Raw genomic sequence first — 57,671 nt, 5'->3', positions numbered from 1 at the left:
TGATCGCCGCGTCGCCGGGGGCCTCGATCGGGCCCGGGGGCAGACCGACGACGTTCAGCCGGGTGTTGTACGGCGTGGGGGTGTCGAGCTGCTCCCGCGTCAGCTCGGTGGAGCCCGGCGAGAGGCCGAGGCCGTAGGCGACGGTCGCGTCGATCTGCAGCTTGCCGTTGGTCCCGCCCTTGTCGCCGGGTCCCTCGAGGCGGTTGTAGATCACCCGCGAGATCTTCGGCATGTCGTCGCCGCGCCCCTCGGCCTCGATCAGGCTGGCGATCGTCATCAGCTCGTGGGTCGTGTAGCCGAGCCGCTCGGCGGCACCCTGCAGGTCGGCGTCCTCGGCCGCCTGCTTCCAGCGGTCGACCATGCGCTTGAGGATGTCGACGGGCTTGTCGTCGGGCCCGATGTCGTAGGTGGCGGGGAAGAGGTAGCCCTCGGCGTTGCCGCCGGCCTCCTCCGGCAGACCCAGTGCGGCCGGGTTTCGCAACGCTCGCTGGTAGGCGCGGGCCGGGAACTCTGTGCCCTCGGCGAGCGCATCGACGATCTCGGTCAACCGGAGACCCTCGCGGACGGTCACCCGGGACGTGAGCAGGTTGGCCGGGTCGACCAGCCGGGCGACGGCGTCAGCCGAGGCCATCTCCTGCTGCAGCTCGTAGAAGCCGACCTGGATGCTGCCCGACTCGGGGTTGCCGTTCACCGCGCTGACGCAGGCGTCGACCGACGCCACGACGCCCTCGGACTCCAGGTTGCGGCAGATGGCCGAGCCGTTGTCGCCCGAGGCGACCTCGAAGGTCACGCTGCCGGTGCCCGGACCGGTGTAGTCCTCCGGGTCGGCGAACTGGTCCTTGATCTTGTCGAGCCCGGCGGTGACGCCGAAGTAGAGCAGGCCGGCGACGACGCCGAGGGCGACCAGCACGGCCAGGCAGCCGGAGGCGCCGCGGCCGCGCTTCTTGCGCGCGCGGCGGGCACCGCCGGCGACGTACGTCGGGGCCTCGTCGTGCTCGTCGACCCGGGGCAGCAGGCCCGAGTCGTCGTGCAGGTCCGGCTCGGGGTGGTGCTCGCTCATCTCGTCTCCTCGACGATCTCACCCGGCGCGGTCCCGGTCGCGCGTTCGGTGTCCAGTGCGTGCTGAAGGATCAGCACCGCCGCGGCCTGGTCGACCACGGCCCGCCGCGCTGTCCCCTTGCGGCCTCGGTCGCGCAGCATAGCCTCCGCCGACACGGTGGTCAGCCGCTCGTCGACCAGGCGCACCGGCACCGGGGCGACCGAACGGGAGAGCCGTACGGCGAACTCGCGGGTCTTCGCCGCCGCCGGGCCCTCGCGCCCCGACAGCGACCGGGGCAGCCCGAGGACCACCTCCACGGCCTCGTGCTCGGTCACGATCGCCGCGATCCGGCCCAGGTCGCCGCGGCCGCGGCGTACGGTCTCGACGGGCGTCGCGAGGAACCCCGTGGGGTCGCTGCGCGCCACCCCGATCCGGGCGTCCCCCGGATCGATGCCGAGCCGTACGCCGGGCCGCAAGCTCAGGCCTGCCCGGGAGAGGACTGGGTCGTGGCGGCGACCGCGGCGTGCACCGCCGCCAGCGCCTCGTCGATCCGTGAGGCGTCGGTGCCACCGCCCTGGGCCACGTCGTCCTTGCCGCCGCCCTTGCCACCGACGAACGGGCCGACCGCGCGGACCAGGTCGTTGGCGCTGAGGCCGAGCGTGCGGGCCGCCTCGGTCGTGGCCGCGACGACCGACACCTTGCCGTCGGCCGCGCCGATCACCACGACGACGCCGGGAGCGCCCGCCGGGAGCTTGGAGCGGACGTCCATGGCCAGGGTGCGGACGTCGCCGCCGCCCGCACCGTCGACCCGGTGGGCCACGACGTGCACGCCGCCCACCACCGTCGCGCCGGCGGCCAGCTGGCCACCGCCGGCCAGCAGCTGCGAGAGCCGGGCCTTCTCGATCTCCTTCTCGGCCGAGCGCAGCCGCTCGACCAGGTCGCCGACCCGGCCGACCAGGTCGTCGGGCTGGGTCTTCAGCAGGCTGGTGAGCTGGCCGACGACGTCGCGCTCGCGCGCCAGGTAGCGGAAGCCCTCGACGCCGGTGAAGGCCTCGATGCGGCGGTTGCCGGAGCCGACCGAGGACTCCCCCGTCACGACGATGGTGCCGATCTGGGACGAGTGGTCGACGTGCGTGCCGCCGCAGAGCTCGCGCGACCACGGGCCGCCGATCTCGACGACGCGGACCTTGGAGTCGTCGTACGTCTCGCCGAAGAGGGCGACCGCGCCCCAGTCCTTGGCCTCGGGCAGCGTCATGTACTGCCAGCCGACCGGGAGGTCGGCGCGCAGCGCGTTGTTGGAGACCAGCTCGATGTCGGCGACCTGCTCGGGACTGAGGCCGGTGGTCCAGCCGAAGTCGAGGCGGAGGTAGCCGGGCCGGTTGTAGGAGCCCGACTGCAGGGCCGAGGGGCCGAGCACCTCGCGCAGCGCGGCGTGCACGACGTGGGTGCCGGAGTGCGCCTGGCGGGCGCCGGTGCGCCACTCCGGGTCGACCTGGGCCTGGAGCTCGGAGCCCGGGGCGAACTCACCGTCGACGACCCGGACCTGGTGCACGACCAGGCCCTTGATCGGCCGCTGCACGTCGAGGACCTCGAGCCGGCCGCCGTCGAACTCGATGACGCCCGCGTCGGCGGCCTGGCCGCCGGACTCGGCGTAGAACGGCGTCCGGTCGAGGACCAGCTCGCCGACCTCGCCGTGGCCCAGCACGGGCACCGCGGCGCCGCCCTGCAGCAGCGCGAGCGGGCGGGACTCGGTCTGCAGCGTCTCGTAGGCGAGCCACTCGGTGGGGCCGTGAGCGTCGAGGATCCCGCGGTAGACGCCGGTGTCGGCGTGCTGGCCGCGCTTGGACCGCGCGTCGTCCTTGGCCCGCTGGCGCTGCTCGGCCATCAGCGAGCGGAAGCCGTCCTCGTCGACGCTGAGCCCGGCCTCGGAGGCCATCTCGAGCGTCAGGTCGATCGGGAAGCCGTAGGTGTCGTGCAGCGCGAACGCCTTCTCGCCCGACAGCCGGGTCGCGCCCGTCTTCTTCACGTCGGTCGCGGCCAGGTCGAAGATCTGGGTGCCGGCCTGGAGCGTCTTGCGGAACGTCTCCTCCTCGGCGTACGCCACCCGCGAGATCCGCTCCCAGTCCTGCTGGAGGTCGGTGTAGGTCTCGCTCATCTTGTCGCGGCTGATCGGCATCAGCTCGGGCAGCGCGGGGTCGCCGTACCCGAGCAGGCGCATGGAGCGCACGGCGCGCCGCAGCAGCCGGCGCAGCACGTAGCCGCGGGCCTCGTTGCCGGGGGTCACGCCGTCGCCGATGAGCATCATCGAGCTGCGGACGTGGTCGGCCACCACCCGGAAGCGGACGTCGTCCTCGGGGTTCGCGCCGTACGTCTTGCCGGTGAGGGCCATGGCCTTCTCGATGACCGGGAACATGACGTCGATCTCGTACATGTTGGCCTTGTCCTGGAGCAGGAACGCGACCCGCTCGAGGCCCATGCCGGTGTCGATGTTCCGCTTCGGCAGCGAGCCGGCGATGTCGAAGTCCTCCTTGGACCGCACCGCGCTCAGCTCGTCCTGCATGAAGACCAGGTTCCAGATCTCCAGGTAGCGGTCCTCGGCGCCGAAGTCGCCGTCGGCGCCGTACGCCGGGCCGCGGTCGTAGAGGATCTCCGAGCACGGGCCGCCCGGGCCGGGGACGCCCATGGACCAGTAGTTCTCGGACTTGCCGAGCCGGATGATCCGGTCGTCGGGAAGCCCGGTGACCTTCTTCCACAGCTCCACGGCCTCCGGGTCGTCCTGGTAGACGCTCGGGTAGAGCCGGCCCTCCTCCAGGCCCCAGCCGCCGTCGGCGAGCGGCTTGGTGACCAGGTCCCAAGCCAGCTCGATGGCGCCCTCCTTGAAGTAGTCGCCGAAGGAGAAGTTGCCGCACATCTCGAAGAACGTGCCGTGCCGCGTGGTCTTGCCGACGTCCTCGATGTCCGGGGTCCGCACGCACTTCTGCACGCTGGTCGCCCGGTCGTACGGCGGGGTCTCCTGGCCGAGGAAGTACGGCTTGAACGGCACCATGCCGGCGTTGACGAACAGCAGGTTCGGGTCGTCGAGCAGCAGCGACGCGGACGGCACGGGGGTGTGGCCGGCGCGCTCGAAGTGAGCGACGAACCTCCGTCGGATCTCCGCGGTGTCCATCAGTGGGTGCCTTCCTGCTCGGTGTCTCGGGGGCTGCTGATCTCGGTGAACGTGGTGGTCGGAGGCTCGAGCTCCGGGGTGCTGCTGGGGACGAGACCCAGGCGAGCGCGGAGGTCGACCTCGGCCTCCGCCTTGCCCTGGGCGACCTCGTCGCGGAGCAGCCGGGCGCCGTGGGTGACCGCCTGCCAGCGGTCCTGCAGACCCTCGGCGGTGAGAAGCTCGGCGGCCCGACGCCCGCGGATCATCGCGTAGACCCCGGCCCCGGCCCCGGCGACGAACCAGAGGCCGCGGTTCACCTCGGGGTCCCCGCGGGATCGGGAGCGGAGCGAGCGATCTCGTGGGGTGAGTTCATGCGGCGCTGCCCTCTCCGTCGAGAGAGGCTCGCTGGTGGTCGGCCCACAGGCGCTTGGCCTCCCGCAGGTCGGCCTTGCGCTGCTTGCGGGCGCGCTTGAGCTCGCGCCGCATCTCGAAGCGCACCCGGTTGCGGGTCTCGGGCGCCAGGGCGCGTCGTACGCCGTGGGCGAGGGAGGCGGCCTGCACGACGCTCTCGCGCAGCACCAGGTCGGCGAAGAGCCGGCCCTCGATCATCGGCACCGGCGGCGCGGCCGGCTCGTCCTCGCCGAGGCGGGTGATGACCACGGGCCGCTCGTCGCGGACCGGGTCCCGGCGCTCGCGCTCGAGCCGGTCGAGCCGCTCGTGCAGCGCGGCCGTCTCGGCCCGAGCCTCGGCCAGCGAGCGGGCGCTCGCGGACCGGGCGCGCAACAGCGCCGCGGCGAGCCCGAGCGCGACCAGCGCCAGGAGCCCCGCGGTCGCGAGCACGATCCAGTCCGTCATGACGGTCGAGCCTATCGTCCCCGGATCAGGCGCCGGACCCGCTCCCAGCGCTCCTTGACCGCGGCCTCGGCTCCGAGGGCGGTCGGCTGGTAGTAGGCAGCGTCCTTGACGACGTCCGGGGCGTACTGCTGCTCGGCGATGCCGTACGGCGCGTCGTGGCTGTACTGGTAGCCCTTCCCGTGGCCCAGCTTCTTGGCGCCGCCGTAGTGGGCGTCGCGCAGGTGGGAGGGCACCGGGCCGATCTTGCCGGCCTTGACGTCGGCCACCGCCGCGCCGATGGCGGTCGTGACCGCGTTGGACTTGGGGGCCACGGCGAGCGCGATGGTGGCGTGGGCCAGGGTCAGCGAGGCCTCCGGCATGCCGATCATCTGCACCACCTGCGCGGCGGCGACGGCGGTGGTGATCGCGGTCGGGTCGGCCAGCCCGATGTCCTCGCTGGCCAGGATCATCAGCCGCCGCGCGATGAACCGCGGGTCCTCCCCCGCCTCCATCATCCGGGCCAGGTAGTGCAGCGCGGCGTCGGCGTCGGAGCCGCGCACCGACTTGATGAACGCGCTGGTGACGTCGTAGTGCTGGTCGCCCTGGCGGTCGTAGCGCACCGCGGCCTGGTCGACGGCGGTCTCGGCGGTCGCCAGGTCGACCGTCGTGGAGCCCTTCGACGTCGCGGCGCCCGTCGCGGCCTCCAGGTAGGTCAGGGAGCGCCGTGCGTCGCCGCCGGCGAGCCGGACCAAGTGGTCGAGCGCGTCGTCGTCGAGAGTGAACCGCCCGCCGAGCCCGCGCTCGTCGGCCAGCGCCTGGGCGACCACGGCCCGGACGTCGTCGTCGGTCAGCGACTCCAGCCGCAGCAGCAGGCTGCGCGACAGCAGCGGCGAGATCACCGAGAAGAACGGGTTCTCCGTGGTGGCCGCGACCAGGGTGACCCAGCGGTTCTCGACACCCGGCAGCAGCGCGTCCTGCTGGGCCTTGCTGAACCGGTGCACCTCGTCGACGAAGAGCACCGTCTCGTTGCCCGTCGCCACCAGCTCCGCCCGCGCGCTGTCGATCGCGGCGCGGACCTCCTTGACCCCGGCCGAGACCGCCGACACCTCGACGAAGCGCCGGTCGGTCTGCTGGCTGACGATCGAGGCGATGGTCGTCTTGCCGGTGCCCGGTGGGCCCCAGAGCAACAGGGACATCGACTGGTCGTTCTCGATCAGCTGGCGCAGCGGCGCCCCGGGGGCCCGCAGCTGCTCCTGGCCGACCAGCTCGTCGAGCGTGCGCGGCCGCATCCGCACCGCGAGCGGCGCCGAGGCGTGCGTGTTCGCCGCCAGGGAGCCGCCACCCCCGCCGCCGGGGCGGGGCACGTCGAAGAGTCCGTCCACGATCGGAACCCTACGGTGAGCCCTGAACCGTGACGACGCTGGTTGAGGTGCGAGCGGAGCGGGCCTCGAACCCAGCGATCAGCCGCTCACCACGGTGCGGCTGCCGACGTCGAACCAGCGGTCCTCGTATCCCGACCCCGTCATCAGCTCGACGTCGACCGGCTCCGTGGACGACGCGTCCGGGTTGCCCCGGTCGTCGACGCCGAGCAGTCCGGTCGTCACCGGACGCTCCGGTGCCTTCCCCAGCTCGCCGGCGAAGTGGCAGGCGACCTTGTGGCGCGGGCCGATCTGCAGCAGCGGCGGCTCGACCTTGGCGCAGATGTCCTGCGCCAGGTGGCAGCGGGTGCGGAACCGGCAGCCGGAGGGCGGGTTGACCGGGCTGGGGACGTCGCCCTGGAGCATGATCCGCTCGCGCCGGCCACCGACCGCCGCCTGCTTCACGTCGGGCACCGCGGACAGCAATGCCTGGGTGTAGGGGTGGTGCGGGGTCGCGTAGAGCGTCTCGCGGTCCGCGATCTCGACGATCTTGCCGAGGTACATCACCGCGATCTCCGGGCAGAAGTGCCGGACCACCGCCAGGTCGTGGGCGATGAAGAGGAACGCGATGTCGAACTCTTTCTGGAGGTCCTGGAGCAGGTTGATCACCTGCGCCTGGATGGACACGTCCAGAGCGGAGACCGGCTCGTCGGCGACGAGCAGGCGCGGGTTGAGCGTGAGGGCGCGCGCGATGCCGATGCGCTGGCGCTGACCGCCGGAGAACTCGTTCGGGTAGCGGTTGTAGTGCTCGGGGTTGAGACCGACGACCTCCAGCAGCTCCTTGACCCGCGGCATGATCTGGTTCTTCGGCACGATGTCGTGCACGGCCAACGGCGCGCCCACGATCGAGCCGACCGTGTGCCGCGGGTTCAGCGAGGTGTAGGGGTCCTGGAAGATCATCTGCACGTCACGACGCACGGGCTTCAGCTCGCGCTTGCTGAGCGTCGCGAGGTCCCGGCCACCGAACTGCATGGAGCCCGACGTCGGCTTGTAGAGCCGGGTGATCAGCCGACCGGTCGTGGACTTGCCGCAGCCGGACTCGCCCACCAGGCCGAGGGAGCCGCCCTCGGGCACCTGGAAGGAGATGCCGTCGACCGCCTGGACGTGGCCGACCGTCCGACGCACCAGGCCGGGCGCCTTGACCGGGAAGTACATCCGCAGGTCCTCGACGGTCAGCACGGGCTTGGCCCGGGGATCGAGCTTGGCCGCGGTGTGGCCCTGTCCGGCCATCTCGTGGAACAGGTCGTCGGGGCTCGTCGTCTCGTCGCTCATCAGGCCTCCTCGACCAGGTCGGGGGCGATCTCGGGCAGCACTTCGCTCTGGTAGACCGCCTCGGGGTCGGCCAGGTGGCAGCGCTTGAGGTGCTTGCTGCCGGCGGCGAGCGGGAGCAGCTCGGGGAGCGTGGTGCGGCACAGGTCACCGGGCACCTTGTCCCGGTGGGCGCAGCGCGGGTTGAAGGAGCACCCGGGCGGCGGGTCGAGCAGGCTCGGCGGGTTGCCGGGGATGGGGATCAGCCGAGCGTCGGTGTCGGCCTGCACGTCGGGCACGCTCGACAGGAGGCCCCAGGTGTAGGGCATGGCCGGCCGTGTGAGCATCTGCTTGGTGGCGCCGTACTCGACGGCGCGGCCGGCGTACATGACCAGGACGTCGTCGGCCATCTCGGCGATCACGCCGAGGTCGTGGGTGATGATCACGACGGCGGAGTTGAACTCGCGCTGCAGGTCCTGGAGCAGGTCGAGGATCTGCGCCTGCACGGTCACGTCGAGCGCGGTCGTGGGCTCGTCGGCGATCAGCAGGGACGGATCGTTGATCAGGCCCATCGCGATCATCGCGCGCTGTCGCATGCCGCCGGAGAACTGATGCGGGAAGTCGTCGACGCGACCGTCCGGCTGCGGGATCCCGACCCGGTCCAGCATCTCGATGGCCCGCCGCCGGGCGTCGCGCTTGGACGCCTTCGGGTGGTGCACGAGGTAGGCCTCGGCCAGCTGGGCGCCGACGCGGTAGAAGGGGTGCAGGGCCGCGAGCGCGTCCTGGAAGATCATCGCGACCTGGTTGCCGCGCAGCTTGCGCATGCCCGGCTCGGCCATGCCGACGATCTCCTGGCCGCCCACCCGGATCGAGCCGGAGACGGTGGAGCGCTTGGGGTCGTGAAGGCCCAGGACGGCCATGCTCGAGACGGACTTGCCGGAGCCGGACTCCCCCACGATGCCGAGGGTCTTGCCCAGCTCGAGGGTGTAGGAGACCCCGTTGACCGCGCGAACGGGGCCGTCCGGGGTCGGGAACTCGACCGAGAGGTCCTCGACGACGAGGAACGGGTCGCTGTCGGACACGGTGGTGCCGGACCTTTCGACGGAGGGCGTGGCGGTCATGCGAGTCGCACCCGCGGGTCGAGCGCGCTGTACATGACGTCCACGAGGATGTTGCTCAGGACCATGATGATCGCCGCGAACAAGACCGTGGCCGACACCACCGGGAGGTCCAGGCTGTAGGTCGCGCTCAGGCCCCAGCGACCGATGCCCTGGATGTCGAAGATGTACTCGGTGAACAGGGTGCCGGCGAGCAGCACGCCCAGGTCGATGCCGAAGATCGTGATGACGGGCACCAGAGCCGCGCGCAGTCCGTGACGGTAGACGACCTGCCGCGGCCCGAGCCCCTTGGCAGTGGCGGTGCGGATGTAGTCCTCGTTCAGGGCCTCGACCATCGCACCTCGGGTGTAGCGGGTGTACTGGGTGCAGCCGAAGATGCCGAGGCAGATCCACGGCAGCAGGAGGCCGGTGAACCAGTCCCAGGGGCTCTCCCACGGTGGCGTGTAGCCGCTGCTGCCGAGAATGGGGACGTCCCAGATCAGCGTGAAGTAGAGCCACGCGAGCAGGGCGAAGAGGTAGTAGGGCACCGAGCTGATGAACAGGAAGCTGCTGACCAGCGCCTTGTCGGCGAAGCTGCCACGTCTTCGCGCGGCCGCGACCCCGATGGGCACGCCGAGCAGCAGGTAGAGCGCGGCGCCGCCGGCGGCGATGGAGACCGTCGCGGGGAGCCGTTCGATCAGCTCGTCCCAGACCAGGGCCCGGGAGCGCTGCGAGACACCCAGGCACGGGGCGTCACAGTCGATGGTGCTGTTGCCGATCTCGATGGTGCGACCGACGAAGACGCCCTTGACGTAGGCGCCGTACTCGGACCAGATCGGGTTGTTGTAACCCAGCTGCTCCTCGAAGTTCTCCAACCGCTCCGGGGTGCACCGGTTGCTGGTCTCCTGGTTGCAGATCGGCCGCGCCGGACTCGACGGGCCGTACCAGAACAGGGCGAAGATGGCCATCGACACCAAGACGATGGTGACGACGCCGATCAGGAGACGCTTGACGATGTAGGCGAACACGGGTGGGGACCTTCCGGGAGCACGGGGACGGCAGGAGGATGGGGGCCGGGCGAACCCGACCCCCATCCCGGTCGCGAGCGATCAGCTCGGGACCTCGGGTCACTGGGTGACGAAGAGGTCCTTGAAGTTGATCGAGCTCATCGCGCCGTCACCGTTGAAGTTGCCGATGGAGGCACCGGCGCCGTACAGCTCGTTGCGGTAGGCGAGCGGGATCAGCGGGAAGTACTCCGTGCCGATCATCTCGTCCAGGTCGCCCCAGGCCGTGGGCTGCTCCTCCGCCGGGAGGGTGGCGATGTCGTCGATGGCCTTCTGCACGTCGGGCTCGTCGAAGAACGCCGTGTTGTAGGGCTGACCGGCCTGGACCAGCGGCGGGATCATCGTGGACGCCGACGGCCAGTCCGAGCACCAGTTGACGTTACGAAGGTTCAGGCGCTTGTTGATGTCGCTGTCCTTGTCGTCGTAGAGGGCGTAGTAGTCCTCCTGGTACGGGATCATCTCGACCTTGAAGCCAGCGGCCTCGTAGCCCTTCTTCTCCGCCTCGGCGGCGGCCTTCAGGGTGGCGTCGGAGTCGTCGTAGACGTAGGTCAGCGTCATGCCGGTCTGACCGGCCTCCTCGAGGAGCTGCTTGGCCTTCTCGGGCTGGTAGGTGAACTGCTCACCGTCCGGGAAGTACTCCTTGCGGCCCGACATGCCGGGGGGCATCAGGGTGCTGGCCGGGATCCGGGTGACACCGGGGATGTTGCCGCCGGCCAGGGTCACGTTGTCGAAGTCGTAGGCCCAGGCAATGGCCTTGCGGACGTTGATGTCGGTGATCTTGGTGTAGTCGGGCGCACGGTAGGACACGCACTGACCGGTCTGCTGGATGTAGTTGTCGCCCAGCTTGCTCTTCAGGTCGGTGGCGTTGGACGCGCCGAGCCGGTAGGAGATCGCCGTCGAGGACAGCTCGCTGTCGCTCAGCAGGATCTGGTCGGTCTTCTGCTGGTCCTGGTTGAACTTGAAGGTCCAGGAGTCGACGTACTGGTGACGCGCCGGGTCGGTGGCCGGGTCCCACTGGTCGTTCTTGACCAGGGTCAGCGACTCCGTCGGGCGGAACTCGGAGATCTTGTAGGGACCGTTGGAGAGCGGCTTGCGGCCGTAGGCCGGGAAGTCGGAGTTCTCCAGCGGGATCGGGCCGATCGCCATGAACGAGCCCCAGAAGTCCATGTCCGGGAACGGCTTCACCATCTTGATGGTGATGTCCTGACCCTCGACGGTGATGCCGGAGCAGTCGCCGTCGGCCGGGCCGGCGTAGCCGTCGCCGCAGTCGATGTTCTCGACGGAGTAGACCTGGCCGGGACCCGAGGTGAAGGTCTCGGAGTCGAAGCTCCGCTCGATGCCGTACTTGATCTCCTCGGGGGTGATCGGGTCGCCCGTCTCCCACTTGACGTCGTCACGGACGGTGAAGGTCCACTCCGTGAAGTCGTCGTTGGGCGTGCCGAGGTCGGTGGCGAGGTCGGGGACCAGCTCCATCTCCCCGGACTCCTCGTTCTTGCGGTACTGGGTGAGCGAGCGGTGGGTCAGGGCCTGCTGGATGGAGTTGCCGAGCACGGACCACCCGTTGGTCGGGTCCAGGTCCTCCGGTCCCTCGTCGAGCGGGACGTAGACCGTGACGTCGCCTCCGGTCGCGGCGCCCTCAATCTCGGGGGCCGGACCCTCGGCGTCGGCGACCTTCGCGAAGCCGGCACCGGCCTCCTCGAACTTCTGGTCGCTGGGGGTGCTCCCGCCGCCGCCCCCACCGTCGCCGCCACAGGCGGCCAGGGTGGAGATGAGCGCGACGCACGCAACAGCGGCAAGCGACTTGGTTCGCTTCATCGTGTTGTGCCTTTCCTCTTCATCCGTGCCACAGACCCAAGCCCGTGACCACAATTGAGTGCCCGTCAGCGACGGGTCTTGGGGTCCACCGCGTCGCGGATGGCGTCCCCGAGCAGGTTGATCGCGACGACCAGCACCACGATGCCGATCAGCGGCTCCCACAGGTAGAGCGGGTAGGTCTTGAAGTACTTCGTCGCCTGGCTGATGGTCTGGCCCCACGACTCGCCCTGGGTGATGCCGATGCCGAGGTAGGCCAGGGCGGCCTCGGCGGCGATGAACGCCGGCAGCATCAGCGAGACCGCGACGACGATCGGGGCCACCAGGTTGGGCAGCAGCTCACGAAGCATGATCCGACGCGTCGGCATGCCGATGACCTCGGCGGAGAGGATGAACTCCCGCTCACGCAGCGACAGCACCTCACCGCGGACCAGGCGGGCGACCGACATCCAGCCGAAGCCGGCGAGGATGGCGACCAGCGACCAGAGCTGGGCCTGCGGGTAGATGTCGGGCTTGAGCGCGAACCGCTCGTTGAGGATCGGCGCGATGATCAGCGCGATCAGGATGTAGGGCAGCGTCAGGAACAGGTCGGTGACGAACGAGATGATCCGGTCGGCGATGCCGCCGAGGAAGCCGGCCAGCAGGCCCATGGTGACGCCGATAAGGGAGGCCACGATGGTCGACAGCGCTGCGACGGTGAGCGACGTGCGGCAGCCGTAGAGCCACTGCGCGAGGTTGTCCTCGGCCGTGCTCGGCGAGATGCCGAACGGGTGGTTGGGGTCGAACCCGTAGTGCGGCGGGCCGTTGAGCGGCATGCCGTCACCGAGGTAGTCGAGCTCGGTGGCGGGGCTACCAGGGCCGGTCTCGACGCCCACGACGTTGGCGATGACCCCCGCGAAGATCGCGATCAGCACGAAGAACAACACGATGACCGCGCAGGCGACGGCGACCTTGTCGCGACGCAGCCGGCCGAACGCGATCTGCAGCGGCGACTGGCTCTTGACCGGTCCCTTGCCCTTGCCCGCCTCCGGCGCCTGGGGCGCTTCGTCACTCAGGTGCCCGAGCGTCTCGGAGGAAACCGGCGGCAGCGACATGCTCTCCCCATCTGGTGATCGGGCCCGAAAAATGAGTTGCGGGCGGCGAACCTCTCGGCTCGCCGCCCGCGACTCTATGTGACCCGTACCCGGCCCGGCGATCACCCGCGAGTAACGATCTGGTCTCGACGGGTGGGACGGGGCGTCCGGTGGATCAGTCCTGTGCCGGGACTTCCTTCGCCGGTGGGGCGTCGACCCCGGCCTCCTTGCGCTGTTGGGCCGTGATCGGCGCAGGCGCCGCCGTCAGGGGATCGAAGCCGCCGCCCGACTTCGGGAAGGCGATGACGTCGCGGATCGACTCCGCTCCGCCGAGGATCGCGCAGATCCGGTCCATGCCCACGGCGATGCCGCCGTGCGGCGGCGCGCCGTACTTGAAGGCGTCCAGGAGGAAGCCGAACTTCTCCTGGGCCTCGTCCTCCCCGATGCCCATCACCTCGAAGACCCGCTTCTGCACGTCCTCGCGGTGGATCCGGATCGAGCCACCGCCGAGCTCGCTGCCGTTGCAGACGATGTCGTAGGCGTAGGCGAGCGCCGGGCCGGGGTCGGTGTCGAAGGTGTCGAGGAACTCCGGCTTGGGGCTCGTGAAGGCGTGGTGGACGGCCGTCCAGGCGCCTGCGCCGACCGCGACGTCGCCGCTCGCGACGGCGTCCGAGGACGGCTCGAACAGCGGCGCGTCGACCACCCAGGTGAAGGCGAAGGCCGACTCGTCGATCAGACCGCCGCGGCGGCCGATCTCCAGTCGGGCCGCGCCGAGCAGCGCCCGGCTCGACTTGGTGGCGCCGGCCGCGAAGAACACGCAGTCGCCCGGCTGCGCACCCACGTGCGCCGCCAGGCCGGCCTTCTCGGTGTCGGAGAGGTTCTTGGCCACCGGACCGCCGAGCTCGCCGTCCTCCTGCACCAGGACGTAGGCCAGGCCGCGGGCGCCGCGCTGCTTGGCCCACTCCTGCCAGGCGTCGAGCTGCTTGCGCGGCTGGCTGGCGCCGCCGGGCATGACCACGGCGCCGACGTACTCGGCCTGGAAGACCCGGAACGGGGTCTCGGCGAAGTACTCGGTGCACTCGACGAGCTCCTGGCCCATCCGCAGGTCGGGCTTGTCGGACCCGAAGCGACGCATCGCCTCGGCGTAGGTCATCCGCGGCACCGGGCGCGGGATCTCGTGGCCCTCGAGGGCCCAGATCTCGGCCAGCACCTCCTCCATGAGCGCCAGGACGTCCTCCTGGTCGACGAAGCTCATCTCGATGTCGAGCTGGGTGAACTCCGGCTGCCGGTCGGCGCGGAAGTCCTCGTCGCGGTAGCACCGGGCGATCTGGTAGTAGCGCTCCAGGCCGCCGACCATCAGCAGCTGCTTGAACAGCTGCGGGCTCTGCGGCAGGGCGTACCAGCTGCCGGGGTGCAGGCGCGCGGGCACCAGGAAGTCGCGAGCGCCCTCCGGGGTCGAGCGGGTCAGCGTGGGCGTCTCGGCCTCGACGAAGTCGTGGCGGTCCAGGACGTCGCGGGCCGCCTTGTTGATCCGGCTGCGCAGCCGGATCAGGCGGGCCGGCTCGTTGCGGCGCAGGTCGAGGTAGCGGTGCTTGAGCCGCACCTCCTCCCCCACGTCCACGTGGTCGGAGATCGGGAACGGGAGCGGCGCCGCGGCGCTGAGGACCTCGACGTCGGTGGCCACGATCTCGATCTCGCCGGTGGCCAGGTTGGGGTTCTCGTTGCCCGCCTTGCGCGCGGTCACCTCGCCGGTGACCTTCAGGCAGTACTCCGCGCGCAGCTGGTGGGCGACCTCCTCGTCGCGGATCACGACCTGGACGATGCCGCTGGCCTCGCGCAGGTCGATGAAGGCCACGCCGCCGTGGTCGCGCCGGTTGGCGACCCACCCGGCGAGGGTGACGGTCTGGCCGACGTGCTCGGCGCGCAGGCTGCCGGCGTCATGGGTGCGGATCACTGGTGCTCCTTCGTGACGACCTGCGGTCGCAGGTCGTCGGTGGGTGGGGTCCAGGCGGCCGGGTCCGCGGCGACCTGCTCCCCCGATCGGATGTCCTTGACCTGGTGGGAGACTCCCCCGTCCGGATCGTCCTGGACGAACCAGACGAACGGGATGCCGCGACGCTCGGCGTACCTGATCTGCTTGCCGAACTTCTGGGCGGAGGCGGCCACCTCGCACGGCACGCGTCGAGCGCGCAGCGAGGCGGCCACGGCATCACTGGCTGCCCGGGAGTCCTCGTCGGTGACGGCGACCAGCACGGCGCTCGGCACCGGCCGGCTGCCCGCGAGGACGCCGTCGGCCAGCAGCGGGATGATGCTGCGGGAGACACCGAAGGACACGCCGACCCCGGGGTACGTCGTACGGCCGTCGCTGGCCAGCGCGTCGTAGCGCCCGCCGCCGCCGACCGACTTCAGTCGCTCGTAGCCGGCCATGAAGATCTCGACGACCGTGCCGGTGTAGTAGTCCAGCCCGCGCGCGATGCGCAGGTTGGCCTCGACGGTGACGTGCCGCCGCTCCCCGGCCGAGCAGCCGGCGACGACCGCCTCGAGCTCGGCCAGGCCCTCGTCGAGCAGCGGGTGGCTGACGCCGAGGGCGCGGACCTGCTCGACGAACGACGTGTCGGCGACCCGGATGGTGGCCAGGTCCAGGCACTGCTGGGCCTGCTCCGGCGTCGCCCCCGCGTCGCTGACCAGCAGCTCGGCGACCTTCTCGGCGGGCAGCTTGTCGAGCTTGTCGATCACCCGGATCGCCGCGACGACGTCGGGCAGGCCGAGGCCGGCGTAGAAGCCCTGGATCAGCTTGCGGTTGTTGAACTGGAAGCTCAGCGCGGGGATCGGGAGCGCGTCGAGCGCCTCCACCATCACGCGCATGACCTCGACGTCGTGGTGGAACGGCAGCACGTCCTTGCCGACGATGTCGACGTCCGCCTGAGTGAACTGGCGGTAGCGGCCCTCCTGCGGTCGCTCGCCGCGCCAGGCCGGCTGGACCTGGTAGCGGCGGAAGGGGAACTCCAGGTGACCGGCGTGCTCGAGGACGTAGCGGGCGAAGGGGACGGTCAGGTCGAAGTGCAGCCCGACGCCGGAGTCCGACCCTCCCTGCTCCTTCTGCAGGCGCTCCAGGAGGTAGACCTCCTTGGAGGTCTCGCCCTTGCCGAGGAGGACGTCGACGGGTTCGACTGCGCGCGTCTCGATGTTGGCGAAGCCGTGCAGCTCGAAGGTGTCGGAGAGCGACGCGATGACCGCGCGCTCCACGGACCTGGCGGCAGGCAGCAGCTCGGGAAACCCGCTGAGCGGGCTGGTCTTGGTGGCCATGGGTGTCAGAGGCCTCTCAGTGACCCTGGGGGACTCGGCCCACCGGACCGTCGTCGAGAAGGTCCAGCAGGTAGGGGTTGGTCGCGCGCTCGCGACCGATGGACGTCTGTTCGCCGTGACCCGGAAGGACCACGATGTCGTCGGCGAGGGGCAGCACCTTGGTGGTGAGGCTGCGCAGCATGGTGGGGTGGTCGCCGCCCGGCAGGTCCGTGCGCCCGATCGAGCCCGCGAACAGCAGGTCACCGGAGAACATGACCTCGCTGACGTCCTGCTGGGCGTACGGCGTACGGAAGGTGACCGACCCCTCGGTATGGCCCGGGGTGTGGTCGACCACGAAGCGCAGGCCGGCCAGCTCGAGCACCTGGTCGTCGGCCAGCTCGCGGACGTCGTCGGGCTCGGCCCACTCGTACTTCCCGCCGAGCAGCATCTGGGTGGTCTCGCGCGACATGCCCGCCATCGGGTCCGCGAGCAGGTGCCGATCGCTCGGGTGGATCCACGCGGTGGCGTCGTACGTGCCGGCGACGGGGGCGACGCACCACATGTGGTCGACGTGCCCGTGGGTGACCAGCACCGACACCGGCTTCAGACCGTGCTCGCGGACGACCTGGTCGACGCCCTCGGCCGAGTCCTTGCCGGGATCGATCACCACGCACTCGCTCCCGGCGCCGGTGGCGACGACGTAGCAGTTGGTGCCCCACGGACCCGCGGGAAAGCCGGCGATCAACACTCGCCCACACTACCGAGGACGCCGCGGTGGTGTCGCACCGGTTCCGGGCCGTGACGACCTACCTCACACCGGGCGCAGGCGTGACTAGAGTAGGCGCCTGCAACCTTGTACCGCCCGCGTGCGACCCGAAGATGCGAAGAGGGATCAGCAAGTGACGAGCCATGAGTGGGGCCGCGTCGACGACGACGGCACCGTCTACGTCCGGACCGCCGACGGCGAGCGTTCGGTCGGGCAGTACCCCGAGGGGACTCCCGACGAGGCGCTCACCTTCTTCACCGAGCGGTACGCCGCCCTCGCCTTCGAGGTCGAGCTGCTCGAGCAACGGGTGAACTCGGGGGTGCTGTCCCCCGAGGAGGCCGCCGAGTCGGTGAAGACCGTCAAGGCGCAGGTGGTCGACGCCAACGCCGTCGGCGACCTGGTCTCGCTGGCCGGCCGGCTCGACGCGCTCGGGCCGATCATCGCCCGGCAGCGCGACGCGCGCCGCGAGGAGCGGGCTCAGAAGTCCGCCGAGGCCAAGGCGGCCAAGGAGCAGCTGGTCGCGGACGCCGAGAAGATCGCCGAGGGCACCGACTGGCGACACGGTGCCAACCGGCTGCGCGACCTGCTCGAGCAGTGGAAGGCGCTCCCCCGCATCGACCGGGCCTCCGACGATGCGCTCTGGCGGCGCTTCTCGACCGCCCGCACGGCGTACACACGGCACCGCAAGGCGCACTTCGCCGAGCTCAACGAGCAGCGCGAGGGCGCCCGGGCCATCAAGGAGCGGCTGGCCACGGAGGCCGAGTCGCTCGCCGGGTCCACCGAGTGGGGTCCGACCGCCGGGCGCTACCGCGACCTGATGAAGCAGTGGAAGGCCGCCGGGCCGGCCCCCAAGGACGTCGACGACGCCCTCTGGAAGCGGTTCCGGGGCGCCCAGGACGCCTTCTTCGGCGCTCGCGACGCGGAGAACGCGGCCCTGGACCAGGAGTTCGCCGCCAACGCCGAGGTCAAGGAGGCGCTGCTCGTCGAGGCCGAGGCGCTGCTGCCGGTCGGGGACGTCGACGCCGCCAAGCGCACCTTCCGCGACATCGCCGACCGCTGGGACGCCGCCGGCAAGGTCCCGCGCGACCGGATCAAGGACCTCGAGGCCCGGATCCGCAAGGTCGAGCAGGCCATCCGCGCCGTCGAGGAGGAGGCCTGGGCCAAGTCCGACCCCGAGAAGTCGGCCCGCGCCGACGACATGGTCTCCAAGCTGGAGCAGGCCATCGCCAAGGTCGAGGCCGACCTCGAGAAGGCCCGCGCCGCCGGGAACGACAAGAAGATCAAGGAGCTCGAGGAGAACCTCGAGTCCCGCCGGTCGTTCCTCGAGATGGCCAAGCGCGCCAGCGCGGACTTCTCGGGCTGAGCTCCGCTCAGCCCGAGAAGTCACCGGTGGTCGAGTAGCCCGCCGCGACTGAGGAACGAAGTCGCGACGGGCGTATCGAGACCCATCCCGGTGGCGCGAACCGTCCCGTCCGCGCGACCGGGATGGGTCTCGATAGGTCGTTCGCGACCTTCGCAGGCTCAGTCGCGACCGCCTACTCGACCACCGGTGTCACGCAGTGAGCTCGCTGCGCTCTCTCACTGCGTGACGCGATAGGCGTCGAAGACGCCGGGGACGCCGCGGACGGCGCGGATGACGTTGTCGAGGTGCTTGGCCTCGGCCATCTCGAAGGTGAAGCGGCTCTTGGCGACCCGGTCCCGGGTGGTCGAGAGGTTGGCACTGAGGATGTTCACGTGGGCATCCGAGAGGACCATCGTGATGTCGGAGAGCAGCCGGGCCCGGTCGAGGGCCTCGACCTGGATGTTGACCAGGAAGGTCGACTGCCCGGTGGGAGCCCACTCGACCTCGAGGAGCTTCTCGGGCTGGGCCTTCAGGTCGGCCGCGTTGGTGCAGTCCTGGCGGTGCACCGAGACGCCGCCGCCCTTGGTGACGAACCCGAGGATCTGGTCGGGCGGCACCGGGGTGCAGCACTTTGCGAGCTTGACCCACACGTCCGGAGCGCCCTTGACGATGACGCCCGAGTCACCACCCGAGCTGGCCTTGGCCCGACCACGGCGCCCGGTGATGGTGACCGCCTCGGCCAGGTCCTCCTGGGCGCTGTCACTCCCACCGTGCTCGTCGATGACTCGTCGTACGACGGCCTGCGCGGAGAGGTTGCCCTCGCCGACGGCGGCGTACATCGCCGAGACGTCCGCGTGGTTGAAGTGGCGCGCGGCCAGGGTCAGCGACTCGTGGGACATCAGCCGCTTGAGGGGCAGGCCCTCCTTACGCATGAGCTTGGCGATCTGCTCCTTGCCCTGCTCGATGGCCTCCTCGCGCCGCTCCTTGGTGAACCACTGGCGGATCTTGGAGCGGGCCCGCGGCGACTTCACGAACGTCAGCCAGTCGCGCGACGGCGCGGCGGTGGGCGACTTGGAGGTGAAGACCTCGACGACGTCGCCGTTCTCGAGCGTGGACTCCAGCGGCACCAGGCGGCCGTTGACGCGCGCGCCGATGGTGCGGTGGCCGACCTCGGTGTGCACGGCGTAGGCGAAGTCGACCGGCGTGGCGCCCGCCGGCAGCGCGATCACGTCGCCGCGCGGGGTGAAGACGTAGGTCTCGGCCCGGTTGATCTCGAAGCGCAGCGACTCCAGGAACTCGCCCGGGTCCTCGACCTCGCTCTGCCAGTCGAGCAGCTGACGCACCCAGGTCATGTCGTCCATGTCGCCCTGGCGGTCGGTGTCGACGCCGGCGCGGCCGTCCTCCTTGTACTTCCAGTGCGCGGCGACGCCGTACTCGGCGCGGCGGTGCATGGCGAAGGTCCGGATCTGCAGCTCGACCGGCTTGCCCTGCGGGCCGATCACGGTCGTGTGCAGCGACTGGTACATGTTGAACTTGGGCATCGCGACGTAGTCCTTGAACCGCCCGAGGACGGGGTTCCAGCGCGAGTGGAGCACGCCGAGGACGCTGTAGCAGTCGCGGTCGTCGTCGACCAGGATCCGGATGCCGACCAGGTCGTAGATGTCGGAGAACTCGCGGCCGCCGACGATCATCTTCTGGTAGATCGAGTAGTAGTGCTTAGGTCGGCCGGTGACGCGGCACTTGATCTTGGCCTCGCGCAGGTCACCCTCGACCTGGCTGATCACCTCGGCGAGGAACTGGTCGCGCGAGGGGGCGCGCTCGGCCACCATCCGCACGATCTCGTCGTAGATCTTGGGGTGCAGGGTCGCGAACGCGAGGTCCTCGAGCTCCCACTTGAGGGTGTTCATGCCGAGCCGGTGGGCCAGCGGGGCATAGATGTCGAGGGTCTCGCGGGCCTTGCGCTCCTGCGTCTCCTGCTTGACGTAGCGCAGGGTCCGCATGTTGTGGAGGCGGTCGGCGAGCTTGATGACCAGGACCCGGATGTCGCGCGACATCGCGACGATCATCTTGCGGATCGTCTCGGCCTCGGCGGTCTCGCCGTACCGGACCTTGTCGAGCTTGGTCACGCCGTCGACGAGCCGGGCGACCTCCTCGCCGAAGTCGGCGCGCACCTGCTCCAGCGTGTACGGCGTGTCCTCGACCGTGTCGTGCAGCAGCGACGCGACCAGCGTCGGCTCGGTCATGCCGATGTCGGCGAGGATGGTGGTGACGGCGAGCGGGTGGGTGATGTAGGGGTCACCGCTCTTGCGCATCTGGGTGCCGTGCATCTTCTCGGCCGTCAGGTAGGCGCGCTCGATGAGCGCCAGATCGGCCTTCGGATGGTTGGCCCGGACGGCGCGGAACAACGGCTCCAGCACCGGGTTGCCGGGCTGGCTGCGGGTGCCCATCCGGGCCAGCCGGGCCCGCATGCTGCGTCCCGGCGGGGCGGGGGCCTCCGGGCGCTCCCCCGGCGGCGGGCCGGGGCGCGGGGCCTGGCGCGGGGACGGACCGGTCCGCCCGGGCGGGGCGGTGCGTTCCTCGGTCACCCTCTCAGCCTACGCGCCACTCAGAGCGTGACCAGGCTGCTGACCGGCAGGTCGCCGACGGTCTCGCGCCCGGGCAGGAAGGAGAGCTCCATCAGCACGGCGAGGCCGGTCACGATCCCGCCGCAGGCCTCGACCAGCTCCCGCGTGGCGCGGGCCGTGCCGCCGGTGGCCAGCACGTCGTCGACCAGCAGCACCCGGTCGCCGGGCGAGATCGCGTCGCGGTGCAGCTCGAGGGTCGCGTCGCCGTACTCGAGCGAGTAGGAGACGGCGTGGGTCTCGCGCGGGAGCTTGCCGGCCTTGCGGACCGGCACGAACCCGGCGCCCAGGGCGAGGGCCACCGGTGCGGCCAGGATGAAGCCGCGCGCCTCCATCCCGACCACCTTGTCGACCACCCGGCCGCCGGCGAGCCGGCCGTGCTCGGCCAGCGCCGCCACGACGGCCGTGAAGCCGTCGTGGTCGGCGAGGACCGGGGTGATGTCCTTGAAGACGACGCCAGGCTCGGGGAAGTCGGGGACGTCGACGACGAGGCGTTCGAGCGCCTCGCGGGCGACCTCGGCCGGGCTCCCCGAGCCGTCGGTCACTTCGGGCCGCGCTTGGACTTGCTGGTGCGGGTCGGCTGGATCCGGCCCGCGGCACCGCTCGGGCGCACGTCGCCCTTCGCCTTGGGTACGACGCGACCGCGGCCCGAGGCCTCCTCGCCGCGGGGCGGGGCGGTCGGTCGGGAGACCGGGGCATCGTCCTCGTCGTCACCGAGGTCGCTCCCGGCGAAGCCGGGCTCGTCCTGGACCGGCAGGTCCTCGACGAAGGCGGGCACCGAGGCGTAGCGGTCGGCGTTGGCCTTGGCGCGCGACTTGGCGCGGCGGTCGGCCTCCTGCACCGCGGACTCGCGACCCTTGATGTGGACCAGGACACGGGGAGCGAGCAGCACCGAGGAGTAGATGCCGACGGCCATGCCGACGAACTGCGCGAGGGCGAGGTCCTGCAGCGAGCTGGCACCGAGCTGGACCGCGCTGACGTAGAGGATCGCGCCGATGGGGATCAGCGCGACGATGCCGGTGTTGATCGAGCGGACCAGGGTCTGGTTCACCGCCAGGTTGGCCGCTTCGGCGTACGTCTGCCCGGACTTGCGGAGCTCGTGGGTGTTCTCGCGGACCTTGTCGAAGACGACGACGGTGTCGTAGAGCGAGAAGCCCAGGATGGCGAGCAGACCCGTCACCGCCGAGGGCGTCACCGGGAAGCCTGAGAGGGCGTAGATGCCGACGGTGATGACGATGTCGTGCACGAGCGCCACCAGTGCCGCGATCGACATCTTCCACTCGCGGAAGTAGCCCCAGATGAAGAGCATGACCAGCACGAGGAAGACGGCGACGCCGATGATCGCCCGCTGGGCAACCTCGCGACCCCAGCTGGCGCCGATCTCGGTCTGGGACAGGTCGGTCGTCGCGGGGACGGCCTCCTGGACCAACTCACCGATCCGGTCGCTGACCTCGTCGGAGACCTCACCGACCTCGACGACGATGGCCGAGGTGCCCTCGGTCGTGACCGTCGGCGTATCGACGCCCTCGAGCTCCGCGTCCGCGATCGCGGTGCGGATCTCGTCGGCGTTCCCCTGGGTGACCTCGGCGGCGGGCATGGACGCCCGGACCTGGGTGCCACCGGTGAACTCGACACCGAAGTTCATCCCCTTGAAGAAGATGATCGCGAGTGCGGCCAGCACCAGGACCGCGGTGATGGAGTACCACAGCGGCCGGCGACCGATGAAGTCGATCGACTTCCGACCGCCGTAGAGGTCGTTTCCGTAGCGCGAGAACTTGCCCATCAGGCCTTGCCTCCTGCCGGGGCCGCGTCCATGCCGAGCGTCTCCTTGCTCAGGCCGGACAGCTTCCCACCGCCGTTGAAGAACTTGTACTTCGCGAGGTACGACACCAGCGGCTTGGTGAACCAGAAGAGCACCGCGAGGTCGATCAGCGTGGACAGCCCGAGCGCGAACCCGAAGCCCTTCACCACGCCGGTCGCGAAGATGTAGAGGACCGCCGCGGACAGCAGCGACACCACGTTGGCCGCCAGCCGGGTGACCTTGGCCCGCTTCCAGCCGGTCTCGACCGCGACCCGCATCGACTTGCCCTCGCGCATCTCGTCGCGGATGCGTTCGAAGAACAGGATGAAGGAGTCGGCGGTGACACCCACCGCGATGATGAAGCCCGCGATGCCGGGCAGGGTCAGCGTGAACCCTGCCGTCTTGCTGAGCAGCAGGACCAGCGCGTAGCTCATCGCCGCGGCGACGCCGAGGGAGCCGAAGACCACCAGGCCGAGGCCGCGGTAGTAGAGCAGGCAGTAGAGCATGACCAGACCGAGACCGAAGCCACCGGCGACGAGGCCGGCGTTGAGCTGGTCCCCGGCCAGCGACGGGCCGATGTCCTCGACCGTCACGTCACGGTCGAAGGCGATCGGCAGGGCGCCGAAGCGGAGGCTGGTGGCCAGGCTGTCGGCCTCGCTCTCGGTGAAGTCACCGGAGATCTGCGCCTCGCCGTTCGGGATGACCCCGTCGAAGCCCAGCGCGGAGATGACCTGGCCGTCGAGCACGATCGCGAACCGCTGCTCGGTCGGCAGCAGGGCGCGGGAGACGGCCTCGAAGGCGTTCTCGCCCTTGCCGCCGATGGACAGGGTGACGACCCAGCCGGTGCCCTGCTGGGGCGTGCCGTACGACGCGTCCTTCAGGTCGGTGCCCTCGACGACGGCGGCCGACAGCAGCATCTTCTCGGCCGCGCCGGTGTCCTCGTCGACCTCGCACGAGACGATCGGGCGCTCGGGGTCGTCCACCAGGCTGACGGGGGTGCCGTCGGTCGGGCAGGTGAAGGCGTTGTAGGCGTCGATCGAGGCCTGGTCGGGAGCGTTCTGCCAGGCGAGCAGCTCCTCGGTCTGGCCGGCCTTCGGGCCGTCGTACTCGGCGACCTGGGGGGTGGCGCTCGCGGAGGCCGAGGGGTCGGCCGGTGCGGACGGGTCGGCCGTGGTCGAGCCGCTGGGGCTCTCGGCCGGCGCCGACGGCGACGCGGCGTCCGTGGGAGCGTCACTCGGCGCGGGCGTCTCGTCGGTCCGGGCGAACCCGACCGGCGGACGGTTGGCGCCCGAGGGCGACGCGGCCGGCTCGGAGGGCGTGGCCGCAGGAGCGTCGGTGGGTGCGTCGGTCGCGGTGCCGTCGCCCGGGACCACCGTGGAGCCGTCGGGGAGGTCGAGGTTGGGATCCAGGCTCGGGTCGGTCGCCGCGCCCGTGCAGCCGCCACCGGACTCGGAGCAGGCGACCAGGCGGAACCGGAGCTGGGCCTGACGCTTGACCGTCTCCTCCAGCTGGCGACGGTTCTCGACATCGCCGGGGACCTCGACGACCACGAACTGTCCGCCCTGGACGGTCACGTCGGCCTCGGCGACACCCGAGCCGTTGACCCGCTGGTCGATGATCTGGCGGGCCTCCTCCAGGTTCTCGTCACTGGGGTTGCCGTTGGCCTGCAGGGTGATCCGGGCGCCTCCCTCGAGGTCGAGGCCCAGCGAGGGCTTCCAGGTGCCGCCCAGGGCCACGAGGCCGTAGAGGATCGCCACGCCCAGGAAGAACACCACGAGGGTGCGTCCCGGACGGGCGGCGGTCGAGCGTGCCATGTCAGTTCTCCTCGGGCTCGTCGTCGACGAGCGGCTGCTGGATGATCGAGCCGACCGCACCGCGGGCGACCTTGATGGTCACTCCCTCGGCGATCTCGACCCGGAGGTGGTCGTCGGCGACCTCCGTGACGTGCGCGAAGACGCCCGAGGTCAGCATGACCTCGTCCCCGACCGACAACGACGACTGCATGCCCCGAAGTTCCCGTTGGCGCTTGCTCGCCGGGCGGATGATCAACAGCCAGAACAGCAGCGCGATCGCTGCGAACGGCAGCAAGCCGGCGAACTCCACGGAAAAGCCTCTCGAGCGATGACGGGTGGGTCTCCCAGCCACGAAGAAAGCGGGCGGGCCGACCGACGCGCAAGCATAACGGTGGGTACCGGTGACGATCGCATCACGGTCGATCTGTCCGACCGGCGGGGGTGGCTCAGTCCTCGAAGAGGGTGCCGTCGACCGTCGGCAGCACGGGCGGAGCGAGTCCGAGGTGCGCCCAGGCCGCCGGTGTGGCGATCCGTCCGCGCGGGGTGCGGGCCAGGAAGCCGAGCCGGACCAGGAAGGGCTCGGCGACCTCCTCGACGGTCTCGCGCTCCTCCCCCACGGCCACGGCCAGGGTGGAGACACCGACCGGCCCGCCCCCGAAGCGCCGGCAGAGTACGTCGATGACCGCCCGGTCCAGGCGGTCGAGCCCGAGCTGGTCAACCTCGTAGAGGTCGAGCGCGGCCTCGGCGACCCCCAGCGTGACGACGCCGTCGGCCCGGACCTGGGCGTAGTCGCGGACCCTGCGCAGCAGCCGGTTGGCGATGCGCGGGGTGCCGCGGGACCGGCTGGCGATCTCGGCCGCGCCCTCGGCACGCAGCTCGACGCCGAGCAGGCCGGCGGAGCGGTGCACGATCAGGTCGAGCTCGTGCGGCTCGTAGAACTCCAGGTGACCGGTGAACCCGAACCGGTCGCGCAGCGGGCCCGGCAGCAGGCCGGCTCGGGTGGTCGCGCCGACGAGGGTGAAGGGCGGGATCTCCAGCGGGATGGCGGTGGCCCCCGGCCCCTTGCCGATGACGACGTCGACCCGGAAGTCCTCCATCGCCATGTAGAGCATCTCCTCGGCGGGCCGCGACATCCGGTGGATCTCGTCGACGAAGAGGACGTCGCCCTCGTTCATGCCGGACAGGATCGCGGCCAGGTCGCCCGCGTGGGTGATCGCCGGGCCACTGGTGAGCCGCAGCGGGGTCGCCATCTCCGCGGCGATGATCATCGCCAGGGTCGTCTTGCCGAGTCCGGGAGGGCCGGACAGCAGCACGTGATCGGGGGCGCGTCCGCGCTGGCGAGCGGCCTCCAGCACCAGTCCGAGCTGGGCGCGGACCCGCGCCTGCCCCACCACCTCGTCGAGGGTCTTGGGCCGCAGGGCGGCCTCGACCGCCCGCTCGTCGCCCTCGGCCTCCGCGGCGGTCAGCGAGCGCAGGTGACCGCTCTCGGCCGCCTCCAGCTCGTCCTCGTGGAACGGCATCGGCTACGCCCTGCTCAGGGTGCGCAGCGCCGCGCGCAGCAGCGCCGCGACGTCGGGGACGTCGCCGGCCTCGGGGGCCACCGCGTCGACCGCCTTGTCGGCGTCCTTCGCCGACCAACCCAGGCCCACCAGTCCCTGCTGGACCTGGTCGCGCCAGGGCTCGGCCGAGACGGGACGTGGCCCGGCGGCCCCGGAGGTCGGGGCGCCGATCCGGTCCTTGAGCTCCAGGATGATCCGCTGGGCGCCCTTCTGCCCGATGCCCGGCACCTTGGTCAGGGTCTTCACGTCGTCGGAGGCGATCGCCCGGCGCAGGTCGTCGGGGCTCAGCACCGCGACCATCGCCTGGGCGACCTTGGGCCCGACCCCGGACGCGGTCTGCACGAGCTCGAAGGTCTGCTTCTCGTCGTCGTCGACGAAGCCGAACAGGGTCAGCGAGTCCTCGCGCACCACCATCGACGTGGCCAGCGTGGCCTTCGAGCCGGTGCGCAGCGTGGCCAGGGTGCCGGGGGTGCACATCAGCTCCAGGCCGACTCCCCCGACCTCCAGCACGGCGCTGGACAGGGTCAGCGCGGCGACCTCTCCACGGACGAACGCGATCACGGACGACTCCTCGCTGCGGCGACCGCCGCGTCGATGCGGGCCTGGGCGCCGCCGCGCCAGATGTGGGTGATGGCCAGTGCCAGGGCGTCGGCGGCGTCCGCCGGCTTCGGCGGGGCGTCGAGCCGCAGGATGCGGGTCACCATGGCCCCGACCTGCTGCTTGTTCGCGCGTCCGTTGCCGGAGACGGCGGCCTTGACCTCGGACGGCGTGTGCAGTGCGATCGGGAGCCCTCGCCGCGCCGCGCAGACCATGGCGATCCCGCTGGCCTGGGCGGTGCCCATGACCGTGCTGACGTCGGAGCGGGCGAAGACCCGCTCCACGGCCACGGCGTCCGGGGCGAACTCGTCGAGCCAGGCGTCGACGCCCTTCTCGATCGTCACCAGCCGGTGGGCCACCGGCACCTCGGCGGAGGTGCGGAGCACGTTGACGTCGACGAGCGTCAGCGGTCGGCCGACCGAGCCGTCGACCACGCCCATGCCGCAGCGGGTCAGGCCGGGGTCGATCCCGAGCACGCGCATGTCGTCGCCTTCCGTCCGAACAGGTGTTCGGAGGCCACGCTATCCCGCGGCTGCTGGGTCACCCCGGCCGACACGCGGGCACCTGGCGAGGTCTCGACGCGTCGGTCGCGTCCTCGCTACGCGTCGATGGACTCCAGGACCTCGTCGGAGATGTCGGCGTTGCTGAAGACGTTCTGGACGTCGTCGAGGTCGTCGACGGCGTCGACCAGGCGGAACACCTTGCCGGCGACCTCCGGCTCGGCGACCGGGATGTCCATGGTCGCGACGAAGAGGATGTCGGCGGAGTCGTAGTCGATCCCCGCGGCCTGCAGGGCGGTGCGGACCGCGACCAGGTCGCCGGGCTCCGACTGGACCTCGAAGCTCTCGCCCAGGTCGCTGACGTCCTCGGCGCCGGCGTCGAGGGTCGCCTCCAGCACGTCGTCCTCGGAGATCTCGACCGCCGCGCCACCGCGCTCCTGGCTCTTGCCGACGACGACGACGCCCTTGCGGGTGAACAGCCGCGAGACCGAACCGGGGTCGGCCATGGTGCCGCCGTTGCGGGTCACCGCGGTGCGGACCTCCATCGCGGCCCGGTTGCGGTTGTCGGTGAGGCACTCGACGAGCAGCGCGACGCCCTGCGGGCCGTAGACCTCGTACATGATCGTCTCGTAGTCGACGCCGCCGCCGTCGAGCCCACCGCCGCGCTTGACCGCGGAGTCGATGTTCTTGTTGGGCACCGACTGCTTCTTGGCCTTCTGGACCGCGTCATAGAGCGTCGGGTTGCCGGAGAGGTCGGGGCCGCCCATCTTCGCCGCGATCTCGATGTTCTTGATCAGCTTGGCGAACAGCTTGCCGCGCTTGGCGTCGATCGCGGCCTTCTTGTGCTTCGTGGTCGCCCACTTGGAGTGGCCAGACATGCGTCCCTCTTCTACTCGCCCGGGCAGCCGCCCGTGTCGTCTGCGGTCCGAGGATCGATCCTACCCGTGGCCGGACGAAGAGCGCCGCGACCACCGGGTGGCCGCGCAGGCGGACCAGCACCCCCGCCACCCCCAGCGGTACGACGACCGCCACGAGCAGCACCCCCGGAGCGGTCCCGAGCCCGAGCCCGACGGCCAGGTCCACGGCCGCCTGCATGACCAGCAGGTGGGTGGCGTAGTAGACGACCGACTCGCGGCCCACGACCGCCAGTGGCCCCCAACGGGTGCGGTCGGCGAGGCGCCCGAGGATCGACGGCAGCCGCGGTCCGACCTCCCGGGCGAGCGCGTCGCCGACCAGGAACCAGCCGAGGAGCACCACGAACTTGTGTGCCGACGCGTCGACGAGCTGCTCCCCCGCCACGACCAGCAGCGGCCCGGCCAGGGTGCGGGCCAGCGGCGGCAGCAGCATGCCCACCACGTGGAAGCAGAAGAGGTAGGCCAGGAACCACAGATAGGTCTGCGGGTCGTGGAGCAGCTGGGGCACCAGCTCCCACGGCAGCGGCCGACCGTCGCGGTGCGCGTAGGCCAGGGCACCGGCGACGTCGAGCGAGGCCCACACGACGTACGGCCAGAGGATCGTGTCGACCTTGCCGCGCAGGTGCCGACTCCGACCCTTGGCGAGCGACCGGGGCAGCAGCAGACCTGAGAGGAGCACGAGCAGCGGCATCCGGACCGGGCCGACCAGCTCGTCGACCGCACGCAGGGGACCGGCCTCGAGGCCGAGGGCCCCGGCCGTCGCGAGGTCGGCGTGCATGAGCACGACCGCGAGGACGGCGAGCCCCCGCAGCCCGTCCATCCACCCGTGGCGCACACCGGGACGCTGACGCGTCCGGGTGTACGACGGGACTCAGCCGCGGACCAGCTCGGTGAACATCCGGTGGAGTCGCACGTCGGAGCCCACCTCGGGGTGGAACGAGGTCGCGAGCAGCGAGCCCTGGCGGACCGCGACCGGGTGGCCCGCGGCGCTCGCCAGCACCTCGACCTCCGGGCCGACCTGCTCGACCCACGGCGCCCGGATGAAGACGCCGTGCACGGGACCGTCGAGCCCCGCGACGTCGAGCGGCCCCTCGAAGGAGTCGACCTGGCGGCCGAAGGCGTTGCGCCGCACGGTGATGTCGAGCCCGCCCACGGTCTCCTGGCCGGCGGCGCCGTCCAGGACCCGGTCGGCCAGCATGATCATCCCGGCGCAGGTGCCGAAGACCGGCAGTCCGGCGGCCACCCGCTTGCGGAGTGGGTCGAGCAGCTCGAAGATCCGGGCCAGCTTGGCCATCGTGGTCGACTCCCCGCCGGGGATGACCAGTCCGTCGCAGGCGTCCAGCTCACCCGGCCGTCGTACGGCGACCGCCTGCACGTCGAGGGAGCCGAGGGCGGCGAGGTGCTCGCGGACGTCGCCCTGGAGGGCCAGCACGCCGACGGTGGGGGTCATCGCGCCAGTCTAGGAACGGCCGACGCCCTCAGGAGCACAGACCCACCAGGCCGGCGACGGCGGAGTAGCTGCGGACGTTCGAGGGTCCGGAGATCCAGGTGGTGGCGCCCCCGCCGTACGGGACCTTGGCGCGCACGCGGGCGGTGCCGCTGGCGATGACGGCCCCCGACGTGGCGGCGAAGCTGGTGCCGGTCGTGTCGTAGCTGGCGGTCGCCGTGCCGGTCGAGTCGACGAACGTGACGGTGTAGCCGGTCGCACCCGCCACAGCCGGCCAGGTGAACTGCACGGAGCCCAGCGAGAGACCGCCGCAGGCGAGGACCGGGGCGGGCACCGTGGCAGCGGTGATCGTGGTTCCCGTGACGGCGGCGGTGTCGGTCCAGTCGGCCACGGCCGGCGCGGCCACCAGGCAGAGGGCTCCGAGGAGCACTCCCCCGGCGACCAGGCCCACGCGCGGCCGCGCCGTCACGACAGGTCCGAGCTGCCCGTGAAGGACAGCGTCACTGCGGTGGTGCCGCCCTGCAGCGAGGAGGCGGCGTTGGTCGGCAGCGTGACCTGGACGCAGACCTTCCAGGTGCTGCCCGCGGTCAGGGTCCGCGCGGGCAGCAGCGCCGCGTTGAGCGCGGTGCCGGAGCCGGCGATCGCCGTGCCGGCGCAGGTGGCGGACGAGCCGCTGCCCGTGACGGCGGTGTCGGCGGTGGCCTTGACCTGGAGCGCGCCGGCCAGGTTCTTGGCGTCCGGGTTGGTGGCGGTCGAGGCGCCGGTGAAGCGCACCGGCGCCGTGCCGGAGTTGCCGATGGTGAGCACGGCGGCGGAGGTGTTGCCCGGCACCATGGCGCCCAGGTTGAGCGCGGCGTAGCCGGTCACCTGATCGACGGTGTTGACCTTCAGGTCGATCGTGCCGGCAGTGAGGCTGGTGCCGGTCACGGTCGCCTCGTCGGCCCAGTACGCCCAGGTGCCGGTGGTCGCGACGCCGCCCAGCAGGACCAGGCCGACCGCGGCCCGGAACCGGCCGGTGCGCCAGAGGGCGCGCCGGGCAGGACGAGCGGCACGGCGTCCGCCTCGGGGCTCAGCGCGGTGCTGCGACATGCGCACCCCCGGACCGGCGCGGACGCCGACGCGCGTGCCGGGACTCCCCGATCAGCCGCACCGCGGCGTAGCCGAGCAGCGCGATCCCGACCAGCGGCACCAGCATCCGGCGGAGGTCCTGGCCGACCAGGGTGCCGAGCCGGCCGACGTACGGGACGGCGTACCAGCGCTCGCCGCGGATCTGCTCGGCCCGGACGGGCAGCGCATCGGCGACGTCGTTGGCGTCGCCCTGGGTGCGGAAGGCCGGCTCGCCGGCGCCGTCGACGCCGATGCCGATCACCCGGTGGGTGACGACGGCGGCCTCGCCGGACTCCAGCTGGTAGGTCACGACCGAGCCGATCGTGATGTCCTCCGGGTCCACCGGCCGCGTCACGACGAGCGTGCCGGGAGGCATGTGGGGCTGCATCGACCCGGTGAGGATCGTGTACGGCGTCGCGCCGGCCACCCGGGGGATGACGACCGCCACGGTCAGCACGGCGAGGCCGGCGAGGAACACCACCCAGGAGGCGGCGCGGAGGACCCGGATCATCGCGATCAGGCCGCGTGCGACTGGGTGGCGGTGATGGTGATGTCGTCGAGGGCGCTGGAGATCGTCTGCGAGGCGTTGGTCGCGGCGGCACCGTCGAAGGTCACGGTGACCGTGGCGGTGATGACGTTGTTGTTCGCGACGGTGGCCGGGAAGGTCGTCACCGGGACGGCGCCGATCTTGTAGGCCGCGTCCACGTCGAGCTCGCTGGTGAGGGCGTCCGCCTCGTCCCAGCTGGGCGTGGAGACGTCGAAGGTCGCCGCCAGGTGGGTGCCGGCAGCCGTGACGGTGAAGGTGCACACCTGGCTGAGCGAGTCGCCCGGGACCAGCTTCTGGGTGGTGAAGGCGGTGTCGCCGTCGAGCTTCCAGCCGGCGCAGGTCCCGGCGCTGAGCTCGAGGGTGCCGGACTCGATGTCGGCGCCGCCGACCGTGCCCTCGTCGTTCCAGTAGGCGAGGCTGCCGGCACCGCCGAGGAGAAGGGCACCGCCCGAGATCGCGGCCAGTGCGCCCTTGATGCTGTTGTGCATTACCTGTGCTCCAGTGGGGGGAGGCGCGGGCACCACCGTTGGTGCCCGATCACCGATGCAGAGGTTTTCCTACAGAGCCCGCTGTTGCCCACGAAACCGGTCAGTAATGGCTCGAAGCGACCAGCCAGGGTGGTCTAGACACGTTGTCTGGACCACGAGGACTGGCCCGTTCGGACTATCCGGTCGCTGGCCGATCGGCCAGGTTCACCAGCCGCGCTCGGCCAGCCGGTGCGGCTGCGGGATGTCCTCGACGTTGATGCCGACCATCGCCTCGCCGAGGCCGCGCGACACGTTGGCGACCACGTCGGGGTCGTCGTAGAAGGTGGTCGCCTTGACGATCGCCTCGGCGCGCTGCTGGGGGTTCCCGGACTTGAAGATGCCGGAGCCGACGAAGACCCCCTCGGCGCCGAGCTGCATCATCATGGCCGCGTCGGCCGGGGTGGCGATGCCGCCGGCGGTGAAGAGGACGACGGGGAGCTTGCCGCGGACGGCGACCTCCTCGACCAGCTCGTACGGCGCCTGCAGCTCCTTGGCGGCGACGTACAGCTCGTCGGGCTCCAGCGCGCCGAGGCGGCGGATCTCCTGGCGGATGGTGCGCATGTGCGTCACCGCGTTGGAGACGTCGCCCGTGCCGGCCTCGCCCTTGGAGCGGATCATCGCCGCGCCTTCGGTGATCCGGCGCAGCGCCTCGCCCAGGTTGGTCGCGCCGCACACGAACGGGACGGTGTAGGCCCACTTGTCGATGTGGTTCGCGTAGTCGGCGGGGGTCAGCACCTCCGACTCGTCGATGTAGTCGACGCCCAGCGACTGCAGCACCTGGGCCTCGGCGAAGTGACCGATCCGGGCCTTGGCCATCACCGGGATCGACACCGTCGCGATGATCGAGTCGATCATGTCGGGGTCGCTCATCCGGGAGACCCCGCCCTGGGCGCGGATGTCGGCGGGCACCCGCTCGAGCGCCATGACGGCCACCGCGCCGGCGTCCTCGGCGATCTTCGCCTGCTCGGCCGTGACGACGTCCATGATCACGCCGCCCTTGAGCATCTCGGCCATGCCGCGCTTCACCCGCGACGTGCCGCGGATCTCGGTGGTCTCGGTGGTGTCCTGGGTGGTGCCGTTCTCAGCCATGAGCGGCATCGTAGGACGCGCTCAGGCCGTCGTCTCCGCGAGGGCCTGCTGGCGGACGACCCAGATCCGCTGGACGACGGTGATCGTGCTCGCGGCGGCCAGGGCCCACAGGACGACGTACAGGAGGATCGGCAGGTCGAAGATGGCACTGAGGCCGGTCATCACCAGGATCGCGACCAGCCGGTCGGCCCGCTCCGCGATGCCGACCTTGGCGGTGTAGCCGAGGCCCTCGGCCTTCGCCCGGGCGTACGACGTGACCGCGCCCATCAGCAGGCAGACCAGGCAGAGCACGAGGTAGAGGGTGCTGTCACCGGGGCCGGCGAAGTAGAGCGACAGCCCGATGAAGATCGCGCCGTCGCCGATCCGGTCGAGCGTCGAGTCCAGGAACGCCCCGAACTTGCTGCTCTTGCCTTGCGAGCGGGCCATGTAGCCGTCGATGAGGTCGCTGAAGACGAAGGCGGTGGCGACCAGCACTCCGGTCAGCAGCATCCCCTGCGGGAAGAAGACGAGGGCGCCGGCGCTGAGGCCGATGGTCCCGACCAGCGTGACGACGTCGGCGCTGACGCCGAGCCGGATCAGCAGGTGGGCGATCGGGGAGATGACCTTCGTCCAGAAGGCGCGGAAACGTTCCATCATGACGGGAGCAGGCTATCGGGCCGTGAGCGCTGCGCAGACTTCGGCGACCGCGGTGGGCGCGCCGGCGACGTACCACTCCTGGCCGGCGGCGCTCACCCGACGGGTCGCGCCGCCCGCCCCGCGGATGATCGCCGCCCCCGGAAGCTCGTCCCACGGCGGCACCGAGTGCTGGCACAGGACGTGCAGCCGGCCCTGCGCGACCGCCATCGCGTCCATCGTCCCGGACCCCAGCATCCGCACCGTGGCCGCGCCGTTGGCCATCCTCCCGAACGCGTCGCCGACCTCGTCGCCGTAGAACGGCGGGTGCAGGTAGGTCGTCAGGCACGACTCGGCCAGCGGCCGGTCGACGATCGGCGCGAACGGCACCCCGTCAGCGGTGGGCACCAGGTCGGGGCCGCCGACGTACGTCGTGGCGCTCGCGGGGTGGTGGACGGCGCCCAGCAGGACGTCGTACTCGTCGCGCAGGGCGAGCGCCGAGCACCACCAGTCGAGGCCGGCGACGAAGTTGTAGGTGCCGTCGACCGGGTCGATGACCCAGGTGCGGCCGCTGCTGCCGGCGTGGTTGGTGCCCTCCTCGCCGAGGATCGAGTCGTCGGGCCGCTCGGCCCGCAGCCGCTCGACGATCAGCGTCTCGGCCGCCCGGTCGGCGGCGGTGACCAGGTCGGCCACGTTGGACTTCTGCTCGGCGTCGATGCCCCCGGCGCGCATCCGGTGGGCGAGGCGACCGGCGTCGTGGACCAGCTGGGCGGCGAGCTCGGTGTCGTCCATGGTGCGGCCAGGCTAGCGGGGCTCGCGGGCGCTCGGTGCAGGCGTACTGTCGCAGGACGGAGCCACTCAGGCTTCCTTCTCAGAGAGTCCCACCATGAGCGACAAGTCGCCGCGCCAGGGCATGACCAAGAAGACCGGCAAGTCCATCAAGGAGAAGCGCGCCGAGAAGCGCGACAAGGCGGCGGGGGCGTCGCCGATGGACGACCTCAGCCCGAAGAAGCGCTGAGCAGCTCTGCTCAGGCGGGCCAGGCGTCCGCGAGCAGTCGGCGGGTCTCGCCGAGCAGCTCGGGGAGCGTCTTGGTCCGGCCGATGATCGGCATGAAGTTCTGGTCGCCCGGCCAGCGGGGTACGACGTGCTGGTGGAGGTGGGCCGCGATGCCCGCTCCCGCCACGTGGCCCTGGTTCATCCCGATGTTGAAGCCACCGGCGGCCGAGACCGTGCGGACCACGCGCATCGCGGTGCGGGTGAGGTCGGCGATCTCGGCCGCCTCCTCGTCCGTCGTCTCCGTGTAGTCGGCGATGTGGCGGTAGGGGCAGACCATCAGGTGGCCGGGCGCGTAGGGGTAGAGGTTCATCACCACGAAGGCCAGCGCGCCCCGGTGCACGACCAGGCCCTCGTCGTCCGCGAGCTTCGGGATCCGGCAGAACGGGCACTCCCCCGACGACGCGTCCGACGGCTTGTTCTCACCGCGGATGTAGGCCATCCGGTGGGGCGTCCAGAGCCGGTCGAGCTCGTCGGGGTCACCGATGCCGTCCTGGTGCAGCGGCTCGTCGGGCTGGCTCATGGGACCACCCTAGGGTGAGCGCATGAGCGCTCCCACGCTGCGCCCCGGCACGCCTGCAGACGCTGCCGCGGTCGCCGTCATCTGGCACGCGGGCTGGCACGACGGCCACGCCGGCCACGTCCCCGACGGGCTCACGGCCGCCCGCACGCTGGCCGCGTTCCACGAGCGCGCCCCGCTCCGGGTCGACGACACCACCGTCGCGGTGGTCGGGGGCGCCGTCGCCGGGTTCGCGATGGTGACCGGCGACGAGGTGGAGCAGGTGTTCGTCGACGCCGCCCACCGCGGCTCGGGGGTGGCCGCGCTGCTGCTCGACGAGGCGGAGCACCGGGTCGCGGCCGGCGGCCACGCCGAGGCCTGGCTCGCGGTCGTCGAGGGCAACGCGCGGGCGCGCCGGTTCTACGAGAAGCGCGGCTGGCGCGACGGCGGCCCGTTGCCGTACGAGGTCACGGCGGGCGGCTCGTCGTACGTCTCGCCGTGCCGGAGGTACGTCAAGCCGCTGGGCTGACCGTCAGGCCGCGCGGCGCCTCTTGAGGATCCACATGGCGACCGTCCAGAGCGTCGCGACCACGATCGAGTTGTCGATGTTGTCGCGCAGCGCGGTCGTGAGGCTGTCGCCGAAGGCGACGTCCAGCAGGCTGGTGAGCACCAGGAAGCCGAACGCGAACAGCACCCCGGACACCAGCAGGACACCGAGGCTGGACCGGCCGGGTGCGTCGTCGCTCATGCGACCACCCTAGGACGTCGCAGGTCGCGCCCTCCTGCGGGCGCGCAGCTCGCTGAGGCCGAGGCTGAGGCTCCACACGAACGCGAAGCAGACGGCGATCGAGACATTGCCCCGCACCGCGGCCCCGAAGCCCTCGTCGAACAGCAGGACGTCGCCGAGCGTCACAACCAGAGCGAAGCCGGCCCCCAGGAGGAGGCCGACGAGCGGGAGCCACGCGAGGCTCCTGCTCCCGTCACCGGACGTCATGGGAGCGACACTAGGGGAATCCGGGCGCGCCCATGGCCCTTCGGGCTGTGGCCGTCAGGGCTGCGGGGTAGTGGTGCCGGTGTGGTCGCGAACGAAGGCCAGTCCGTTCGGACTGCGCCAGACGAACGTCGTGTCGTCGACCTTGTCGTAGCGCCACCGCGTATGCGTCTTGGCGCGGTGATGTCGCCGGCAGAGGGGTGCGATGTTGCAGTCGCACGTGCTGCCGCCGTGGGCGGCGGGGTCGCTGTGGTCGTGGTCGCACGACCTCGCTCGCCGTCGGCACCACGGGAAGACGCAGGAGTGTTGAAGCAGGGCCTGGCGTTCCTTCAACCTGTCGGGGACCTCGTAGGCATCGACGTGGACGTGACCGGCCAGGTCGATGACGGGCTTGATGACGACCTGACTGTCGCCGTCCTGGCACCAGCCCTTGACCTGCTCGACCGAGACCATCGACCGGGTGTTCTCGACCCGCGCGATCGCGGCGTCCGCGAGGTGCACGTGCACGACGACCTGCCGGGGTCGCTTCCGGTCCGGGTCGGGGTCGGCGTTCAACTCCAAGGTGAGCTGGCGGCGAGCGAGGTCACCGACCGCGATGGACCGCCGCGCGTCGAGGGAGAGCCCGTCGGCGATGGTGCCGAGGTGGGTCGCACCCCGAGCGACCGCGTCCTCCAGATCCAGTGCGTCGACCAGATCCAGGGTTCCGCGGACCTCGACATGGCCGTCGAACGAGACCTGCTGGACCTCGATGTCGAAGTGCCGCACCTCAGCCGCATCCCGGGCCCGCTGGGCGGCGGTGTCGGGGTCGAAGCGGGTGCGGGCTTCTTCGATGGTGCGGTCGAGTTGGGCGATGGAGATCTTGTGCGCGGTTGCGGCGACGTGGATGTCGACGAACTCGGCGCCGTCTTCGGGGAGGTCGATGGTCTCGGCGGCGATGCGTCGGGCCTTCCACACCGGGAGGTCGAGGGACTGGACGCGTTCGTAGACCCGTGGGAGTCGGTGGGCGAGCTCGAGGGCGTGTCCGAGGTAGATCCGACCGGAGTCCGACGACAGGCCGAGCGCGGCGGAGAACTCCAGCACACTGAACTCGGCGATCAGGGGTGCGCCGGGTCCGGCGATGGCCATCTCGTCCTCACAACCGGGGATCCACACCGCGGCGGCATCGTGCAGGGAGCCGGTGGAGTGCATGCCGGCCCAGGTGACCGCGGCAGCGAGCTGGTTCGCGGCCGCGCGCAGCTCGTCTCGTCGTTCGGAGCGCACGTACGACAGCACCGCCGTAGCGGTGTCGCAGTCGTCGAGGTCCCGAACCATGGCCCCATTCTAGTCGAACAGGTGATCGAATGCGAGGGTTGTTCACAGCCTTGTTCGAACGGTCGACCCCAGGTGACCGAAAGCTAGAAGCAGGCTCGTGATGGCCCTTGATCACCGCGGACGGTGAGCCCCCTTGTCTCTGTAAATGTCTTTGAACCTGCTTGGTGCCAAGCGGCGACGCCACGGCAGAGACCCGTGAAGGGATGACGTCGCTTGTTGGCTGCGGGGGTCTCGACGGGCGTTCAGGACTTCGTCCTTCACTGCTCGACCACCGGCGACAGCGACCGGCGGCAGCGACCGGCGGCGGGGCCGGCCTACCGCGAGGTCGCTTGTTGGCTGCGGGCGTCTCGACGGGCGCTCAGGACTTCGTCCTTCACTGCTCGACCACCGGCGGGGTCCACGGGCGCGAGGACCGTCGGGGGCGGCACAGTCGACCCCACGCGAGGTCGTTTGTTGGTTGCGGGGGGTCTCGACGGGCGTTCAGGACTTCGTCCTTCACTGCTCGACCACCGGAGGGGACCACCGGAGTGGCAGGGGTCGCTCGCGCGCGACGTCGCCTGCTGGCCGCGGTGACGGTTACGACGTGCAGGAGGTGGCGGCGAAGTCGGTGAGGGCTTGGACGTTGGCGCTGTCGGCGACCGTCGATCCGGCGTCGGCGGTGGTGATGTCGTCGACGGTGCTCGTCGGGCCGAGGGTCTGGACCAGCTCGTCCAGGTAGCCCATCCCTGCTCGGACCGCGGGCTCGACCGTGGCGAGCGTCATCGTCCCGGCTGCGGCGCTCGCCCGCTGCTGGAGGGTCCCGACGGCCTCCGCGGAGGGCTTCGCGGCGAGGGCGGCGAGTGCTTCCTGGAACGAGCGGTAGCCGGTGCACACGTCCTCGATCCCTGGCGGTTCCGGAACGGCCTGCGGACCGGGGGCGTCGTCGCGGGAGGCTGCGGTGAGCAGGCCGACCGCGACCACGACCGCGGTGGCGATCGGGGCGGTGAGCCGCCGGCGCAGGGCGTCGTTCACTCGTAGGTCCCGTCGGGCGCGGCGGTGGGGGTGACGGCAGAGGCGGCGACGGCGGGCGGCGATGCCTCGGTCGCCCCACTGCCGGGGACGTGCGTCCCCTCGACCTCGACCCACTGGTCGCGCGGCGGGCGCGGAGAGTCGTCGACGCGCACCCGGAAGGGGCGGGCGTCCGCGGCGCAGCAGCCGATCGCCATCCGGGTCACGAACCAGTCGTCGCCGCCGTCCCCGTAGCTGACGAAGCCGGTCAGCTCGACCGGCTGGCCCTGGAGCGACGAGCCGCCGTCCTGGGCCCGCCAGATGAACTCGTCGAGCGGCACCGGCACCACCTGCGCGGCGTCCAGGGCGGTCATCTCGTCGGGACGACTGACGACGGCGCTCTTGCCACCCTGTCGCTCGGCGAGGAACGACCCGAGCTCGGGCGGACTCACCACGAACGCGACGACTACCGGGAGTGCGAGGAACCAGGTCACGCGCGGTACGCCGTGCCCGCCATGGTCGTGCCCGTCGTGCCCGTCATGATCGTGCCCCTCGTCGTCCTCTGGCTCGTGGGCCGCGAGCAGCGGGCCCAGAGCCATGGCGAGGAGCAACACCCCGCAGACCACCAGCGGCCACCGCATCCAGCCGGTGACGTAGCGCAGGTGGTCTCCGCTGAGCGAGAGCTGGAGCAGCACGGTGCCGAGCAGCGCGAGCAACAGGCCCTGGGTCCCCCGCCTCACAGCAGCCACCAGCCGACGAGGGCGGCGCAGGCGACGGCCGTCGCGACCACGACGGGGACGAACTGACGGGCGAACGCCGACCCGAAGGCGCCGACCTCCATCGAGGCGAGCTTGACGTCCATCGCCGGGCCGACGACGAGGAAGGCGAGCTTGGCGGTGTCGGAGAACGCGGTGAATCTGGCCGCGACGAAGGCGTCGGACTCCGAGCACAGCGCCACCACGAAGGCGAACAGCGCGAGCGTGAGGACGCCGATCACGGCCTGGCCGGCGACCGTGTCGACGATCGAGCGCGGCACGAAGGTGTTGACGGCGGCGGCGATGCCAGCGCCGATCACGAGGAAGCCGGACGCGTGCAGGAAGTCGTGACGAGCGGTCGCGAGGAACCGCTGGCCGGTGCCCAGTCCCTCACCGAGTCCCTGACGCCGGATGGTCATCGGGAGCCGGCTCCCGCGAGCCAGGCACCACCAACCGACCAGGACGGCGGTCAGCAGCGAGGCGACGAACCGCGCCACCACCATGCTCGGCTGCCCGGGGAACGCCACCGCGGTGGAGACCAGGACCGCGGGGTTCACCGCGGGCGCGGCGAGCAGGAAGGTGAGCGCGACGGCGGGCGCCACTCCGCGGCGCATCAGGCTCGCCGTGATCGGCACCGCCGCGCACTCGCAGCCGGGGAGTCCGATCCCCGCGACGCCGGCGACCGGAACGGCGAGGACCGAGCGCTGCGGGAGGACCCGGGCCAGCACCCGCTCCGAGAGCAGGATCGAGATGGCGGCCGAGAGCAGGACGCCGAGCACGAGGAACGGGGTCGACTGCACGACGATCGCCAGGAAGACGGTGCTCCACGTCGCCAGCCGGGGGCCGTCCAGAGCAGGCGCCAGCCAGGTGCCGGCGACGAAGAGAGCCACCAGGGCGCCCGCCACCAGCTCGACCTGGTGGTCGCGACCGGCTCGCCGCATCCGGTCGCGCGGACGCGCAGCAGTCGTCGTGGCCACGTGGCCCCTCCCTCTCACGGACAACGGGCGTCATCATCCCGTCCGCGGTCACCGCCTGTCCCGGTGGTCGGGCACTTGAGACCAACCTCACCGGCGGGAACGACTCACCCCAGGTGGTGTCGACGCCACCCGCAGCGAGCGGCTCCGCCCCGTCCTGCACCGGCTCACGACCCCGGGCGCGACGGCCTCCTGGTCACCGGCCCGTGGGACGTCGTCCGGTTCACGCGTCCGCAGCCACCACCTGCTGCAGGCCTACCGGCGCGGGCTGACCCGCGGTCGGTAGACCTCCAGCCCCAACCAGGCCGCCAGTGCCTCGATCTCGGCGTCGACCGCCTCGCGGACGGGTAGTGTGAACGGCTCGTCCTCGTGGACCGCGTCGACGCGGAGCACGCCCTCGTCACGCTCGGCCGTGGCGTCCAGCTTCCCGACGAGGCGGTCGCCGTACAGGATCGGGAGCGCCCAATAGCCCCACCTCCGCTTGGCGGCCGGCTTGAACATCTCCAGCTGGTAGTCGAACTCGAACAGCTCGGTGGTGCGCCGCCGGTCGATGACCAGCCGGTCGAGCGGCGAGAGGAGGGCGCAGCGACCCGTGAACGCCCCGTCGAGGTACGACGGGTCGACCCGCCACTCCCCCTTCACCCCGTCGACGACCGCCGGCTCCCCCGCGGCGCCGACGTCGTTCGGCTCGACCGGGTGCACCGGCGCCTTGGCCCGGGCGATGCCGAGCCCCGCGAGTCGCCGCCGGTCCCGCTCGGCGCGCGCCTCGTCCGCCGGCGGCACCGGCTCGTCGGGGTAGATCCGCGAGGCGAGGTCCCAGAGCACGTCGCGCCCGTCCCGGCCGGCCCGGGCGACCTCGCCGCGCTCGACCATCAGCCCGACGAGCATCTTGACGTTCTTGTCGTTGTTCCAGCCGCTGGAGCGCCACGGCACCTCGCAGGTGTCGGGCAGGTCGCGCAGCGGGAGCGGCCCGTCCTGACGCAGCAGCTCGAGGACGTCGCGGCGACAGCCGTCGTTGGCCGCGACCCAGTCGCGCAGGCCCTCCTGCCACTCCTTCAGCGTCCCGGTGCCGGGCCACTGAGCCATCTCCGCCCGGAACAGCGCGAGGTCGGCGGCCGGCCGGGCCAGCCCGTGCAGGTCCAGCAACGTCAGGTCCTCCAGCGCCTCCACCAGCTCGCTCGGTCGGTACGACGACCCGAGCCGGCTCCACAGCACCAGATCGGCGCTGGGGACGACCGGCGCCGCCGGGTCGAGCTGGACGAAGGTCAGGTGCTGCACGACGTCCACGAGGTCGGACGGCCGGGGCAGATCCAGCAGCTGCGCCCGTACGGCGACCCGGCGCGCGTCCGTCCGCGACAGCCGGTGCATCAGCGCCGCCCCCGCAGCTCGATGCTGATCTGCTCGGCGTCGAGCACGGCGAGCGCGGACTCGAGCGCCTCGCTGGAGTAGAGCCCGTCCGAGCGGGCCCGGAGCAGCTCCTCGCGCATCGCGACCAGGACGGCGATGCGCAGCTCGCGGTGCTGGTCGAGGGCGTCGGGGGTCGCCTCGGCGGCGGCGACCGGCTGCGCGGCGGCCCAGCCCTGCATCCGCTCCAGCAGCGCGGCGTCGTACGGCGTGCCGTCGGGGCGGACCAGCGCCGGGTCGCGGAGCAGGCGGTCGCCGGCGGCGGCCAGCTCGCGGATCAGCTCGTCGCGGTCGTCGTCGGGCTCCGGGCCGGACACCAGCCCGAGCCGTCGTACGACGAGGGGCAGCGTGCCGCCCTGCACCACGAGCGTCCCCGCCGCGACGACGAACGCCACCAGGACCAGCAGCGACCGCTCGGGGGTGTCGGCGGGCAAGGTCTGGGCGGCCGCGAGCGTGACGACGCCGCGCATCCCGGCCCACACCAGCACCGTGCCCTCGCGCCACCCGACCGGCGAGCCGGCCAGGTAGTCGATGTCGGCGAGCCCGCGCCGCAGCCGGGTCCGGAACATCTCCGTGCGGCGCTCGGAGGCCTGGAAGTCGGGGTGGTCGATGCGCCCCTGGATCTGGGCGATCCGCTCGCGCACGGCCTCCCCGCGCCCGGCTCGACGGCTCAGCGCCACCAGCAGGGGTACGACGTACGCCGCCCGGACGGCCACCACGATCGCGGCCGCGACCGCCCCGACCCACACCGCGGTCCCGAGACCGCCACCCGACTCGTCGAGGTCCTCGACGAGCCCGTAGAGCTCCAGGCCCATCAGCAGGAAGACGCCGCCCTCCAGGAGCAGCTCGACGGTGCGCCAGTTCTGCTCCTCGGCCCGACGGTGCGCCGGCTCCAGGTAGCGCGGCGCCGAGTGGCCGGTGTGCAGACCGGCAGCGACGGCGGCGACCAGGCCGGAGCCGCCGAGGTGCTCGACGGGCAGGTACGCCGCGAACGGGACCACGAACGAGATCGCCGTGTTGACCGCCGGGTCGGTGACCCGCGCCCGCACCAGCAGGTTGAGCCGGCCGACCAGCAGGCCGACCAGGACCGCGATCGCGACGGCGTACACGAAGTCGCCGACGACGCCCCACACGGACACCGAGACCGACGTGGCCGCGATGGCCGAGCGCAGCAGGACCAGCGCGGTCGCGTCGTTGAGCAGGCTCTCGCCCTCGAGCACGGTGACCACCCGGGACGGGGCACCGAGCCGCTTGACGATCGAGGTCGCGACGGCGTCGGTCGGGCTGATGATCGCGCCGAGCGCGATGCCGGTGGCCAGCTCGACGCCGGGGACGACGGCCGCGATGAACAGCCCGACCAGCAGCGAGCTGATCACCACCAGCACGACCGACAGGGACCCGATGGTCCCGAAGTCGCGCCGGAAGTCCATCGCCGGCATCGACACCGACGCGGAGTACAGCAGCGGTGGCAGCACCCCCATCAGGATCCACTCGGGGTCGATCTCGACCGGCGGCACGAACGGCAGCAGGCTGACGACCACGCCGGTGGCGACCAGCAGCAGGGGCGCGGCCACCCCGAGGCGCGCGGCGACGGCGCTGACGCTGGCGATAGCCAGCACCGCCAGCAGTCCGATCACGGCGACGTCCACGGGAGCTCCCTTCGAGGCTCAGTACTGGTGGAACCAGCGGCCCAGGTCGGTCTCGATGCCCGGGCAGGTGACGTTCTGGTCGCGCCCGGCCTCCACCCACTGGCCGAGCACCGGCGCCCCGCCCTGGATCGACCAGTCCGGTCCGCAACGGTCCAGCGCCTCCGCGCGCGACGTCTGGCCGGCGGCACGCCACTCGGGCAGGCCGAGCGCGAGGTCGCCGACGACGCCCTTCCACAACGCCGGCGTCGAGTAGACGCCGACCTCGTAGCCGGCGTCGGCATAGGCGCGTACGGCGCCCTCGACGACCGCGCCGTTGGCCTCGAAGTCGCTCCCCCAGTCGAAGTCCGGCACCGGCTCGACGTCGACCCACACGACCGGCGACCCGAGGCCCGCACGACGCATGGTCGCGACGTTGGCGATCGCCTGCTGGTAGCCCGCGTTGGCGAGCGCGCCGAGGTCGGTGCCGCCGTCGTACGGGCCGTCGGCGCCGTGCTCGGCGACCTGGGCGGCGTCCGGCAGGCTCGCCACGGCGTACGCCGCCGCCAGCAGGCCGCGCTCGCGCACCCAGGCGACCTGGTCGGCCAGGCACGGGTTCTCGGTGAAGCCGGGACCGTTGGTGAGGCCGAGGATCACGTACTCGGCCTCCGGGAGCGGCATCGGCGAGCCCTGGGTGGGGCGCTCGGGGATGCCCATGCCCTTCGGGCACTGCGGCCAGCTGGCGTCGGCGCCCAGCACCGGCTCCCCGGCCGGCCGCGCCGTCGGGGTCGCGCTCGCGGACGGGAGCGCCGCGGCCTGCTGCTCGGCCAGCTCGGCGAGCGCCCGCAGCCGCGACGTCTGCTCGTCCTGGACCGGCTCGACGACCGAGGTCGGCCGAGCCGACGGCGGTACGACGGCCTCCGGGGCCGACGAGGACGACGACCCGTCGGACGCACAGCCCGCGAGCAGCAGCGCGGCCACGGTCACGAGGACCTCAGCGCTCCGCGCACGCGGATGATGTCTCGACACGCTCACGCGACCTCGCGCCTCGGTCGCGTCGCTCGCTCGACCTGACCGAGCCCACGCGGGCCGTTCGTGCCTCACGGCCCGCTGCTCGATCAGACCTGCTCGCGCGAGGCGACCGCGTCGACGACCCGCTGGATCGCCTCGGCGACCGGGACTCCGTTGTCCTGGCGGCCGTCGCGGTAGCGGAAGGACACCGCCCCGGCCTCGACGTCCTCGCCGCCGGCGATCAGCATGAACGGCACCTTCTGCAGCTGCGCGTTGCGGATCTTCTTCTGCATCCGGTCGTCGGAGTCGTCGACCTCGACCCGCAGGCCGGCGGCGCGCATCTGCTTCGCGACGTCGTACAGGTAGTCGGAGAAGGTGTCGGCGACCGGGATCGCCTGCACCTGGACCGGCGCGAGCCACGGAGGGAAGGCGCCGGCGTAGTGCTCGACGAGGACGCCGAAGAACCGCTCCAGCGAGCCGAACTTGGCCGAGTGGATCATCACCGGCTGGTGCTTCTGACCGTCGGCGCCGTTGTACTCGAGCTCGAAGCCCTTGGGCTGGTTGAAGTCGTACTGGATGGTCGACATCTGCCAGGTCCGGCCGATGGCGTCCTTGGCCTGGACCGAGATCTTGGGGCCGTAGAACGCCGCACCGCCCGGGTCGGGGACCAGGTCGAGGCCGGACGCGACCGCCACGTCCTCCAGCACCTTGGTCGCGACCGCCCAGTCCTCGTCGGAGCCGACGAACTTGTCGGGCTTCGAGTCGTCGCGGGTCGACAGCTCCAGGTAGAAGTCGTCGATCCCGAAGTCGCGGAGCAGACCCAGCACGAAGTCGAGCAGGTGCTGGATCTCGCCGGGCGCCTGCTCAGGGGTAACGTAGGAGTGGGAGTCGTCCTGGGTCAGGCCGCGCACGCGGGTCAGGCCGTGCACCACGCCGGACTTCTCGTAGCGGTAGACCGAACCGAACTCGAACAACCGCAGCGGCAGCTCGCGGTAGGAGCGCCCGCGCGAGCGGTAGATCAGGTTGTGCATCGGGCAGTTCATCGGTTTGATCATGTAGTTCGAGCCCTCGAACTCCATGGGCGGGAACATGGTGTCCGCGTAGTACGGCAGGTGCCCCGAGGTGTAGAAGAGCTGGTCCTTGGTGATGTGGGGCGTGCCGACGTAGGAGAAGCCCTCCTCGATGTGGCGCTGGCGGACGTAGTCCTCCATCACCCGCTTGATCACGCCGCCCTTGGGGTGGAAGACCACCAGGCCGGAGCCGATCTCGTCGGGGAAGCTGAACAGGTCAAGCTCGCGGCCCAGCTTGCGGTGGTCGCGCCGCTCGGCCTCCTCGATCCGGTGCAGGTGCTCCTCGAGCGCCTCCTTGGACTCCCACGCGGTGCCGTAGATGCGCTGCAGCATCTTGTTCTTCTCGTCGCCGCGCCAGTACGCCGCGGCGCTCCGCATCAGCTTGAACGCCGGGATCCGCTTGGTGGTCGGCAGGTGCGGGCCGCGGCACAGGTCGCTCCACGCGACGTCGCCGTTGCGGCGTACGTTGTCGTAGATGGTCAGCTCGCCGGCCCCGACCTCGACGGAGGCGCCCTCGGTGTTGTCGGCGCCCGCGCCGCCCTTGAGGCCGATCAGCTCGATCTTGTAGGGCTCGTCCTGCAGTTCGTCGATCGCGTCGGCGTCGGTGGTGACCCGGCGCTCGAAGCGCTGGCCCTCCTTGATGATCTTCCGCATCGCGGTCTCGATCTTCGCGAGGTCCTCGGGCACGAACGGGGTCTCGACGTCGAAGTCGTAGTAGAAGCCGTCGGTGACCGGCGGGCCGATGCCGAGCTTGGCCTCCGGGAACAGCTGCTGGACGGCCTGCGCCATCACGTGCGCGGTCGAGTGGCGCAGGATGTCGTGGCCGTCCTTGCTGGCCATCTCGACGCCCTCGACGACGTCGCCGTCGGCCAGGACGTACGACAGGTCCTTCAGGGAGCTCTCGCCGGTCGAGCCTGTCGAGACCCGGGCCGCGATGACGTCCGCGTTGTCGGCGAAGAGCTCCCAGGCCTTGGTGCCCGTCGTGGTCGCCCGGTCCTCACGCGCGTCTGCGGTGACGATGACGACCTTGATGTCGGACACGAGGAGCTCCTTGGTGGAACGGAAAAGCGGACCCACCGATCGTATCGGTGGGTCCGCCCTCGTCTCGCCCCGGTTTCGCCTGACCGGTGATCGAGCAGCGAACGGACGAAGTCCTGAGCGCCCGTCGAGATCCCCGCACCCGACCGCCCTCCTCGACCACCGGATCGATCAGGCGCGGGCGCCCTTCGCCTGCGCCAGCGCCTCGCGGAAGGCCTCCGCCCCCGCGGGCTTGCCCGCCTTGGGCGGCCAGGTCCCGTCGGGGTTCTCGACGTACGGACCGCCGTACGCCGGCTGGTCGCGCTCGAAGCGCCAGCTGTCGGCGAGCGGGCCCGCGTCGTACGCGTCGAAGCCGATCTCGTCGACCAGGGCGGACACGGTCCGCTTGGCCCCGTCGTCGTCACCGGCGATCAGGAGCACGCTGCGCTCCGCGTCGCCGGCCGGGCGGGCCAGGCTGGCGATGAAGTCGGAGTAGATGTTGTTGAACGCCTTGACGACCTTGGACTCGGGCAGGTGCGCCTGCAGGAGCTCGGAGGTCGTGGTCCGCTCCTCGTCCAGCTCGGCGATGCGGCCGTCGCGCTCGAAGTAGTAGTTGTTGGTGTCGATCACGACCTTGCCGCGCAGGGGCTCGACCGGCACCTGCCGGTAGTTCTTCAGCGGGATCGTCACGACGACGATCTCACCGGCCTCCGCCGCCTCCGCCGCGGTGGCCGCCCGCGCCCGCGGGCCGAGCTCGCCCACCAGGTCCTGCAGGGTCTCCGGGCCCCGACTGTTGCTGAGCACGACGTCGTGCCCCGCCGTGGTCAGGGCGCGCGCCAGCGCGCCGCCGATGTTGCCGCTTCCGATCAGTCCGATGGTGGTCATGACCGGTCCAACCCGGAGACGGTCTCCGGTGTTCCCGGGTCGGGTCAGAGCCGCTGGATGCGGACCCGGCCGACCCGGCCCAGCGGGGACGCGCAGGCATCCTCCCAGGTGGCGACCACGTCCCCGCCGCAGGCGCGGTAGCCGTTCTCGTAGCCGCGCGGGCGGCCGCGGAAGCGCAGGTAGCAGTCGTCCTCACAGGTGATCCCCCGGATGACGAAGCGGCCCTGCTTGTCCGTGACGTCGGTGTCGGCGGGGCTCAGGCCCTGGGTGCCGCCGGCCACCCGGACGCCGCGGACCGGCCGCTTGGTCCGTGCGTCGACCAGCACCCCGCGCAGGTACGCCGGGTTGGCCCGCACCTTGCCCAGCTTCGCGCTCGGCCCCCAGGTCTGGGCGAGCTCGCTGGTCGGCTGTACGTAGCGGGGCGAGCCGCCGACGTACCCGCCCTGGTGGCTGCCCGCGGCGACCTGGACGTAGTACTCGTCGTCCGGCGCCGCGCCGGCGTCGAGGGAGAAGGAGCCGTCGGCGGACGTCGTACCGGTGGCGACGACGGCGCCCGGCTCCCCCGCGACGACCCGGCGCAGCCGCAGCGTCACCCCGGCCACGCCGCCGCCCCCGTCTGTGGAGACCAGGCGGCCGGTCAACGGGTCCGCCGCCCGGCCGGGTGGCGCGACGGCGAGCACGAGGCCGAGGGCGGTGAGGAGGGCGAGCACGGAGCCGAGGAAGCGACGCATGCACCCATCGGACACGGCGAAGGGCCCGGGGCGACATGGTCAGCCCGGGCCCTTCCCCATCCGCGTCAGAGGATGTAGAGCATCTCCTGGTACGTCGGCAGCGGCCACAGGTCGTCGGCCACGACGCCCTCGAGGCTGTCGGCGGCCGCCCGGACCTTGGTCATCGCCGGGATGACCGAGTCGCGGGTGAAGGTGGCCGCCTCCAGCGGGTCCTCCGGGTGGTCGTGCGCGACGGCGGAGCCGAGCTCGGCCAGGCCGGCCCGGAGCTCGCCGATCAGCGCGGTGACCGTCTCGAGGCTGGAGGCGTCGGCCTCGACGCCGGCCGCCTTCAGGGCGACGACGTTCTGGGCCAGCTCGGTCTGGTAGCGCAGGGCCGCCGGCAGGATCGTCGTGGTGCCGATCTCGAGCGACAGGTTGGCCTCGACCGCGACGGCGAGGATGTACTGCTCGGCGCCGATCTCGAAGCGGCTGTGCGCCTCGTGCTCGGTGAAGACGCCGTACTTGCCGAAGAGCTCGATGGCCTCGGGCGAGATCAGCTCGGGCAGCGCGTCGACCGTCGTACGCAGGTTCTTCAGCCCGCGCTGCTCGGCCTCGACCGGCCACTCGTCGGAGTAGCCGTTGCCGTTGAAGATGACCGCGCCGTGGTCGGCGACGATCTCCGAGAGCAGCGACTGCACGGCCTCGTTGAAGTCCGTGCCGGCCGCCACGGCCGACTCGAGGTACGACGCGCAGTGGTCGAGCGCCTCGGCCATGATCGTGTTGAGGATGACCATCGGGGCCGCGACGGTCTGGTTGGAGCCGGGGGCGCGGAACTCGAAGCGGTTGCCGGTGAAGGCGAAGGGCGAGGTCCGGTTGCGGTCGCCGGCGTCCTTGGTGAGGTTCGGCAGGGTGTCGACGCCGATGGTCAGCGTCCCCTTCTCCTTGGAGCGGGTCGCGCCGCCCTTGGCGATCTGGTCGAAGACGTCGGCCAGCTGGTCGCCGAGGAAGATCGAGATGATCGCCGGCGGGGCCTCGTTGGCGCCGAGGCGGTGGTCGTTGGACGCGGAGGCGACCGAGACGCGCAGCAGGCCGCCGTACTTGTGCACGGCGCGGATGACCGCGGCGCAGAAGACGAGGAACTGGGCGTTGTCGTGCGGCGTGTCGCCGGGCACGAGCAGGCTGCCGAGCTCGGAGTTGCCGAGCGAGAAGTTCACGTGCTTGCCGGAGCCGTTGACGCCGTCGAAGGGCTTCTCGTGGAAGAGGCACTCCATGCCGTGCTTCTTGGCGACGGCCTTGAAGGTCGTCATCAGCAGCTGCTGGTGGTCGGAGGCCTCGTTGGCCCGCTCAAACATCGGCGCGACCTCGAACTGGCCGGGGGCCACCTCGTTGTGCCGGGTCTTGGCCGGGATGCCGAGCTTGAAGAGCTCACGCTCGGTGTCCATCATGAAGCCGAGCACGCGCTCGGGGATGGCGCCGAAGTAGTGGTCGTCGAACTCCTGGCCCTTCGGCGGCTTGGCGCCGAAGAGGGTGCGACCGGCGTTCAGCAGGTCGGGCCGGGCCAGGAAGAAGTGGCTGTCGACCAGGAAGTACTCCTGCTCGGGGCCGCAGTAGGCCACCACGTTCTCGGGGTCGGTGTGGCCGAAGAGGTTCAGCACCCGCTTGGCGTGCACGGCCATCGCCTGCTGCGAGCGCAGCACCGGCGTCTTGTGGTCGAGCGCCTCACCGGTCATCGAGATGAAGATGGTGGGGATGCAGAGCGTGTTGCCGTTGGGGTTCTCGAGGATGTACGCCGGGCTCATGACGTCCCAGCCGGTGTAGCCGCGGGCCTCGAAGGTGTTGCGCAGGCCGCCGTTGGGGAACGACGAGGCGTCCGGCTCTCCCTGGACCAGGGTCTTGCCCGAGAACGACGCGAGCGCCGTACCGTCGCCGACCGGGTCGAGGAAGCTGTCGTGCTTCTCGGCGGTCAGGCCGGTCAGCGGGTAGAAGACGTGCGCGTAGTGGGTCGCGCCCTTCTCCAGGGCCCAGTCCTTCATCGCGGAGGCGATGGCGTCGGCCACGTCGGGGTCGAGCGGGGTGGACTTCTCGATCGTGGAGAGCACCGACTTGTAGACGCTCTTGGGCAGACGCTTCTGCATCACGGTGAGGCTGAAGACGTTCTGACCGAAGATCGAGCCGGGCTCCTCGCCCGGGTCGAAGCTGACGGCGGGGGGCGTGTAGGCCTCGACGTCCTTGATCGCCTGCAGTCGAACAGCGTTTCCACTCATGGGCAGTTCCCCTACGTTGCGAGCCACATCTTCTCCGCGGCTGGTGGAGCCGAGACGAAGCGGAACCTAGCGAGCCGATGAGACGTCATGGGTCGTCCATGTTTCGCGCGTGTTAACTCCGGGCCGTGTGACGCGCGTCGCTCGTTCCGGGCCGGGCCTAGGACGTGGGCCGCACGAGACCGCTCCGATAGGCGATGACCACGAGCTGCGCCCGGTCCCGCGCGTCCAGCTTGGTCATCGCGCGCTGGACATGGGCGCGGACCGTGAACGGACTCAGGAACATCCGGTCGGCGATCTCCTGGTTCGACAGTCCGGTGGCGACGAGCGCGACCATCTCGCGCTCGCGCGGGGTCAGCACGTCGAGCGCCTCGGGGGCGTACGGCGGCGCGTCGTCAGCCACGGCCAGGAATCGCGCGACCAGCGCCCGGGTGGCGGCCGGCGACAGCAGCGTCTCCCCCCGCCGCGACGACGCGGACCGCGTCGAGCAACTCGCGAGCGCCGATGCCCTTGCCGATGAACCCACTGGCTCCCGCGCGGAGCGCCAGCGCGACGTGCTCGTCGGTCTCGTAGGTCGTCAGAATCAGGATGCGGGTGCCACCCAGGTCGGGGTCGGCGCAGATCTGGGCCGTGGCGCTCAGCCCGTCGACGTCGGGCATCCGGATGTCCATCACCACCACGTCGGGCCTCAGCTCGAGGGTCAGCCGCACCGCCTCGCCGCCGTCGGCCGCCTCGCCGACGACGGTGATGTCGTCGGCGGTGTCGAGCAGGGTGCGGAACGCCTCGCGGAGCAGGGCTTGGTCGTCGGCGAGCAGCACGCGCAGGGTCATCGCGCCTCCTCGACCCGCGCGACGTCCGAGCGGGCGCGGACCGGCGGCAGCGGCAGGTGGGTGGCAACCTTAAACCCACCCTCGGGGCGGCGGCCCGCGGACAGGTGGCCGCCGACCGCGGCGGCCCGCTCGCGCATGCCGATGAGGCCGTGACCGGGCGCGCGGGTGACGGGCGACGGCGTACCGCTGGGGCGGCCGTCGTCGCTGACGGTGATGCCGAGGAGGTCGCGGGCCCAGAAGAGGCCCACCCGGGCGGTGCCGGCGCCGGCGTGCTTGGTCACGTTGGTCAGGGCCTCCTGGATGATCCGGAAGGCCGTGAGGTCGACCCCCGGGGGCAGCGGGCGCGGCGGCCCGTCGTGTTCCACCGTCACCTCGAGGCCCGCGCGGCGGAAGGACTCCACGAGCGCCGGGAGCCGGTCGAGACCAGGTGCGGGCTCGACCGAGGAGGCCGCCTCGCCCTGCTGGCGCAGCAGCCCGACCGTGGCGCGCAGGTCGTCCAGGGCCTGTGCCGTCGTCTCGACCAGGTCGTCGAGGCTGCGCCGAGCCCGGTCCGGCTGGGCGTCGAAGACGTGGGCGGCCACCGTGGCCTGCGCGTTGGCCAGGGTGATCTGGTGGGCGACCAGGTCGTGCAACTCACGGGCCATGCGGACCCGCTCCTCGTCGACGCGGCGCCGGGCCTCGTTCTCCCGGTCCTGCTCGGCGCGCTGGGCCCGTTCCTCGACGGCGGCGAGGTAGGCCCGCCGGTCCTGGGCCGCGTGGCCGAGGAGCGCGGCGACGAGGGGGAAGGCGACGACGATGCCGAGCCGGCTGGCGTCCTGCCACGACAGGTCGCCGGCGACCACGGTGGCCATGATCATCAGGGCGGCCGACGGATAGAGCACCTGGATCGTCGTACGACGCCGGACACGTCGGCCCAGGGCGTACGCCGCGACGACGGCTGGGGCCACGATCAGCGGCGTCAGCAGCAGCCCGAGCGGCGCCACGGCCGCCCCGCACACCGCCGTGACGAGGACCGTGACGACCGGACGACGCTCCCGCAGGGGCAGGGCCACGCAGGAGATCACCGCGATGAGGTAGGCCGCTGCCGGCGGCGCACCCCACCGGTCGTCGACGTGGATGGCGCCGCCGAGCAGGCAGATCGCGAACGTGGTGGCCAGGACGACCCCCTCGCGCCGCCAGCGGCGCGCGGGAGGAACGAGGAGGTCGGCCGTCGTCGTCATCGCGTCAGCGGGTCTCGACCGGCTCCGGCGCCGGCTCCTGACGGGTGGGCACGCTCAGCGCCTCACCCTCGACGTCCACGCGCGGCAGCACGCGGTCCACGCTACGCGGCAGCCACCACGCGCGGTCGCCGAGCAGCGCCAGCACGGCGGGCGCGATAGCCATCCGCACCACGAAGGCGTCGAAGGCGACGGCGCAGGCCAGGCCGATGCCCATCGTCTGGATGGTCGGGCTGTGGATCCCGACGAAACCGGCGAACACGCTGAACATGATGACCGCCGCCGCCGTCACGACCCGACCGCTGTGCCGGAAGCCCTCGACCAGCGCCTCGTCCGCTGTCGCCCCCTGCACGTAGGCCTCCCGGACCCGCGTGAAGAGGAAGACCTCGTAGTCCATGGCCAGGCCGAAGACGATGCCGATGACCAGGATCGGCATCAGCGACATGACCGGGCCGGTCTGCTCGATTCCCAGCAGGTCGGCGCCCCAGCCCCACTGGAATACGGCCACCAACACCCCGAACGCGGCTCCCACCGACAGCAGGAAGCCCAGGGCGGCCTTGATCGGCACGAGCACCGATCGGAAGACGATCGTCAACAGCAGGATCGCGAGTCCGACGACGACGAGCAGGTAGGGCACCAGCGCGTCGGCCATCGCCTGCGAGATGTCGATGTTCACCGCGGTGGAGCCGGTGACCACGACCTCCGCGCCGGTCTCGTCCTCGACGTCCGCGCGGACGCTGCGGATGTCCTCCACGAGGTCCGTGGTCGAGGCGCTGGTGGGCGCGGTGGTCGGCACGGCGGTGATCAGGGCCGTGGCGCCCGCCTCGTCGAGCACCGGCTCACCCACCGACGCGATGCCGTCCATCTCGCGCAGCATGGTGCCGACGCGGTCCACCGCCGCTGGAGCGTCGGAGGACTCGCTGGTGTCGACCACGACGGTGAGCGGCCCGTTGAAGCCGGGACCGAACCCGTCCGAGAGCAGGTCGTAGGCCCGGCGCTGGGTCGTCTCCATCGGCTTCGACTCGTCCCCGGGCAGCCCGAGCTCGAGGCTGAGGGCCGGTACGGCGACCGCGGCCAGCCCGAACCCGGCCACGACGAGCACCGCCACCGGACGCCTCAGCACGAACCGCGCCCACCGGACGCCCAGCCCGTCCCGCTCCTCGCGCGGGACGCCCGAGCGCTGCGCCGTGCGGACCTTCCGCGACAGCACCCGCGGTCCGAACAGACCGAGCAGCGCCGGGAGCAGGGTCAGCGCGACCAGGACGGCCACTCCCACGGCACCCGCGCCCCCGAGGCCCATCTTGGTCAGCTCGGGGATCCCGACGACGCCGAGCCCGGCCAACGCGATCACGACCGTCGCGCCCGCGAACACGACCGCGGAGCCCGCCGTCCCGACGGCGCGACCGACGGCCTCCTCGGGAGCGTGCCCGCGAGCCCGTTCGTCGCGGTAGCGCGAGGTGATGAAGAGGGCGTAGTCGATGCCGACCGCGAGGCCCAGCATCAGCGCGAGGATCGCGACCGTGGACGTCAGGCCGAGCGGCTCGGCGAGCACGGCGATGGCCCCGAAGGCGATGGCGACCCCGGAGAAGGCCGTCAGCAGCGGCAGGCCGGCCGCCACCAGTGAGCCCAGGGTCAGCACCAGGACGACAGCGGCCACGGCGACGCCGACCAGCTCCGTCGTACCTCCCAGCGCGACCTCGGCGTCCAGCGCCGACCCCCCGACCTCGACGGTGAGGCCGGCGTCGCGGGCCTGCTCGGCGGCGTCCTCCAGGGCGCTCGTCGTCCCCTCCTCCAGGTCTGCGACCTCGGAGTCGTAGGCGACGGTCGAGAAGGCGATGGTCCCGTCGTCGCTGACCGTCCCGTCCGCGAACGGGTCGGAGATCGATCCGACCTGGGCGCCGCCCGACAGGGACCCGAGCGCGTCGCCGACGACCGCCCGGTTCTCGGCGGTCGTCAGCAGCTGGCCCTCGGGCGCCTGGAACACCAGCCTGGCCTCCGCCCCCTGCGCGTTGCTGCCCGGGAACCGCTCCTCGAGCAGGTCGAAGGCCTGCTGCGACTCGGTCCCGGGCATCGTCAGGTCCTCCTCGTCGCCCGACGGCGCCACGGCAGCCGCGACCACCGCCGCCAGGACGGCCGCCAGCCACAGGCCGGCCACGAGGCGGCGCCGCCGGAAGGCCCACTTTCCGATCCGATAGAGAAGAGTCGCCACGATCGTTCACTCCAGACAGTTCGCAGAGGTGGCGCGGCCGATCCGCGCACGACCCCCACGGTCCCGTCCGAGACCGCCCGCGGGCATCGGCCGCAGAAACCGTCATGGAGTAGTGCGGTGCGACGAGTCGAGCAGGCCGCATGGTGCATCGGCACTAGACAGGCTCGGCGACAAGCACCCAGATTCTCGGAGGCAATCAGCGACGGGTCCTACTCCATGAAGCTCCGTCTGGGCCTCAGGTCTGCTGCTATCGAACTACTCGGATGGGCGCTCGAGATCGTCAGCGAAGCGACAGGTGATCACATCGCCGCGTCGGTGCGGAGTTGACGGCGATGGTCTGACTCACCGGCCGCCATTGCGCACGGACAGCGGGCCGAATCGCCAATGGCGATACTGGGTTCGAACCTCTGAGAATGGGGCTACCACGAGACCGCTCTCCAGGTCCATCTTTAGGGGTAAACTCGCAGGTCAGAGGGCATTTCGCCCTTGGACAGGTTCGGACACTTCCGGACACGAAATGACCGCGTTGTTCCCCGGTTATTCCCCGAAAGGCGATACTGATGGGCCAAAAGATTTCGTCCAAGCAGAGGGCTCGACGCGGCTTCGGACGGATCGAGGAACGGGACAACGGGCGCTACCGGGCGGCCTACACCGGGCCCGACCGTCGGCTCTACCGCGCCCCGATGACCTTCGCGTCTCGGGACGACGCCGTGGCCTGGTTGTCGGCTCGTCGCGCCGAGATCGAGATGGAGGTGTGGGCCCCGGAGGTGGCGGCGCGCGGGGCGGCGAGCCGATCGGTGCCGACCCTCCAGGCGTACGCGGACATCTGGCTTGAGACGAGGAAGACGCAGGGTCGCGCGCTGCGGCCCACGACCAGGCAGCAGTACCGGATGCTGCTCGACACGTTCATCTACCCAACATTCGGTGACGAGCGCATCGACCGGATCTCGGCTGACGACGTGAACGCCTGGTACGACGCCCTCGCGCCCGGACGCGAAACGATTCGCGCCCACGCCTACAGCCTCCTCCGCACCATCTTCGCTAGCGCGGCTTCGGAGCGACCCCATCCGCTGGTCCCCTACAACCCGGCTCAGATCCGCGGAGCCGGCAGCGCGAAGCGCGCCCACCACGTCCAGCCAGCCAGCCTCGAAGAACTCAGGACGGTCGTCGAGGAGATGCCGGACCGCTACAAGCTCATGGCGCTCCTGGCCGCGTGGTGCGCCATGCGCTTCGGCGAGCTGACCGAGCTTCGCCGCGGCGACATCGACCTGCGCACCGGACGCGTGAAGGTCCGCCGTGGAGTGGTCCGGGTCGACGGCGAGTTCATCATCGGCCCGCCGAAGACCGACGCCGGCGTCCGCGACATCGCCATCCCACCGCACCTGCTGCCGCTGGTGAAGGACCACCTCTCCGACCACACCGCACCCGGCAGAGAGTCGCTGCTCTTCCCGGCCGCGGGCGACAGCAACCGCCACATGGCCCCGGCGACTCTTTACAAGGTCTACTACCCGGCCCGCGAGGCCGCTGGGCGTCCAGATCTCCGTTGGCACGACCTCCGACACACCGGCGCCGTCCTGGCCGCGCAGACCGGCGCCACGCTGGCGGAACTCATGGGTCGCCTGGGTCACTCAACCCCAGGTGCGGCGATGCGCTACCAGCACGCGGCTGCCGATCGCGACGCCGAGATCGCCAGGCGCCTGTCGGAGCTGGCTGGCTCATAGGCGGGGGGAATGATGCGGTCCTGAACCGCGCGAATCGCGGCATGAGAGTGTCACTAGCGCCGATCCGAGGAATGATCACGGAGTGCGCACGCGTGGAGCAGCGTCTCGCTTAGCGCCGGGCGGGTGACATTGGCTCACGCTATGTGATCGGGTGGCAGCGTGACAGGGCTGACTGCCGCTCATCGTGGCTACGAGTACCAGGACCTCATGACGGCCTGCCGCCTTGTCGACGTGGTCCTGGGTGTCGCTCACACGGTTCTTGTGGACGAGAAGTTGTACACCGGGGACCGCTTTGACGATCTGACGTCCACGAGCGGCGCAGAACGCGAGCGGACCCAGTTCAAGCACACCGACAGTGATGCCAGGCCCCTGACGCTTGCGACGTTCACGAGCGACCAACGGGACCTGCGACTGGACCTGCTTGTCGCTGCGGCGTCGAAGGACAGGAAGATTGCAGGTGCCGCAGCCGCGGCGACTGAGTACCGGATCGTCCTTCGCGACGCGCGACCTGTCGACGGCGCTCTGCTCGCTGTCCTCCGCCGGGCTACTCCTGACCCTGGCCCATTCCAATCAGGGATGGCGACACTTCGGTACCGATTCGACGCTGACCTGCTCTGGGGCCGGGAGGGCGCAGACAGAGCGCCGTTCGATTTCCTTCGTGGAGGGGATCGCGCGGTTTCGCGTGCGGACCTCGACTGGTTCTGCGACAGGGCGATCGTCGAGGTGGAGGCCCCAAGGGCGAGTTGGGACCTGACGTCACCGGGGCCGGCCGAGGCGCTGCTGCTGGATCGTATGCGCATCGAGATCGGCGCCGGTTCGTACCCGAACCAGGGGCGCTCCGCCGTCGACGTCGCTGAGGCGTTCATCCGTCTGGCTCGCACGACGCGTCAGGGGACGACTGTCGTCTCGCGCGAGGACATCCTCCGACGGGCGCAGTTGCGGCAGGACTACGGGGCTGTGACCCGGGCACGTCCGGCAGATCCGACCGTGGCGATCGATCGTAGGAGGTCCGTGGACGCGGTCGTCGGGGCTGCCGTGGCCGCCGCCGACGGGTCGTCGGGTGGCACCGTCGTCGTCACGGCGCCTCCCGGACACGGCAAGTCGTGGCTGTGCGACCAAGTTGTGGCTCGTCTCGGGGACGACGGGTGGCTCGTGGCCGAGCACTACTGCTACCTGGGCGACGCAGACGACGAGCGCGAGGCGCGTGTGGTTGCCGAGTCGATGTTCGGCAGTCTGCTCGCCCACGTCGCGGATGCCGACCCGGAGGCGGTACGCCAGCAGCGGCCCCTGCTGGCTGCCGGCGAGGACGCCCTTGTCGCCGCGGTCGCGGCGGCGATTGACCATGAGCCGTCGAGGCCGGTTGCCATCATTGTTGACGGGCTCGACCACGTCACTCGGGTCCGGAACGACCGGGTCGGGTTCGACGCCTCTTTGGAGATCGCGCGGGCGCTCGCGGAGCTGCTGCTCCCCCGTGGGAGCGCTCTCATCGTGCTTAGCCAACCCGGTGGCCACCTCGTGCCACTTCTCGAAGATGCTGCGCCGCCAGTCGAGGTACCCGGTCTGACCCGGTCCGAGCTGAAGGCTCTTGCCGGGCGGCTGGGCATGCGTGTGCGGGTTGACCGCAACGGAACCGACGGGTCGGATCGGGTACAGAGGGACGAGGCGAAGGAGGTCCTGGACGCGCTGGTGGATCGCTCCGGGGGCAACGCCCTTTACGCCACATATCTATGTAGGGAAACGTTGCGCGACCCTGCGCACGTTGAGAACCCCGCAACCGCGATCCTGGGGCTGCCATCCTTCGACGGAACCCTCCTGAACTACTACCAGCACCTCTGGTCGTCGCTGGAGCCGAGAACCTGGTGGGTCGCTGAGGTAATCGGGGTCATCGACTTCGCGGTGACTC

At 71.2% G+C, this 57,671-nt stretch carries 53 protein-coding genes and 1 pseudogene (2 of these 54 running past the window's edge); 5 read left to right on the top strand and 49 right to left on the bottom strand.

Annotated elements, in window-relative coordinates; translation table 11 throughout:
- The 14 genes from mltG to V7S47_RS17225 all read right to left on the bottom strand — a co-directional run.
- A protein-coding gene (gene mltG / locus V7S47_RS17290; protein ID WP_336562734.1) for an endolytic transglycosylase MltG crosses the window boundary here: on the bottom strand, nt 1-1,060 show its 5' portion. Its footprint begins 152 nt before the window's first position; the window shows 1,060 of its 1,212 coding nt (coding positions 1-1,060); its start codon is at nt 1,058-1,060; its stop codon lies beyond the left edge, outside the window.
- Entirely contained in the window at nt 1,057-1,515 is a 459-nt protein-coding gene (gene ruvX / locus V7S47_RS17285; protein ID WP_090855702.1) for a Holliday junction resolvase RuvX, read from the bottom strand. The genes mltG and ruvX overlap by 4 nt, the downstream gene beginning before the upstream one ends.
- Before the next feature lie 2 nt (nt 1,516-1,517).
- Entirely contained in the window at nt 1,518-4,205 is a 2,688-nt protein-coding gene (gene alaS, locus V7S47_RS17280) for an alanine--tRNA ligase (protein WP_336562733.1), read from the bottom strand.
- Nucleotides 4,205-4,501: a DUF6167 family protein gene (locus V7S47_RS17275; protein WP_336562732.1), complete on the bottom strand. Its 297-nt coding sequence runs from the start codon at nt 4,499-4,501 to the stop codon at nt 4,205-4,207. Before V7S47_RS17275 ends, alaS begins: the two co-directional genes overlap by 1 nt.
- 52 nt (nt 4,502-4,553) lie before the next feature.
- A complete protein-coding gene (locus V7S47_RS17270) occupies nt 4,554-5,039 on the bottom strand; it encodes a hypothetical protein (RefSeq protein ID WP_336562731.1) in 486 nt (161 codons plus the stop codon).
- Nucleotides 5,040-5,050: 11 nt separating this feature from the next.
- The gene (locus V7S47_RS17265; protein ID WP_442945360.1) at nt 5,051-6,403 is read right to left on the bottom strand and encodes a replication-associated recombination protein A; all 1,353 of its coding nucleotides are present in this window, start codon (nt 6,401-6,403) and stop codon (nt 5,051-5,053) included.
- Between the two features lie 75 nt (nt 6,404-6,478).
- Nucleotides 6,479-7,708, bottom strand: coding sequence for an ABC transporter ATP-binding protein (locus V7S47_RS17260; protein ID WP_442945359.1), 1,230 nt, complete (start codon nt 7,706-7,708; stop codon nt 6,479-6,481).
- Entirely contained in the window at nt 7,708-8,805 is a 1,098-nt protein-coding gene (locus V7S47_RS17255; RefSeq protein ID WP_336562729.1) for an ABC transporter ATP-binding protein, read from the bottom strand. The genes V7S47_RS17260 and V7S47_RS17255 overlap by 1 nt, the downstream gene beginning before the upstream one ends.
- Complete coding sequence (locus tag V7S47_RS17250) at nt 8,802-9,809, bottom strand: ABC transporter permease (protein WP_244509498.1); 1,008 nt, start codon at nt 9,807-9,809, stop codon at nt 8,802-8,804. Before V7S47_RS17250 ends, V7S47_RS17255 begins: the two co-directional genes overlap by 4 nt.
- A gap of 99 nt (nt 9,810-9,908) precedes the next feature.
- On the bottom strand, nt 9,909-11,660 hold the full coding sequence (locus V7S47_RS17245; RefSeq protein ID WP_336562728.1) for an ABC transporter substrate-binding protein: 1,752 nt from the start codon (nt 11,658-11,660) through the stop codon (nt 9,909-9,911).
- A gap of 65 nt (nt 11,661-11,725) precedes the next feature.
- The gene (locus tag V7S47_RS17240; RefSeq protein ID WP_336562727.1) at nt 11,726-12,751 is read right to left on the bottom strand and encodes an ABC transporter permease; all 1,026 of its coding nucleotides are present in this window, start codon (nt 12,749-12,751) and stop codon (nt 11,726-11,728) included.
- A gap of 154 nt (nt 12,752-12,905) precedes the next feature.
- Nucleotides 12,906-14,684 carry an aspartate--tRNA ligase gene (aspS, locus tag V7S47_RS17235; RefSeq protein WP_336562726.1) on the bottom strand — a complete coding sequence of 593 codons (1,779 nt, stop codon included), beginning with the start codon at nt 14,682-14,684 and terminating at the stop codon, nt 12,906-12,908.
- Nucleotides 14,681-16,036: a histidine--tRNA ligase gene (gene hisS, locus V7S47_RS17230; protein WP_336562725.1), complete on the bottom strand. Its 1,356-nt coding sequence runs from the start codon at nt 16,034-16,036 to the stop codon at nt 14,681-14,683. The genes aspS and hisS overlap by 4 nt, the downstream gene beginning before the upstream one ends.
- Before the next feature lie 16 nt (nt 16,037-16,052).
- Nucleotides 16,053-16,763, bottom strand: coding sequence for an MBL fold metallo-hydrolase (locus V7S47_RS17225; RefSeq protein WP_336562724.1), 711 nt, complete (start codon nt 16,761-16,763; stop codon nt 16,053-16,055).
- A 151-nt stretch (nt 16,764-16,914) separates the two neighbouring features.
- On the opposite strand from V7S47_RS17225, the gene V7S47_RS17220 reads away from it, so the two are divergent.
- On the top strand, nt 16,915-18,144 hold the full coding sequence (locus V7S47_RS17220; RefSeq protein ID WP_336562723.1) for a DUF349 domain-containing protein: 1,230 nt from the start codon (nt 16,915-16,917) through the stop codon (nt 18,142-18,144).
- 215 nt (nt 18,145-18,359) lie between these two features.
- Here V7S47_RS17220 and V7S47_RS17215 read toward each other — a convergent pair whose 3' ends face one another.
- The 18 genes from V7S47_RS17215 to V7S47_RS17130 form a co-directional block, all read right to left on the bottom strand.
- Nucleotides 18,360-20,708, bottom strand: coding sequence for a RelA/SpoT family protein (locus V7S47_RS17215; protein ID WP_442945358.1), 2,349 nt, complete (start codon nt 20,706-20,708; stop codon nt 18,360-18,362).
- A 20-nt stretch (nt 20,709-20,728) separates the two neighbouring features.
- Complete coding sequence (locus V7S47_RS17210; protein WP_336562722.1) at nt 20,729-21,289, bottom strand: adenine phosphoribosyltransferase; 561 nt, start codon at nt 21,287-21,289, stop codon at nt 20,729-20,731.
- The gene (gene secF, locus V7S47_RS17205; RefSeq protein WP_336562721.1) at nt 21,286-22,527 is read right to left on the bottom strand and encodes a protein translocase subunit SecF; all 1,242 of its coding nucleotides are present in this window, start codon (nt 22,525-22,527) and stop codon (nt 21,286-21,288) included. Before secF ends, V7S47_RS17210 begins: the two co-directional genes overlap by 4 nt.
- Nucleotides 22,527-24,359 (bottom strand): protein translocase subunit SecD, encoded by a 1,833-nt coding sequence (gene secD / locus V7S47_RS17200; protein WP_336562720.1) that lies wholly within the window; start codon nt 24,357-24,359, stop codon nt 22,527-22,529. Before secD ends, secF begins: the two co-directional genes overlap by 1 nt.
- A gap of 1 nt (nt 24,360) precedes the next feature.
- Nucleotides 24,361-24,648, bottom strand: coding sequence for a preprotein translocase subunit YajC (gene yajC, locus V7S47_RS17195; protein WP_244509499.1), 288 nt, complete (start codon nt 24,646-24,648; stop codon nt 24,361-24,363).
- A gap of 136 nt (nt 24,649-24,784) precedes the next feature.
- The gene (gene ruvB, locus V7S47_RS17190; protein WP_336562719.1) at nt 24,785-25,858 is read right to left on the bottom strand and encodes a Holliday junction branch migration DNA helicase RuvB; all 1,074 of its coding nucleotides are present in this window, start codon (nt 25,856-25,858) and stop codon (nt 24,785-24,787) included.
- Nucleotides 25,859-25,861: 3 nt separating this feature from the next.
- Entirely contained in the window at nt 25,862-26,458 is a 597-nt protein-coding gene (ruvA, locus tag V7S47_RS17185; RefSeq protein WP_336562718.1) for a Holliday junction branch migration protein RuvA, read from the bottom strand.
- Nucleotides 26,455-26,976 carry a crossover junction endodeoxyribonuclease RuvC gene (ruvC, locus tag V7S47_RS17180; RefSeq protein WP_090860045.1) on the bottom strand — a complete coding sequence of 174 codons (522 nt, stop codon included), beginning with the start codon at nt 26,974-26,976 and terminating at the stop codon, nt 26,455-26,457. Before ruvC ends, ruvA begins: the two co-directional genes overlap by 4 nt.
- Nucleotides 26,977-27,092: 116 nt before the next feature.
- Entirely contained in the window at nt 27,093-27,824 is a 732-nt protein-coding gene (locus V7S47_RS17175) for a YebC/PmpR family DNA-binding transcriptional regulator (RefSeq protein ID WP_244509507.1), read from the bottom strand.
- Entirely contained in the window at nt 27,721-28,743 is a 1,023-nt protein-coding gene (locus V7S47_RS17170; protein WP_336562717.1) for an acyltransferase, read from the bottom strand. The genes V7S47_RS17175 and V7S47_RS17170 overlap by 104 nt, the downstream gene beginning before the upstream one ends.
- 36 nt (nt 28,744-28,779) lie before the next feature.
- Nucleotides 28,780-29,358, bottom strand: a complete 579-nt coding sequence (gene pdxT, locus V7S47_RS17165) for a pyridoxal 5'-phosphate synthase glutaminase subunit PdxT (protein ID WP_336562716.1) — start codon at nt 29,356-29,358, stop codon at nt 28,780-28,782.
- 28 nt (nt 29,359-29,386) lie between these two features.
- Nucleotides 29,387-29,824: a hypothetical protein gene (locus tag V7S47_RS17160; protein WP_336562715.1), complete on the bottom strand. Its 438-nt coding sequence runs from the start codon at nt 29,822-29,824 to the stop codon at nt 29,387-29,389.
- Nucleotides 29,821-30,444, bottom strand: coding sequence for a TasA family protein (locus tag V7S47_RS17155; RefSeq protein WP_336562714.1), 624 nt, complete (start codon nt 30,442-30,444; stop codon nt 29,821-29,823). Before V7S47_RS17155 ends, V7S47_RS17160 begins: the two co-directional genes overlap by 4 nt.
- Nucleotides 30,425-30,973, bottom strand: coding sequence for a signal peptidase I (locus V7S47_RS17150; protein ID WP_336562713.1), 549 nt, complete (start codon nt 30,971-30,973; stop codon nt 30,425-30,427). Before V7S47_RS17150 ends, V7S47_RS17155 begins: the two co-directional genes overlap by 20 nt.
- 5 nt (nt 30,974-30,978) lie before the next feature.
- A complete protein-coding gene (locus V7S47_RS17145) occupies nt 30,979-31,497 on the bottom strand; it encodes an alternate-type signal peptide domain-containing protein (protein WP_336562712.1) in 519 nt (172 codons plus the stop codon).
- 204 nt (nt 31,498-31,701) lie between these two features.
- Nucleotides 31,702-32,634 (bottom strand): pyridoxal 5'-phosphate synthase lyase subunit PdxS, encoded by a 933-nt coding sequence (gene pdxS / locus V7S47_RS17140; protein ID WP_442945357.1) that lies wholly within the window; start codon nt 32,632-32,634, stop codon nt 31,702-31,704.
- A gap of 12 nt (nt 32,635-32,646) precedes the next feature.
- Entirely contained in the window at nt 32,647-33,261 is a 615-nt protein-coding gene (gene pgsA, locus V7S47_RS17135) for a phosphatidylinositol phosphate synthase (RefSeq protein ID WP_090860054.1), read from the bottom strand.
- Between the two features lie 12 nt (nt 33,262-33,273).
- Entirely contained in the window at nt 33,274-34,029 is a 756-nt protein-coding gene (locus V7S47_RS17130; RefSeq protein ID WP_336562708.1) for an inositol monophosphatase family protein, read from the bottom strand.
- Nucleotides 34,030-34,123: 94 nt separating this feature from the next.
- On the opposite strand from V7S47_RS17130, the gene V7S47_RS17125 reads away from it, so the two are divergent.
- Nucleotides 34,124-34,255: a hypothetical protein gene (locus V7S47_RS17125; protein WP_090860056.1), complete on the top strand. Its 132-nt coding sequence runs from the start codon at nt 34,124-34,126 to the stop codon at nt 34,253-34,255.
- A gap of 10 nt (nt 34,256-34,265) precedes the next feature.
- Here V7S47_RS17125 and V7S47_RS17120 read toward each other — a convergent pair whose 3' ends face one another.
- The gene (locus tag V7S47_RS17120) at nt 34,266-34,814 is read right to left on the bottom strand and encodes an HIT family protein (RefSeq protein WP_336562706.1); all 549 of its coding nucleotides are present in this window, start codon (nt 34,812-34,814) and stop codon (nt 34,266-34,268) included.
- 22 nt (nt 34,815-34,836) lie between these two features.
- Between V7S47_RS17120 and V7S47_RS17115 the strand changes: the two genes are divergently transcribed.
- Nucleotides 34,837-35,319 carry a GNAT family N-acetyltransferase gene (locus V7S47_RS17115; protein ID WP_336562705.1) on the top strand — a complete coding sequence of 161 codons (483 nt, stop codon included), beginning with the start codon at nt 34,837-34,839 and terminating at the stop codon, nt 35,317-35,319.
- 3 nt (nt 35,320-35,322) lie between these two features.
- Here the strand turns inward: V7S47_RS17115 and V7S47_RS17110 are convergent, their stop codons facing one another.
- The 16 genes and pseudogenes from V7S47_RS17110 to V7S47_RS17035 all read right to left on the bottom strand — a co-directional run bounded on the left by V7S47_RS17110 (nt 35,323) and on the right by V7S47_RS17035 (nt 54,047).
- Entirely contained in the window at nt 35,323-35,538 is a 216-nt protein-coding gene (locus tag V7S47_RS17110; RefSeq protein WP_336562704.1) for a hypothetical protein, read from the bottom strand.
- A gap of 9 nt (nt 35,539-35,547) precedes the next feature.
- On the bottom strand, nt 35,548-35,784 hold the full coding sequence (locus tag V7S47_RS17105) for a hypothetical protein (protein ID WP_336562703.1): 237 nt from the start codon (nt 35,782-35,784) through the stop codon (nt 35,548-35,550).
- A gap of 54 nt (nt 35,785-35,838) precedes the next feature.
- On the bottom strand, nt 35,839-37,092 hold the full coding sequence (locus V7S47_RS17100) for an HNH endonuclease signature motif containing protein (RefSeq protein WP_336562702.1): 1,254 nt from the start codon (nt 37,090-37,092) through the stop codon (nt 35,839-35,841).
- A 576-nt stretch (nt 37,093-37,668) separates the two neighbouring features.
- Nucleotides 37,669-38,103, bottom strand: coding sequence for a hypothetical protein (locus tag V7S47_RS17095; RefSeq protein WP_336562701.1), 435 nt, complete (start codon nt 38,101-38,103; stop codon nt 37,669-37,671).
- Nucleotides 38,100-38,828 (bottom strand): TIGR03943 family putative permease subunit, encoded by a 729-nt coding sequence (locus V7S47_RS17090; RefSeq protein WP_336562700.1) that lies wholly within the window; start codon nt 38,826-38,828, stop codon nt 38,100-38,102. Before V7S47_RS17090 ends, V7S47_RS17095 begins: the two co-directional genes overlap by 4 nt.
- Entirely contained in the window at nt 38,816-39,811 is a 996-nt protein-coding gene (locus V7S47_RS17085) for a permease (RefSeq protein ID WP_336562699.1), read from the bottom strand. The genes V7S47_RS17090 and V7S47_RS17085 overlap by 13 nt, the downstream gene beginning before the upstream one ends.
- A gap of 252 nt (nt 39,812-40,063) precedes the next feature.
- The gene (locus tag V7S47_RS17080) at nt 40,064-41,176 is read right to left on the bottom strand and encodes a DNA glycosylase AlkZ-like family protein (protein WP_336562697.1); all 1,113 of its coding nucleotides are present in this window, start codon (nt 41,174-41,176) and stop codon (nt 40,064-40,066) included.
- Entirely contained in the window at nt 41,176-42,861 is a 1,686-nt protein-coding gene (locus V7S47_RS17075) for a cation:proton antiporter (RefSeq protein ID WP_336562696.1), read from the bottom strand. Before V7S47_RS17075 ends, V7S47_RS17080 begins: the two co-directional genes overlap by 1 nt.
- Before the next feature lie 18 nt (nt 42,862-42,879).
- Nucleotides 42,880-43,824 carry a hypothetical protein gene (locus V7S47_RS17070; protein WP_336562695.1) on the bottom strand — a complete coding sequence of 315 codons (945 nt, stop codon included), beginning with the start codon at nt 43,822-43,824 and terminating at the stop codon, nt 42,880-42,882.
- Between the two features lie 131 nt (nt 43,825-43,955).
- Nucleotides 43,956-45,959 (bottom strand): threonine--tRNA ligase, encoded by a 2,004-nt coding sequence (thrS, locus tag V7S47_RS17065; RefSeq protein ID WP_090860065.1) that lies wholly within the window; start codon nt 45,957-45,959, stop codon nt 43,956-43,958.
- Between the two features lie 168 nt (nt 45,960-46,127).
- Entirely contained in the window at nt 46,128-46,820 is a 693-nt protein-coding gene (locus tag V7S47_RS17060) for an NADPH-dependent F420 reductase (RefSeq protein WP_336562694.1), read from the bottom strand.
- A gap of 44 nt (nt 46,821-46,864) precedes the next feature.
- Nucleotides 46,865-47,551 (bottom strand): hypothetical protein, encoded by a 687-nt coding sequence (locus tag V7S47_RS17055; protein ID WP_336562692.1) that lies wholly within the window; start codon nt 47,549-47,551, stop codon nt 46,865-46,867.
- A 65-nt stretch (nt 47,552-47,616) separates the two neighbouring features.
- The gene (locus V7S47_RS17050) at nt 47,617-49,794 is read right to left on the bottom strand and encodes a glutamine synthetase III family protein (protein WP_336562691.1); all 2,178 of its coding nucleotides are present in this window, start codon (nt 49,792-49,794) and stop codon (nt 47,617-47,619) included.
- A 157-nt stretch (nt 49,795-49,951) separates the two neighbouring features.
- A pseudogene (locus tag V7S47_RS17045) lies at nt 49,952-50,621 on the bottom strand (response regulator).
- A complete protein-coding gene (locus tag V7S47_RS17040) occupies nt 50,618-51,841 on the bottom strand; it encodes a sensor histidine kinase (protein ID WP_336562690.1) in 1,224 nt (407 codons plus the stop codon). Before V7S47_RS17040 ends, V7S47_RS17045 begins: the two are co-directional and overlap by 4 nt.
- A gap of 4 nt (nt 51,842-51,845) precedes the next feature.
- Entirely contained in the window at nt 51,846-54,047 is a 2,202-nt protein-coding gene (locus tag V7S47_RS17035) for an MMPL family transporter (RefSeq protein ID WP_336562689.1), read from the bottom strand.
- A gap of 560 nt (nt 54,048-54,607) precedes the next feature.
- On the opposite strand from V7S47_RS17035, the gene V7S47_RS17030 reads away from it, so the two are divergent.
- Nucleotides 54,608-55,768, top strand: a complete 1,161-nt coding sequence (locus V7S47_RS17030) for a tyrosine-type recombinase/integrase (RefSeq protein WP_336562688.1) — start codon at nt 54,608-54,610, stop codon at nt 55,766-55,768.
- 159 nt (nt 55,769-55,927) lie between these two features.
- On the top strand, nt 55,928-57,671 hold the beginning of the coding sequence (locus V7S47_RS17025; RefSeq protein WP_336562687.1) for a hypothetical protein. The gene runs 4,640 nt beyond the window's last position; the window shows 1,744 of its 6,384 coding nt (coding positions 1-1,744); its start codon is at nt 55,928-55,930; its stop codon lies off the right edge, out of view.

The organism is Nocardioides sp. CCNWLW216 (assembly GCF_037120545.1).
Classification (GTDB): Bacteria; Actinomycetota; Actinomycetes; order Propionibacteriales; family Nocardioidaceae; genus Nocardioides; species Nocardioides lianchengensis.
This window is presented reverse-complemented; position numbering and strand designations above follow the sequence as displayed.

What these genes read in the sequence shown, in the direction of transcription:
- alaS (WP_336562733.1), bottom strand. Translation starts at nt 4,205, where the DNA reads ATGGACACCGCGGAGATCCGACGGAGGTTCGTCGCTCACTTCGAGCGC.
- V7S47_RS17270 (WP_336562731.1), bottom strand. Translation starts at nt 5,039, where the DNA reads ATGACGGACTGGATCGTGCTCGCGACCGCGGGGCTCCTGGCGCTGGTC.
- V7S47_RS17260 (WP_442945359.1), bottom strand. Translation starts at nt 7,708, where the DNA reads ATGAGCGACGAGACGACGAGCCCCGACGACCTGTTCCACGAGATGGCC.
- V7S47_RS17255 (WP_336562729.1), bottom strand. Translation starts at nt 8,805, where the DNA reads ATGACCGCCACGCCCTCCGTCGAAAGGTCCGGCACCACCGTGTCCGAC.
- V7S47_RS17245 (WP_336562728.1), bottom strand. Translation starts at nt 11,660, where the DNA reads ATGAAGCGAACCAAGTCGCTTGCCGCTGTTGCGTGCGTCGCGCTCATC.
- V7S47_RS17240 (WP_336562727.1), bottom strand. Translation starts at nt 12,751, where the DNA reads ATGTCGCTGCCGCCGGTTTCCTCCGAGACGCTCGGGCACCTGAGTGAC.
- hisS (WP_336562725.1), bottom strand. Translation starts at nt 16,036, where the DNA reads ATGGCCACCAAGACCAGCCCGCTCAGCGGGTTTCCCGAGCTGCTGCCT.
- secF (WP_336562721.1), bottom strand. Translation starts at nt 22,527, where the DNA reads ATGGGCAAGTTCTCGCGCTACGGAAACGACCTCTACGGCGGTCGGAAG.
- secD (WP_336562720.1), bottom strand. Translation starts at nt 24,359, where the DNA reads ATGGCACGCTCGACCGCCGCCCGTCCGGGACGCACCCTCGTGGTGTTC.
- ruvB (WP_336562719.1), bottom strand. Translation starts at nt 25,858, where the DNA reads ATGCCGTTCCACGAGGACGAGCTGGAGGCGGCCGAGAGCGGTCACCTG.
- ruvC (WP_090860045.1), bottom strand. Translation starts at nt 26,976, where the DNA reads ATGCGCGTGCTCGGGATCGACCCCGGCCTGACCCGCTGCGGCATGGGC.
- pdxT (WP_336562716.1), bottom strand. Translation starts at nt 29,358, where the DNA reads ATGACCCCCACCGTCGGCGTGCTGGCCCTCCAGGGCGACGTCCGCGAG.
- V7S47_RS17155 (WP_336562714.1), bottom strand. Translation starts at nt 30,444, where the DNA reads ATGTCGCAGCACCGCGCTGAGCCCCGAGGCGGACGCCGTGCCGCTCGT.
- V7S47_RS17150 (WP_336562713.1), bottom strand. Translation starts at nt 30,973, where the DNA reads ATGATCCGGGTCCTCCGCGCCGCCTCCTGGGTGGTGTTCCTCGCCGGC.
- V7S47_RS17145 (WP_336562712.1), bottom strand. Translation starts at nt 31,497, where the DNA reads ATGCACAACAGCATCAAGGGCGCACTGGCCGCGATCTCGGGCGGTGCC.
- pdxS (WP_442945357.1), bottom strand. Translation starts at nt 32,634, where the DNA reads ATGCCGCTCATGGCTGAGAACGGCACCACCCAGGACACCACCGAGACC.
- pgsA (WP_090860054.1), bottom strand. Translation starts at nt 33,261, where the DNA reads ATGATGGAACGTTTCCGCGCCTTCTGGACGAAGGTCATCTCCCCGATC.
- V7S47_RS17130 (WP_336562708.1), bottom strand. Translation starts at nt 34,029, where the DNA reads ATGGACGACACCGAGCTCGCCGCCCAGCTGGTCCACGACGCCGGTCGC.
- V7S47_RS17125 (WP_090860056.1), top strand. Translation starts at nt 34,124, where the DNA reads ATGAGCGACAAGTCGCCGCGCCAGGGCATGACCAAGAAGACCGGCAAG.
- V7S47_RS17120 (WP_336562706.1), bottom strand. Translation starts at nt 34,814, where the DNA reads ATGAGCCAGCCCGACGAGCCGCTGCACCAGGACGGCATCGGTGACCCC.
- V7S47_RS17115 (WP_336562705.1), top strand. Translation starts at nt 34,837, where the DNA reads ATGAGCGCTCCCACGCTGCGCCCCGGCACGCCTGCAGACGCTGCCGCG.
- V7S47_RS17110 (WP_336562704.1), bottom strand. Translation starts at nt 35,538, where the DNA reads ATGAGCGACGACGCACCCGGCCGGTCCAGCCTCGGTGTCCTGCTGGTG.
- V7S47_RS17105 (WP_336562703.1), bottom strand. Translation starts at nt 35,784, where the DNA reads ATGACGTCCGGTGACGGGAGCAGGAGCCTCGCGTGGCTCCCGCTCGTC.
- V7S47_RS17100 (WP_336562702.1), bottom strand. Translation starts at nt 37,092, where the DNA reads ATGGTTCGGGACCTCGACGACTGCGACACCGCTACGGCGGTGCTGTCG.
- V7S47_RS17080 (WP_336562697.1), bottom strand. Translation starts at nt 41,176, where the DNA reads ATGCACCGGCTGTCGCGGACGGACGCGCGCCGGGTCGCCGTACGGGCG.
- V7S47_RS17060 (WP_336562694.1), bottom strand. Translation starts at nt 46,820, where the DNA reads ATGACCACCATCGGACTGATCGGAAGCGGCAACATCGGCGGCGCGCTG.
- V7S47_RS17055 (WP_336562692.1), bottom strand. Translation starts at nt 47,551, where the DNA reads ATGCGTCGCTTCCTCGGCTCCGTGCTCGCCCTCCTCACCGCCCTCGGC.
- V7S47_RS17050 (WP_336562691.1), bottom strand. Translation starts at nt 49,794, where the DNA reads ATGAGTGGAAACGCTGTTCGACTGCAGGCGATCAAGGACGTCGAGGCC.
- V7S47_RS17040 (WP_336562690.1), bottom strand. Translation starts at nt 51,841, where the DNA reads ATGACGACGACGGCCGACCTCCTCGTTCCTCCCGCGCGCCGCTGGCGG.
- V7S47_RS17030 (WP_336562688.1), top strand. Translation starts at nt 54,608, where the DNA reads ATGGGCCAAAAGATTTCGTCCAAGCAGAGGGCTCGACGCGGCTTCGGA.